Origin of the sequence: Nocardioides ferulae (assembly GCF_003660455.1) — a bacterium.
Lineage (GTDB): Bacteria > Actinomycetota > Actinomycetes > Propionibacteriales > Nocardioidaceae > Nocardioides > Nocardioides ferulae.
In genome coordinates, this window is sequence record NZ_QZVR01000028.1 from 1 (window position 1) to 55,656 (window position 55,656).

The 55,656-nt window shown below is 73.2% G+C and carries 56 protein-coding genes, 1 tRNA gene and 1 other RNA gene (1 of these 58 only partly in view); 28 read left to right on the forward strand and 30 right to left on the reverse strand.

The window, feature by feature from the left end:
• Positions 1-229 precede the first annotated feature (229 nt).
• On the forward strand, positions 230-970 hold the full coding sequence (locus D6B71_RS20150; RefSeq protein ID WP_240641598.1) for a response regulator transcription factor: 741 nt from the start codon (positions 230-232) through the stop codon (positions 968-970).
• On the opposite strand, the gene D6B71_RS20155 is transcribed toward D6B71_RS20150, so the two are convergent.
• From D6B71_RS20155 to D6B71_RS20175, 5 genes are all read right to left on the reverse strand, one after another.
• The gene (locus D6B71_RS20155; protein WP_121258465.1) at positions 949-1,335 is read right to left on the reverse strand and encodes an Hpt domain-containing protein; all 387 of its coding nucleotides are present in this window, start codon (positions 1,333-1,335) and stop codon (positions 949-951) included. The two genes, D6B71_RS20150 and D6B71_RS20155, sit on opposite strands and share 22 nt — an antisense overlap.
• A 393-nt stretch (positions 1,336-1,728) precedes the next feature.
• Positions 1,729-4,725 (reverse strand): bifunctional [glutamine synthetase] adenylyltransferase/[glutamine synthetase]-adenylyl-L-tyrosine phosphorylase, encoded by a 2,997-nt coding sequence (locus tag D6B71_RS20160; protein WP_121258467.1) that lies wholly within the window; start codon positions 4,723-4,725, stop codon positions 1,729-1,731.
• Entirely contained in the window at positions 4,722-5,495 is a 774-nt protein-coding gene (locus D6B71_RS20165; RefSeq protein WP_121258469.1) for a type 1 glutamine amidotransferase, read from the reverse strand. Before D6B71_RS20165 ends, D6B71_RS20160 begins: the two co-directional genes overlap by 4 nt.
• 14 nt (positions 5,496-5,509) lie before the next feature.
• Positions 5,510-6,847, reverse strand: coding sequence for a glutamine synthetase family protein (locus tag D6B71_RS20170; RefSeq protein WP_121258471.1), 1,338 nt, complete (start codon positions 6,845-6,847; stop codon positions 5,510-5,512).
• A 78-nt stretch (positions 6,848-6,925) separates the two neighbouring features.
• Positions 6,926-7,579 carry a hypothetical protein gene (locus D6B71_RS20175; RefSeq protein WP_121258473.1) on the reverse strand — a complete coding sequence of 218 codons (654 nt, stop codon included), beginning with the start codon at positions 7,577-7,579 and terminating at the stop codon, positions 6,926-6,928.
• A gap of 492 nt (positions 7,580-8,071) precedes the next feature.
• Here D6B71_RS20175 and D6B71_RS20180 point away from each other — a divergent pair, with 492 nt between their 5' ends.
• Positions 8,072-9,100 carry a TolB-like translocation protein gene (locus tag D6B71_RS20180; RefSeq protein WP_121258475.1) on the forward strand — a complete coding sequence of 343 codons (1,029 nt, stop codon included), beginning with the start codon at positions 8,072-8,074 and terminating at the stop codon, positions 9,098-9,100.
• A gap of 7 nt (positions 9,101-9,107) precedes the next feature.
• Here D6B71_RS20180 and D6B71_RS20185 read toward each other — a convergent pair whose 3' ends face one another.
• Entirely contained in the window at positions 9,108-11,147 is a 2,040-nt protein-coding gene (locus D6B71_RS20185; RefSeq protein WP_121258477.1) for an NAD(+) synthase, read from the reverse strand.
• 96 nt (positions 11,148-11,243) lie between these two features.
• On the opposite strand from D6B71_RS20185, the gene D6B71_RS20190 reads away from it, so the two are divergent.
• The 7 genes from D6B71_RS20190 (at position 11,244) to D6B71_RS20220 (ending at position 17,747) form a co-directional block, all read left to right on the forward strand.
• Entirely contained in the window at positions 11,244-11,738 is a 495-nt protein-coding gene (locus D6B71_RS20190) for a VOC family protein (protein ID WP_121258479.1), read from the forward strand.
• An 82-nt stretch (positions 11,739-11,820) separates the two neighbouring features.
• On the forward strand, positions 11,821-12,144 hold the full coding sequence (locus D6B71_RS20195) for an antibiotic biosynthesis monooxygenase family protein (protein ID WP_121258481.1): 324 nt from the start codon (positions 11,821-11,823) through the stop codon (positions 12,142-12,144).
• 40 nt (positions 12,145-12,184) lie between these two features.
• Complete coding sequence (locus D6B71_RS20200; protein ID WP_206051874.1) at positions 12,185-12,865, forward strand: HNH endonuclease family protein; 681 nt, start codon at positions 12,185-12,187, stop codon at positions 12,863-12,865.
• Positions 12,866-12,988: 123 nt separating this feature from the next.
• Positions 12,989-13,840 (forward strand): 3-methyl-2-oxobutanoate hydroxymethyltransferase, encoded by an 852-nt coding sequence (panB, locus tag D6B71_RS20205; RefSeq protein WP_164519756.1) that lies wholly within the window; start codon positions 12,989-12,991, stop codon positions 13,838-13,840.
• A 111-nt stretch (positions 13,841-13,951) separates the two neighbouring features.
• On the forward strand, positions 13,952-15,133 hold the full coding sequence (locus tag D6B71_RS20210) for a PQQ-dependent sugar dehydrogenase (RefSeq protein ID WP_121258485.1): 1,182 nt from the start codon (positions 13,952-13,954) through the stop codon (positions 15,131-15,133).
• A 75-nt stretch (positions 15,134-15,208) separates the two neighbouring features.
• On the forward strand, positions 15,209-16,393 hold the full coding sequence (locus tag D6B71_RS20215) for a PQQ-dependent sugar dehydrogenase (RefSeq protein WP_121258487.1): 1,185 nt from the start codon (positions 15,209-15,211) through the stop codon (positions 16,391-16,393).
• Positions 16,394-16,463: 70 nt separating this feature from the next.
• Positions 16,464-17,747, forward strand: coding sequence for a hemolysin family protein (locus D6B71_RS20220; protein ID WP_121258489.1), 1,284 nt, complete (start codon positions 16,464-16,466; stop codon positions 17,745-17,747).
• A 4-nt stretch (positions 17,748-17,751) separates the two neighbouring features.
• Here the strand turns inward: D6B71_RS20220 and D6B71_RS20225 are convergent, their stop codons facing one another.
• Entirely contained in the window at positions 17,752-18,030 is a 279-nt protein-coding gene (locus tag D6B71_RS20225; RefSeq protein WP_121258491.1) for a hypothetical protein, read from the reverse strand.
• On the reverse strand, positions 18,027-18,221 hold the full coding sequence (locus D6B71_RS20230) for a hypothetical protein (RefSeq protein ID WP_121258493.1): 195 nt from the start codon (positions 18,219-18,221) through the stop codon (positions 18,027-18,029). Before D6B71_RS20230 ends, D6B71_RS20225 begins: the two co-directional genes overlap by 4 nt.
• 37 nt (positions 18,222-18,258) lie before the next feature.
• Between D6B71_RS20230 and map the strand changes: the two genes are divergently transcribed.
• Together map and D6B71_RS20240 are read left to right on the forward strand one after the other, a co-directional pair.
• Complete coding sequence (gene map, locus D6B71_RS20235) at positions 18,259-19,107, forward strand: type I methionyl aminopeptidase (RefSeq protein ID WP_240641599.1); 849 nt, start codon at positions 18,259-18,261, stop codon at positions 19,105-19,107.
• A gap of 99 nt (positions 19,108-19,206) precedes the next feature.
• Positions 19,207-19,563, forward strand: coding sequence for a VOC family protein (locus D6B71_RS20240; RefSeq protein WP_121258497.1), 357 nt, complete (start codon positions 19,207-19,209; stop codon positions 19,561-19,563).
• Between the two features lie 12 nt (positions 19,564-19,575).
• Here the strand turns inward: D6B71_RS20240 and D6B71_RS20245 are convergent, their stop codons facing one another.
• The 3 genes from D6B71_RS20245 to D6B71_RS20255 all read right to left on the reverse strand — a co-directional run bounded on the left by D6B71_RS20245 (position 19,576) and on the right by D6B71_RS20255 (position 21,755).
• A complete protein-coding gene (locus tag D6B71_RS20245; RefSeq protein ID WP_121258499.1) occupies positions 19,576-20,673 on the reverse strand; it encodes a TolB-like translocation protein in 1,098 nt (365 codons plus the stop codon).
• Positions 20,670-21,182, reverse strand: coding sequence for a SigE family RNA polymerase sigma factor (locus tag D6B71_RS20250; protein WP_121258501.1), 513 nt, complete (start codon positions 21,180-21,182; stop codon positions 20,670-20,672). The genes D6B71_RS20245 and D6B71_RS20250 overlap by 4 nt, the downstream gene beginning before the upstream one ends.
• Before the next feature lie 108 nt (positions 21,183-21,290).
• Entirely contained in the window at positions 21,291-21,755 is a 465-nt protein-coding gene (locus tag D6B71_RS20255; RefSeq protein WP_206051875.1) for a tetratricopeptide repeat protein, read from the reverse strand.
• Positions 21,756-21,819: 64 nt separating this feature from the next.
• Between D6B71_RS20255 and D6B71_RS20260 the strand changes: the two genes are divergently transcribed.
• The 4 genes from D6B71_RS20260 to D6B71_RS20275 all read left to right on the forward strand — a co-directional run bounded on the left by D6B71_RS20260 (position 21,820) and on the right by D6B71_RS20275 (position 24,175).
• Entirely contained in the window at positions 21,820-22,986 is a 1,167-nt protein-coding gene (locus D6B71_RS20260) for a CapA family protein (protein WP_121258503.1), read from the forward strand.
• Between the two features lie 30 nt (positions 22,987-23,016).
• Positions 23,017-23,429, forward strand: an RNA gene (rnpB, locus tag D6B71_RS20265) — RNase P RNA component class A.
• Positions 23,430-23,537: 108 nt separating this feature from the next.
• Complete coding sequence (locus D6B71_RS20270; protein WP_121258575.1) at positions 23,538-23,765, forward strand: FitA-like ribbon-helix-helix domain-containing protein; 228 nt, start codon at positions 23,538-23,540, stop codon at positions 23,763-23,765.
• The gene (locus tag D6B71_RS20275; RefSeq protein ID WP_121258505.1) at positions 23,762-24,175 is read left to right on the forward strand and encodes a type II toxin-antitoxin system VapC family toxin; all 414 of its coding nucleotides are present in this window, start codon (positions 23,762-23,764) and stop codon (positions 24,173-24,175) included. Before D6B71_RS20270 ends, D6B71_RS20275 begins: the two co-directional genes overlap by 4 nt.
• Before the next feature lie 48 nt (positions 24,176-24,223).
• Here D6B71_RS20275 and D6B71_RS20280 read toward each other — a convergent pair whose 3' ends face one another.
• Positions 24,224-24,598 carry a nuclear transport factor 2 family protein gene (locus D6B71_RS20280; protein WP_164519757.1) on the reverse strand — a complete coding sequence of 125 codons (375 nt, stop codon included), beginning with the start codon at positions 24,596-24,598 and terminating at the stop codon, positions 24,224-24,226.
• Positions 24,599-24,660: 62 nt separating this feature from the next.
• Positions 24,661-26,109, reverse strand: coding sequence for an RNB domain-containing ribonuclease (locus tag D6B71_RS20285; RefSeq protein WP_121258508.1), 1,449 nt, complete (start codon positions 26,107-26,109; stop codon positions 24,661-24,663).
• A gap of 65 nt (positions 26,110-26,174) precedes the next feature.
• Between D6B71_RS20285 and yaaA the strand changes: the two genes are divergently transcribed.
• On the forward strand, positions 26,175-26,954 hold the full coding sequence (gene yaaA, locus D6B71_RS20290) for a peroxide stress protein YaaA (protein WP_121258577.1): 780 nt from the start codon (positions 26,175-26,177) through the stop codon (positions 26,952-26,954).
• Here the strand turns inward: yaaA and D6B71_RS20295 are convergent.
• The 5 genes from D6B71_RS20295 to D6B71_RS20315 all read right to left on the reverse strand — a co-directional run bounded on the left by D6B71_RS20295 (position 26,941) and on the right by D6B71_RS20315 (position 32,294).
• Positions 26,941-27,489: a GNAT family N-acetyltransferase gene (locus tag D6B71_RS20295; RefSeq protein ID WP_206051876.1), complete on the reverse strand. Its 549-nt coding sequence runs from the start codon at positions 27,487-27,489 to the stop codon at positions 26,941-26,943. The two genes, yaaA and D6B71_RS20295, sit on opposite strands and share 14 nt — an antisense overlap.
• Before the next feature lie 32 nt (positions 27,490-27,521).
• A complete protein-coding gene (locus D6B71_RS20300) occupies positions 27,522-29,057 on the reverse strand; it encodes an acyl-CoA carboxylase subunit beta (RefSeq protein ID WP_206051877.1) in 1,536 nt (511 codons plus the stop codon).
• 19 nt (positions 29,058-29,076) lie between these two features.
• Positions 29,077-30,300: a bifunctional RNase H/acid phosphatase gene (locus D6B71_RS20305; protein ID WP_121258510.1), complete on the reverse strand. Its 1,224-nt coding sequence runs from the start codon at positions 30,298-30,300 to the stop codon at positions 29,077-29,079.
• A gap of 82 nt (positions 30,301-30,382) precedes the next feature.
• Positions 30,383-31,234: a zinc ribbon domain-containing protein gene (locus D6B71_RS23960; RefSeq protein WP_420846339.1), complete on the reverse strand. Its 852-nt coding sequence runs from the start codon at positions 31,232-31,234 to the stop codon at positions 30,383-30,385.
• A complete protein-coding gene (locus tag D6B71_RS20315) occupies positions 31,176-32,294 on the reverse strand; it encodes a Nif3-like dinuclear metal center hexameric protein (protein WP_206051878.1) in 1,119 nt (372 codons plus the stop codon). Before D6B71_RS20315 ends, D6B71_RS23960 begins: the two co-directional genes overlap by 59 nt.
• A 75-nt stretch (positions 32,295-32,369) precedes the next feature.
• Here D6B71_RS20315 and D6B71_RS20320 point away from each other — a divergent pair, with 75 nt between their 5' ends.
• Positions 32,370-32,681 (forward strand): antibiotic biosynthesis monooxygenase family protein, encoded by a 312-nt coding sequence (locus D6B71_RS20320; RefSeq protein WP_121258514.1) that lies wholly within the window; start codon positions 32,370-32,372, stop codon positions 32,679-32,681.
• Here the strand turns inward: D6B71_RS20320 and D6B71_RS20325 are convergent.
• The 3 genes from D6B71_RS20325 to D6B71_RS20335 all read right to left on the reverse strand — a co-directional run bounded on the left by D6B71_RS20325 (position 32,662) and on the right by D6B71_RS20335 (position 36,157).
• Positions 32,662-33,402: an ABC transporter ATP-binding protein gene (locus D6B71_RS20325; RefSeq protein WP_121258516.1), complete on the reverse strand. Its 741-nt coding sequence runs from the start codon at positions 33,400-33,402 to the stop codon at positions 32,662-32,664. The two genes, D6B71_RS20320 and D6B71_RS20325, sit on opposite strands and share 20 nt — an antisense overlap.
• Complete coding sequence (locus D6B71_RS20330; protein WP_121258518.1) at positions 33,399-34,538, reverse strand: ABC transporter permease; 1,140 nt, start codon at positions 34,536-34,538, stop codon at positions 33,399-33,401. Before D6B71_RS20330 ends, D6B71_RS20325 begins: the two co-directional genes overlap by 4 nt.
• 86 nt (positions 34,539-34,624) lie before the next feature.
• Entirely contained in the window at positions 34,625-36,157 is a 1,533-nt protein-coding gene (locus tag D6B71_RS20335) for an AMP-binding protein (protein ID WP_121258520.1), read from the reverse strand.
• Positions 36,158-36,450: 293 nt separating this feature from the next.
• Here D6B71_RS20335 and D6B71_RS20340 point away from each other — a divergent pair, with 293 nt between their 5' ends.
• The 5 genes from D6B71_RS20340 to D6B71_RS20360 all read left to right on the forward strand — a co-directional run bounded on the left by D6B71_RS20340 (position 36,451) and on the right by D6B71_RS20360 (position 40,631).
• Entirely contained in the window at positions 36,451-37,362 is a 912-nt protein-coding gene (locus D6B71_RS20340) for an SDR family oxidoreductase (protein ID WP_121258522.1), read from the forward strand.
• Between the two features lie 90 nt (positions 37,363-37,452).
• On the forward strand, positions 37,453-37,851 hold the full coding sequence (locus tag D6B71_RS23220; protein WP_206051879.1) for a hypothetical protein: 399 nt from the start codon (positions 37,453-37,455) through the stop codon (positions 37,849-37,851).
• The gene (locus tag D6B71_RS20350; RefSeq protein WP_164519758.1) at positions 37,829-39,334 is read left to right on the forward strand and encodes a sensor histidine kinase; all 1,506 of its coding nucleotides are present in this window, start codon (positions 37,829-37,831) and stop codon (positions 39,332-39,334) included. Before D6B71_RS23220 ends, D6B71_RS20350 begins: the two co-directional genes overlap by 23 nt.
• Entirely contained in the window at positions 39,319-39,990 is a 672-nt protein-coding gene (locus tag D6B71_RS20355; protein WP_121258526.1) for a response regulator transcription factor, read from the forward strand. Before D6B71_RS20350 ends, D6B71_RS20355 begins: the two co-directional genes overlap by 16 nt.
• Before the next feature lie 71 nt (positions 39,991-40,061).
• Entirely contained in the window at positions 40,062-40,631 is a 570-nt protein-coding gene (locus D6B71_RS20360) for a hypothetical protein (protein WP_126688332.1), read from the forward strand.
• A gap of 10 nt (positions 40,632-40,641) precedes the next feature.
• Here D6B71_RS20360 and D6B71_RS20365 read toward each other — a convergent pair whose 3' ends face one another.
• Both D6B71_RS20365 and D6B71_RS20370 read right to left on the reverse strand, forming a co-directional pair.
• Positions 40,642-41,517, reverse strand: coding sequence for a serine/threonine-protein kinase (locus D6B71_RS20365; protein WP_121258530.1), 876 nt, complete (start codon positions 41,515-41,517; stop codon positions 40,642-40,644).
• Positions 41,518-41,553: 36 nt separating this feature from the next.
• Entirely contained in the window at positions 41,554-41,955 is a 402-nt protein-coding gene (locus D6B71_RS20370; RefSeq protein ID WP_121258532.1) for a hypothetical protein, read from the reverse strand.
• Positions 41,956-42,226: 271 nt separating this feature from the next.
• Between D6B71_RS20370 and D6B71_RS20375 the strand changes: the two genes are divergently transcribed.
• From D6B71_RS20375 to D6B71_RS20385, 3 genes are all read left to right on the forward strand, one after another.
• A complete protein-coding gene (locus D6B71_RS20375; protein ID WP_126688333.1) occupies positions 42,227-42,898 on the forward strand; it encodes a hypothetical protein in 672 nt (223 codons plus the stop codon).
• 121 nt (positions 42,899-43,019) lie between these two features.
• On the forward strand, positions 43,020-43,673 hold the full coding sequence (locus D6B71_RS20380) for a copper chaperone PCu(A)C (RefSeq protein ID WP_121258536.1): 654 nt from the start codon (positions 43,020-43,022) through the stop codon (positions 43,671-43,673).
• Positions 43,670-44,881, forward strand: coding sequence for a Dyp-type peroxidase (locus tag D6B71_RS20385; RefSeq protein ID WP_121258537.1), 1,212 nt, complete (start codon positions 43,670-43,672; stop codon positions 44,879-44,881). Before D6B71_RS20380 ends, D6B71_RS20385 begins: the two co-directional genes overlap by 4 nt.
• A 30-nt stretch (positions 44,882-44,911) precedes the next feature.
• Here the strand turns inward: D6B71_RS20385 and D6B71_RS20390 are convergent, their stop codons facing one another.
• From D6B71_RS20390 to D6B71_RS20410, 6 genes are all read right to left on the reverse strand, one after another.
• A complete protein-coding gene (locus D6B71_RS20390; RefSeq protein WP_121258539.1) occupies positions 44,912-45,610 on the reverse strand; it encodes a DNA alkylation repair protein in 699 nt (232 codons plus the stop codon).
• 9 nt (positions 45,611-45,619) lie between these two features.
• Positions 45,620-45,769: a hypothetical protein gene (locus D6B71_RS22970; protein ID WP_164519759.1), complete on the reverse strand. Its 150-nt coding sequence runs from the start codon at positions 45,767-45,769 to the stop codon at positions 45,620-45,622.
• Between the two features lie 157 nt (positions 45,770-45,926).
• Positions 45,927-45,998, reverse strand: a tRNA-Val gene (locus D6B71_RS20395).
• A gap of 230 nt (positions 45,999-46,228) precedes the next feature.
• Complete coding sequence (locus D6B71_RS20400; RefSeq protein ID WP_121258541.1) at positions 46,229-46,693, reverse strand: peroxiredoxin; 465 nt, start codon at positions 46,691-46,693, stop codon at positions 46,229-46,231.
• A gap of 58 nt (positions 46,694-46,751) precedes the next feature.
• Positions 46,752-48,443: an AMP-binding protein gene (locus D6B71_RS20405; protein WP_121258543.1), complete on the reverse strand. Its 1,692-nt coding sequence runs from the start codon at positions 48,441-48,443 to the stop codon at positions 46,752-46,754.
• A 45-nt stretch (positions 48,444-48,488) separates the two neighbouring features.
• Entirely contained in the window at positions 48,489-48,929 is a 441-nt protein-coding gene (locus D6B71_RS20410; RefSeq protein WP_121258545.1) for a DUF3052 domain-containing protein, read from the reverse strand.
• Positions 48,930-49,230: 301 nt separating this feature from the next.
• Here D6B71_RS20410 and aceE point away from each other — a divergent pair, with 301 nt between their 5' ends.
• On the forward strand, positions 49,231-52,002 hold the full coding sequence (aceE, locus tag D6B71_RS20415; RefSeq protein ID WP_121258547.1) for a pyruvate dehydrogenase (acetyl-transferring), homodimeric type: 2,772 nt from the start codon (positions 49,231-49,233) through the stop codon (positions 52,000-52,002).
• 218 nt (positions 52,003-52,220) lie between these two features.
• Here the strand turns inward: aceE and D6B71_RS20420 are convergent, their stop codons facing one another.
• Positions 52,221-53,168 carry an alpha/beta fold hydrolase gene (locus tag D6B71_RS20420; protein ID WP_121258549.1) on the reverse strand — a complete coding sequence of 316 codons (948 nt, stop codon included), beginning with the start codon at positions 53,166-53,168 and terminating at the stop codon, positions 52,221-52,223.
• A gap of 255 nt (positions 53,169-53,423) precedes the next feature.
• On the opposite strand from D6B71_RS20420, the gene D6B71_RS20425 reads away from it, so the two are divergent.
• On the forward strand, positions 53,424-54,653 hold the full coding sequence (locus D6B71_RS20425) for a PucR family transcriptional regulator (RefSeq protein ID WP_240641603.1): 1,230 nt from the start codon (positions 53,424-53,426) through the stop codon (positions 54,651-54,653).
• Positions 54,654-54,750: 97 nt separating this feature from the next.
• A protein-coding gene (locus D6B71_RS20430; RefSeq protein ID WP_121258551.1) for an acyltransferase domain-containing protein crosses the window boundary here: on the forward strand, positions 54,751-55,656 show its 5' portion. It continues 279 nt past the right edge of the window; the window shows 906 of its 1,185 coding nt (coding positions 1-906); the start codon lies at positions 54,751-54,753; its stop codon lies beyond the right edge, outside the window.

Consider the following 55,656-nt stretch of genomic DNA (forward strand, 5'->3'; position numbering starts at 1 on the left):
GATGACCGCCGCCGCCATCGAAGGCGACCGCGAACGCTGCCTGGCCGCCGGCATGGACGACTACATCGCCAAACCCGTCACCCCCGACGCCGTCCACACCACCCTCAACCGCTGGATCCCGGCCCGGCTCAGCCCTCGCAGCGCATCGGACCCGACGCACTGAGAGTCCGCGCCTGCGCCCCGCGGGTAAAGACTCGATACCAGCAGTCCGTCTGGCATCATCGGCCCCGTGTCAGCTGACTCGGAACTGAACCGCAAGGCGCTCGTCGTCGAGGACGACGAGGACATCCGCTCCTTGATCGAGTTCACGCTGGCCACCCAGGGCTTCTCGGTGGTGGCGGTCGAGACCGGCCTGGCCGCGCTCGACGCGGTCCGCGAGCACGACCCCGACCTGATCACGCTCGACCTCGGCCTGCCCGGCATCGACGGCATCGAGACCTGCCGCAGGCTGCGCGAGATCACCGACGCCTACGTCGTGATGATCACCGCTCGCGACGACGAGATCGACCGGTTGATCGGGCTCGAGACCGGCGCCGATGACTTCCTCTCCAAGCCGTTCAGCGTGCGGGAGCTCAAGGCCCGGGTCAACGCCCTCTTCCGGCGCCCCCGCCACACCGGCAGCGGGGTGGCGGCCACCGCGACCACGCCCGCGCCGCAGACCACCGACCACGAGATCCTCACCCACGCCTCACTGCGCGTCGACGTCGACGGACGGCGCGCGTTCAAGGACGACGTCGAGCTGACGCTGACCCGCACCGAGTTCGACCTGCTCACCGAGCTGATGCGCGCACCCGCGCGGGTCTGGAGCCGCGAGTCGCTGCTGCGCTCGGTCTGGGGCACCGACTGGGCCACCGACACCCACCTGGTGGAGGTGCACATCGGCAACCTGCGTCGCAAGCTCGGCGAGTCCAGCGATCGGCGCTACATCCGCACGGTCCGGGGTGTGGGCTACCGGATGGACGCCGGCTGAGTCTCCGACTCGGCGAGGTACGCCGCGAGGGCCTGGTCGGCGCGCGCCGCGGCCGGGCCCAGCTGGAGGCCGGAGGCGATCGCCGACCCGAGGTCGAGTCGCCGTACCGCCTGCTCGAGCTCGGTGGCCACGGCCACCAGCTCGCAGGCACCGATGGTGCCGGAGGACGCCTTGAGGCTGAGCACCGCCTCGATCGTCTCCGCGTGGTCGTCGCCGCGTAGCGCCTGCTCGACGCGGCGGACCCGACCGGTGAGCATCGAGCGGTAGCGGACCGCCAGGTCGTGGGCGAACCGGGCGTCGTCGAGGTCGTGGCCGAGCCGGCCGAGCACTCCGGGGTCGAGCGCGCAGATCGTCGAACCGGTCATCGGGCCACTCCTCCGTGTCCAGGGGTGTCGCGGCCGCCGGACCCGAGGGCGCCGCAGACCCGGCGCCCGTCCGCGGGGTTCGGACGGACCGACTCCGGGCCGTGCGACACCCTAACGCCGAGAACGGCCCGAGACGAGAGCGGCGCGCAGAAAGTCGCCTCGATCATGCATAAACCGCGAGAACGCGGGATCCGACCCTGCCGCCGGTCGGCACTGGCGGCGCGCCGGCGACGCGGCGAGGTGCGAAGCCGGTTGCGGCCCACGGTCGACTCCTCATCAAGGCGGCGGTGCCGTCACCGCCGGTGCTGCTCGATGAGACAACTCTGCCCGCCCCGGCTCAGGGTTCCCGCACGTGTAGCCGCAGCGTTTGCTCAAGAGCCGCGCAAGCCGCGGCTACTCCCAGAAGACGCGGTCGACCACGCTGCGGGAGCGGCGCATGCATCGCAGATAGTCGTTGACCATCTCGTCGGTGGCGCCGGGCGGGTAGTCCAGGATGCGCGCGACCGCCGCCCGCTCCCGGATGTCGCGGGGCAACTGGTCACCGGCCTTGCCGTGCACCAGCGTCACCGCGTTGCGGATCCGGCTCACCCGGCGCCAGCCCTCGTTGAGCACCGCCGCGTCGTCGGTGTCGACCAGGCCGGCCTCCCGGGCCGCCTCGAGCGCCTCGAGCGTGCGGGAGGTGCGCAGCCCCGGCACTTGCCCGGCGTACCGCATCTGCAGCAGCTGGACCGTCCACTCGATGTCGGCGAGCCCGCCACGGCCCAGCTTGAGGTGGGTGTGCGGGTCGGCGCCGCGCGGCAGGCGTTCCTTGTCGACCCGGGCCTTGATCCGGCGCACCTCGATCACGTCGTCCTCGGAGATGCCGCGCTCGGGGAAGCGCAACGGGTCGATGAGCTCCTCGAAGCGGCGCCGCAGGTCGACGTCGCCGACCACGGCGTCAGCACGCAGCAGCGCCTGGAACTCCCAGACCTTCGACCAGCGGGCGTAGTAGGCGGCGTAGGACTCCAGGGTGCGCACCAGCGGCCCCTGCTTGCCCTCGGGACGCAGGTCGGCGTCGACGGCCAGCGCCGGATCCGGCCCGGGCGCGGCGAGCAGGCGGCGTACCTCGTTGGCCACCGCCTGGGCGTACGACGCCGCATCGCCAGGGTCGGCGCCCGGCACCGGGTCGTGGACGAACAGCACGTCCGCGTCGCTGCCGTAGGAGAGCTCGAACCCGCCGTAGCGGCCCATCGCGACGATCGCGATCACCGACGGCGCGCTCTGGAGTCCGCGCTGCTCCCGCACGGCCGCACCCGCGATGTCGAGGGTCGCCTCCAAGGTGGCGTCGGTCAGTCGAGACAGCCCGGCGCCCACGTCGGCGACGTCGGTGAGGCCGAGGACGTCCCCGGCTCCGATCCGCAGCAGCTCCCGGCGGCGCACCGCGCGCACGGTGCGCACCGCCTTCTCGGGGTCGTCCTCGTGGCGGGCGGTGGCCGCGAGCATCTCGTCGGTGAGCACCTCCGAGCTCAGCGGCGCGAGATCGCCACCCAGCATCCGCACACCCTGGGGCTCTCGCTCCAGCAGGTCGGTGACGTAGCGGGAGGTCGCCAGCAGGTGCGCCAGCCGTTCGGCGACCTGGCCCTCGTCGCGCAGCGTCTTGAGATACCAGTGGGTGTCGCCGAGGGAGTCGCTGAGCCGGCGGAACCCGAACAGCCCGGCGTCGGGGTCGGGCGCCTCAGCGAACCACTGCAGCATCGCCGGCAGGAGCGCCCGCTGGATGTCCGCGCGCCGGGAGACCCCCGAGGTGAGCGCCTCGAGGTGGCGCAGGGCGGCGCGCGGGTCCGCATAGCCCAGCGCGGCCAGCCGGTCGCCCGCGGCCTCGGGCGAGAGCCGCACCTCGGCGCCAGGCAGCTTGGCCACCGCCTGGAGGAGCGGCCGGTAGAACAGCTTCTCGTGCAACCGCCGCACCTCGCGGCGGTGGTGGTGCCAGGTGCGCTCGAGCTGGGCCACGGAGTCCTTGAGGTAGCCCAGGCTCCGGCCGAGCCGGCGCAGTGACGGCTCGTCGGCGGGCACGACGTGGGTGCGCCGCATCGAGAACAGCTGGATCCGGTGCTCGAGCGTGCGCAGGAACGCGTAGGCCTCGTGCAGTGCCTCCCCGTCCTCGCGGCCGACGTAGCCGCCCTCGGTGAGCCGGGCCAGCGCGCTCAGCGTCGCGGTCGGCCGGATCCGCTCGTCGCCGCGCCCGTGCACCAGCTGCAGCAGCTGGACGGCGAACTCGACGTCGCGCAGTCCCCCGGAGCCCAGCTTGAGCTGACGCTCGGCGTCCTTGGCGGGGATGTTCTCGAGCACCCGGCGCCGCATGGCCTGAGTGTCGGCCACGAACCCCTCCCGCTCGGCGGCGCGCCAGACCATCGGCGCCACCATCTCGACGTACTCGCGCCCGAGCGCGAGGTCGCCCGCGACCGGCCGGGCCTTGAGCAGCGCCTGGAACTCCCAGGTGCTGGCCCACCGCTCGTAGTAGGCGCGGTGGCTGGCCAGAGTGCGACTCAGCGGCCCCGTCTTGCCCTCCGGGCGCAACCCCGCGTCGACCGGCCAGATCGTGCCCTCGGCGGTGTGGTCGGAGCAGATCTGCATCAGGTGGCCGGCCAGCTGGCCGGCGACCCGGGTGGCCGCGTGGTCGGAGACCGCCGGCTCGCCCTCGCTCGTCCGCCCCGGCTCGTGGACGAAGATCACGTCGACGTCGGAGACGTAGTTGAGCTCCCGGCCTCCGCACTTGCCCATCGCGACCACGGCGAGCCGGGTCGTCCGGGCCGCGTCGCCGACCCGCTGCCGGGCGACGGCGAGGGCCGCCTCGAGGGTGCCGGCGGCCAGGTCGGCGAGCTCGGCGGCGACGTCGTCGACCGACGCGTGGTGCGCGAGGTCGCGGGCGGCCAGCCGCAGCAGCAGCCGGCGGTACTCGACGCGCAGAGCACCGACGGCCGCGTCGTCGGGCACGGTGGCGGTCGGGCTGGGGTCGGCGGCGTCCGCGCCCACGGCCCGCAACAGGTCGGCGCGCAGCGCGAACGCCGGCGGCCGGGTCGATCCGAGCGTCGGGTCGGTCAGCTCGTGCCACTGTTCGGGGTGGCGGGCCAGGTGGCCGGCGAGGGCGTCGCTGGCTCCGAGCACGCCGAGCAACCGCATCGCGGTGCCCTCGTCGTCCTCGAGGTGCCGCAGCAGCCGGTCGCCGTCGGCGGCGGACTCGACCAGGCGGACCAGGCCGGCCAGTGCCAGGTCCGGGTCGGCGGTGCGCGCCAGCAGCGGCAACAGCACGGGGCCGGTCTCGTCCAGCGTCTCGAGCAGCTGAGCGGCGCGGTCGGGCTCCTCGAAGCCCAGCGCGAGCAGCCGGCCCTTGCCCGTCGGGCGCCGGGTCACGTGACCGCCTCCGCGGCCTGCCCTCGCTCGTGCCGGCGCGCGGCGGCGAGCCCGGCGAAGCCCTCGCCGAGCGGGCGCCACCACGCCACCAGCTGCTCACTCGCCTCGCGGACGGCTTGCAGCACTGCGGACTGCTGTTCGTGGTCGGCGCGGGTCGGGTCGTCGTGCGAGCCCTCGTCGGACTCGACCCACCGGCGCAACACCTCGTCGTCGACCTCCGGGTGCAGCTGGACGCCCCAGGCGCGGGCCGCGAAGCGCACCACCTGCGCCTCGGCCTGCGGGGTCGCGGCGAGCAGCGTGGCCCCGGCGGGGAGCTCGGTGACGACGTCCTGGTTCCACTGGACGCCGCTGCGGGGCGTGGCCAGCGGACCGAACAGCACGTCGGCGCGCGCCGCCGGGGTCCAGCCCACCTCGAGCAGGCCGACCTGCCGGCCTCGGGGGTTGCGCCCCACCTCGCCCCCCAGCGCGAGCCCCACCAGCTGGTGGCCCAGGCACACGCCGAGCACCGGCACTCCCGCGTCGACCGCCGCGCGCACCAGGGCCCGCGTCGTCGCCAGCCACGGGTGGGCGGCGTCGTCGTCGGCGTCCATCGACCCGCCCAGCACCAGCAGCGCGTCGTACGACGTCACCTCGCCGCCGGCGGGCAGCGGCTGGCCGGTGTCGGGCCGGCGCACGTCGAGGGCGCACCCGGCGTCGAGCAGCCAGTCGCCGAGCAGCGCGGGCGGGCAGTCCGCCTCGTGCTGCACGACGAGCACGGTCGGGGCCGGCATGGCGGGTCAGCCGGTCAGAGGACCGGCAGCATCCGGTCGCGCTCGAACGGCGAGACCTGCACGCGGTACTCGTCCCACTCGGCTCGCTTGTTGCGCAGGAAGAAGTCGAAGACGTGCTCGCCGAGGGTCTCGGCGAGCAGCTCGGAGTCCTCGGCGATCTTGATCGCCTCGTAGAGGTTGCGCGGCAGCGGCTCGATGCCCAGCGAGGTGCGCTCCCGCTCGGTGAGAGACCACACGTCGTCCTCGGCCTCGCGCGGCAGCTCGTACTCGCCCTCGATGCCCTTCATGCCCGCGGCCAGCAGCACCGCGAACGCCAGGTAGGGGTTGCAGGCGGCATCGATCGTGCGCACCTCGACGCGGGTCGACTGCCCCTTCATCGGCTTGTACATCGGCACCCGCACCATGGCGGAGCGGTTGTTGTGGCCCCAGCAGATGTAGGAGGGAGCCTCGCCGCCGAACATCATCCGCTTGTAGCTGTTGACCCACTGGTTGGTGACGCAGCTGATCTCGGGGGCGTGCTTGAGGATGCCGGCGATGAAGCGGCGTCCGGTCTGGCTGAGCTGGTACTGCGCGCCGGCCTCGTAGAAGGCGTTCTGGTCACCCTCGAACAGCGACACGTGGGTGTGCATGCCGGACCCGGGGTGGGTGGTGAACGGCTTGGGCATGAACGTGGCCCAGATGTCCTGGCCGAGCGCGACCTCCCGGATGACCGTGCGGAAGGTCATGATGTTGTCGGCGGTGGTCAGCGCGTCGGCGTAGCGCAGGTCGATCTCCTGCTGGCCCGGGCCGCCCTCGTGGTGGCTGAACTCGACCGAGATGCCCATCGACTCGAGCATCGTGATCGCCTCGCGGCGGAAGTCGGCACCCATCGACTGCGCGGTGTGGTCGAAGTAGCCGCTGCGGTCGACCGGCACCGGCTCGGCGCCGTGCTCGGGCAGCCCCTTCATGAGGTAGAACTCGATCTCGGGGTGGGTGTAGAAGGTGAAGCCGCGGTCGGCCGCCTTGCTGAGGGTCCGCTTGAGGACGTGGCGCGGGTCGGCGTAGGACGGCGACCCGTCGGGCATCACGATGTCGCAGAACATCCGCGCCGTCGCGGGCCCCTCGCCCCGCCAGGGCAGGATCTGGAACGTCGAGGGGTCGGGCATCGCCAGCATGTCGGCCTCGAAGACCCGGGCGAAGCCCTCGATCGCGGAGCCGTCGAACCCGATGCCCTCGGCGAACGCCCCCTCGAGCTCGGCCGGCGCCACCGCGACCGACTTCAGCGAGCCGATCACGTCGGTGAACCAGAGCCGGACGAACCGGACCTCCCGCTCCTCGAGCGCCCGGAGTACGAAGTCTTCCTGCTTGCCCATGGCGGCAGCCTATCGGCGGCCTCCGGCCCGCCGCTGGGGGCCGGAGGTCACCGTCGTGTCGGGCCTACGGGCGAGAGGTCAGAGCACCTCGCACAGGTTGATCTCCTGCGAGCCGAGCACGCCGCCGAAGACCCGTCGCATGGGCTTGGTCCAGGGCTGGGTGCGCTGGGTGAAGGCGATGCTGCCCAGCACCCGGTCGTGCACGCCCTCGACGGGCACCTTGCGCACCCGCACGAGGAGGGTCAGCCGCCGCTCCGGGGTGCCGGCGAAGCAGGCGGTGCCGCGGCGCTTGCCCTGTGCCTTCTCCAGGTCGATGCGGGAGCCGACGTCCTCCTGGCCGTAGCGGAACGCCACGGTCGTGAGGTAGCCGGTGTGCCCCTCCCAGGGTGCCTCGACGGTGGCCGACATGCCCACGGTGTGCAGGGTGTCGATCCGCCAGCTGACCTTGCCCTTGCGGACCTGCTTCTCCTTCGAGGACCAGAACGAGTAGGGGTCCGCGGGGTTCCCGGTCTCGTAGCCCTGGTCGAGCTGGAACACGCAGCCCTTGCAGTTCGGCACCTTGAAGGTGACCACGGTCTTGCCCTCATCGACGCTGGCTCGGGCACTGCTGTCGGCGGGGCGCGCGGCGGGCTTCGCCTCGGTCGGCGAGGTCGCGACGAGCAGGCCCCAGAACAGTGCCGCGACGGCGACGAGGACCGCGACACGGCGCGGCACGGGGCGGGTGGGGTTCATGGTCTGGGCTCTCTCCTCGGTCTGCCGGCGCGGACCCGGTCGGTCCGCGGTGGCGGTGTGCGAGGAGTACGCCGGGCCGCGCGGCGCGGTTGCGCGGCCGGCGTCGGCGGGGGCTCTGGTCTGGTCCGGGGCGCTCTCTGTTCCGTCCGGTGAGCACGTCGGTCACATCAGCGCCCTTCTTCGGCCCAGGAAGGGCGCTGGTGTGACCGACGTGGCCTCCCCGCTGAGCGTCTCCGGGACCTTCTCGGCGCCCTTGTGTCCGTCGCCGTACGAGCGGACGCGGCCGGGGGCAGCTCGCACCAACCCTCGAGCGAGCCCGACGCGTTGACCGACCGGAGCCCGGCCACCCGAAGGAGCCACGTGCCGAAGCGGAAGATCGTCGTCACAGCGATCGCGAGCGCCCTGCTGGCGCTCTCGGGCTGCACGGGGGCGCCCAGCGCAGATGCCCCGCCTCCCGCACCGCGTCCATCGGTCGGTGGAGGCGGGTCCCAAGTGCCGACGCCCACTCCCCCACCGAGCCCGATCCCCGAGCGCCTGCACGAGCGCCTTCCTCCGTCCGCGGACCTGGTCGACGACGGCATCGTGATCGACCTCGTCGCGGCCGCCAGCGCACCCAGCATCGGCGAAGCACCCGTCGACGCCGGCATGCTGCTCGTGCAACTGGGCGCCTTCGGCTGGTCGGACCCCGCTGCGCCGTTCGCCGAGGGCGAGCCCTTCCTCCTGACCGCCGACGGAGAATGGCGCACGTTCGACCTGGACCGCTACGGCCTCGAGTCACCCGTCTACGCGGAGCTGTCGTCCGCGATCTCCCGAGATGGCCGATCCGTGGCCTTCGCCGATCCCTCCGGCGTCGTGACCGTGGATCTCCGCGATGGCACCTTCCGGCGCTTCGAACCGCCCGTCCACGAGGCCGTGGCGCTGGCCTGGTCGCCCGACGGCTCCTCGCTCCTGCTCAAGGACCGGCACGACCGGCGACGTCCCTGCGGTCCGACGGGCTGCCGGCTCGACGTCTCCACCGGCCAGCTCACCCGAGTGCCCTTCAACGTCTTCTACGCCGCGTACGACGACCTCGGCGCCGTGGTCGAGATGCAGAGCCCCGCCGGCGACCGCGGCGGGAGCGTCGTCACCCACCCTCCGGACGGCCCACCGACTGTGACGCCCCTTCGTGTCAGGACCCTCGCCCATACCGCCGGCGGCCCGGCCGCTGCGCGCCACGTGGCGTTCGCCCAGTGCCGGGGCCGCTCCGCGGAACTGGACAACGGCGTCGTGGTCGTCGACCCGACCTCCGGGACCGCGGAGGCGATGCTCACCAGCCCACACCGACGATGCCGCCTCGGGGCCCAGGCCTGGCTGGACGACGACCACCTCGTCGTGCACGACTGGCCCGGCGGCGACCTGTGGCTCTGGGAGGTCGGGCAGCCACCCGCGCACCGGTTCGTCGCGAGCCCCTCGGCGACCGTGCACTACCAGGTCGCCGAGGCAGTGATGGCGCGGCGGTTCCGGCACCTGCTCGACGGCTGAGGCCGAGTCACTCCCGGGGCACGTTCTCCAGCTCGGCCAGCCAGGCCGCCGCGCTGGCGTCCGACGGCATCCGCCAGTCACCGCGCGGCGACATCGTGCCACCGTGGCTGACCTTGGGTCCGTTGGGCAGTGCCGACCGCTTGAACTGGCTGGCGAAGAAGCGCCGCACGAACACCTCGAGCCAGCGGCGGATCTCGGGCAGGTCGAACTCCAGCCGCCGCTGGTCCGGGAAGTTCGGCGGCCACTCCCCCTGCGCGGCGTCGTGCCAGGCGTGCCAGGCGAGGAAGGCGATCCGGCTCGGGGAGTGGCCGAAGCGGAGCACGTGGAAGAGCGTGAAGTCCTGGAGCGAGTAGGGGCCGACCGAGGCCTCGGTGGACTGCGGCAGGTCGTCCTCGCGGCTGGGGATCAGCTCGGGGGTGATCTCCTGCTCGACGATCTCGAGCAGCACCCGGTTGGTCGCCTCCTCGAACTCGCCGTTGCCGGCCACCCAGCGGATCAGGTGCTGGATGAGTGTCTTCGGCACCCCCGCATTGACGTTGTAGTGCGACATCTGGTCGCCGACGCCGTAGGTGCACCAACCGAGCGCGAGCTCGGAGAGGTCGCCCGTGCCGAGCACGAGTCCGCCGCGATGGTTGGCGAGGCGGAAGAGGTAGTCGGTGCGCAGGCCCGCCTGCACGTTCTCGAAGGTGATGTCGTAGACCTCCTCACCCTTGGCGAACGGGTGGTCGAGGTCGGTGAGCATCGTCCGGGCGGCGTCGGTGATGTCGATCTCCTGCATGGTGATGCCCAGCGACTCCGCCAGGCTCCACGCGTAGCCCTTGGTCCGCTCGCCGGTCGCGAAGCCGGGCAGCGTGAAGCCGTGGACGTCGGAGCGCGGCCGGCCGAGCCGGTCCATCGCCTTCGCCGCGACGATCAGGGCGTGGGTCGAGTCGAGGCCGCCGCTGACGCCGATCACCACCTTGGGCGCGAAGTCGGCGCTGGTCATCGACGCCAGTCGCTGCTCGAGCCCGGAGACCTGGATGTTGTAGGCCTCGTAGCAGTCGAGTGCGAGCCGCTCGGGGTCGTCGGGCACGAACGGGAAGCGGTCGACCTTGCGGCGCAGCCCGAGGTCGCCGGTCGGCGGCGCGAGCTCGAAGTCGACGGTGCGGAAGTCGCGACCGACGGCGCGACGGTTGTCGTCGAAGGTGCCCATCCGCAGCCGCTCCAAGCGGAGCCGGTCGAGGTCGACGTCGACCACCGAGGCCCGCGGGCCGTCGGGGAACCGCTCGGATTCGGCCAGCAACTGCCCGTTCTCGTAGACCATCGTCTGCCCGTCCCAGGACAGGTCGGTCGTCGACTCGCCCTGACCGGCCGCGGCGTAGACGTAGGCCGCCAGGCAGCGGCTGGAGGCGCTCTGCGCCATCAGGTGGCGGTCGCTCGCGCGCCCGATGGTGATCGGGCTGCCGGAGAGGTTCGCCAGGACGGTCGCACCGGCCAGCGCGGCCTCGGCGCTCGGCGGCACCGGCACCCACATGTCCTCGCAGACCTCGACGTGCAGCACCAGACCGCGCACGTCCTCGGCCCGGAAGAGCAGGTCCGGGCCGATCGGCACCTCCTGCCCGGCCACGACGTGCGTGCCCCGCACCTCGTCGCCGGGGGCGAACCAGCGGCGTTCGTAGAACTCGCGGTACGTCGGCAGGTAGGACTTCGGGGCGATGCCCAGCACCCGCCCGCGATGGATGACCACCGCGGCGTTCAGCACCCGGTTGCCGTGCGCGATCGGGGCGCCGACCACGATCACCGGCAGCAGGTCCGTCGAGGCGGCGACCAGCTCGCCGAGGGCGTCCTCGACGGCGTCGAGCAGGGTGTCGGCGAGGAAGAGGTCGTCGATGGCATAGCCGGTCAGGCACAGCTCGGGGAACACCGCGACGCCGACGCCGTCGTCGTGACAGGCACGCGCCTGCTCGAGCACGGTGCGGGAGTTCGTGGCGGGGTCGGCGACTCGGATCGGGATCGTGCACGCCGCGACGCGCACGAACCCCTGGGCGTAGGCGGAGAAGAAGTCCACGCCAGGGAGTTTCCCATCCGCGCTCCGATGATTCCCCCGGACGCCGGCGGTCTCCCCACATCACCCACGCCAGACCGATCAGAGAGGCGGGCCGCCATGGCCACCGTGAGAACCTCCATCAGTCCCTGCCTGTGGTTCGACGACGACCTGGAGGAGGCGATGGCCTTCTACACGGGCATCTTCCCCAACTCCTCGGTCGGCAACGTGCTGCGCAACACCGAGGCGAGCCGGCTCGAGACCGGCACGGTCGTGGCCGCGGACTTCACCTTGGACGGCCTGACCTTCCACGCGATCAACGGTGGTCCGCAGTTCAGCTTCAGCGAGGCGATCTCGTTCGAGATCGCCTGCCGCGACCAGTCCGAGGTCGACTACTACTGGGACAGCCTCGTCGACGGCGGCGAGGAGTCGATGTGCGGCTGGCTCAAGGACCGGTTCGGCCTGTCGTGGCAGGTGGTGCCGACCCGGCTCTACGAGCTCCTCTCCGACCCCGAACCGGCCCGGGCCAACGCGGCGATGACCGCGATGCTGAGCATGCGCCGGATCGTGGTGGCCGACCTCGAGGCGGCGGCCGCACAGGCCGCACCGGTCTGATCGGCTCTGGCAAACGTGTGGCGAGGGGGGCGCCGGACGGGCAGTCTGACGAGCCCCCGCCGACAGAGACCCGGAGCAGCCCGTGCCCTTCGCCGCGACCCCCGACCCGCCGTACACCGCCGTGATCTTCTCCTCGGTACGCCGCGGCGGTGACGCCGACGGCTACCTCGACACCGCGCGGCGGATGGAGGAGCTGGCCGCCGAGCAGCCCGGCTACCTGGGCATCGAGTCGGCGCGCGATGCCGGGCTCGGCATCTCGGTGTCGTACTGGGCCGACGAGGCCGCGGCACGTGCCTGGAAGGGCGTGGCCGAGCACCTCGTCGCCCAGCAGCGGGGACGCACGGAGTGGTACGCCGACTACCGGGTGCGGGTGGCCACGGTCTCCCGCGACTACGGCATGGCCTGATCCGGTCACGGATGTCGGCGCCGGCGGGCACGATGGCCTCGTGCCGACGATCGTGGTCCTGCTGCTGACCCTGCTGCCCCTGGCCGGCCCCGCGGCCCCCTCCCCTGCCCCCTTTCCGGCCACCTCCCCGGCGAGCCCGTCCGCCCGCGCCGGGGCCTGGAGCGGCAGCTACCCCGAGGCGGTCGCGGCGCTGCCGGTGCGGCGCGAGGTGCGTGACGGCTACGACCGCGACGAGTTCAACCACTGGATCGGCCAGGGCGACGGCTGCGACACCCGCGACGTGGTGCTGATCGACGAGAGCCTCGAGGAGGCCGAGGTCGGCGAGGACTGCGCGGTCTCGGGTCGGTGGCACTCGGCCTACGACGGCGTCGAGACCGTCGACGCCTCGAGTTTCGACATCGACCACGTGGTGCCGCTGGCCGAGTCCTGGGACTCCGGCTCCCGCTCGTGGGACGACGAGCGCCGCGAGCGGTTCGCCAACGACCTCGGCGACCGGCGCTCGCTGCTCGCGGTCTCGGCCTCGTCCAACCGCAGCAAGGGCGACCAGGACCCGGCCGAGTGGATGCCCGACCAGGGCCGGTGCCGCTACGTGCGCGGCTACGTCGCGGTGAAGCTGCGCTGGGGGCTGTCGGTCGACCGAGCGGAGAAGCGGTTCCTGCGCAAGACCGCGCGGCGCTGCCCCGCGCGCCAGCTCAAGGTGCGCGTGGTCCCGGTCGACTGATCGAGCCCGGGCCCGGAGGTGACCGGCCTCACGCGGTGCCCGAGCGACTTCCCGGGCTAGCCTGAACGCGGTCCGTGGACTCCATCAGGGAGCCGCGAGATGACGCCTTCGAAGGAGCCCGCCATGAGCGAGGAGACCGCCCCCTACGGCACCGGTGCCGCCCCCTCCGGGCCGCCGGCGCGCAAGCGCATCCGCACCCACCACCTGCGGGAGATGAAGCAGGCCGGCGAGCGGTTCGCGATGCTCACCGCCTACGAGCAGTACGCCGCGCAGGTCTTCGACGAGGCCGGCGTCGAGGTGCTGCTGGTCGGCGACAGCGCCTCCAACAACGTCTTCGGCAACGAGACGTCGCTGCCGGTGACCGTCGACGAGCTGATCCCGCTGGCCCGGGCGGTGGCGCGGTCGGTGCGCCGCGCGCTGGTCGTGGCCGACCTGCCGTTCGGCAGCTACCAGGCCTCCCCGGAGCAGGCCTACCTGACCGCGGTGCGGTTCATGAAGGAGGCCGGCGCCCACGCGGTGAAGCTCGAGGGCGGGGTCGAGATGGCGCCGCAGGTGCGCAAGCTGACCGAGGGCGGCATCCCGGTGATGGCGCACATCGGCTTCACCCCGCAGTCCGAGCACAACCTGGGCGGCTACCGCGTGCAGGGCCGTGGCGAGGCGGCGAAGAAGGTCGTCGAGGAGGCCCTCGCGATGGAGGACGCCGGGGCGTTCGCGGTCGTGATGGAGATGGTGCCCGGCGACGTGGCCGCCGAGGTGACCGCGGCCGTGTCGATCCCGACCATCGGCATCGGCGCCGGCAGCCGCTGCGACGGCCAGGTGCTGGTGTGGCAGGACGCGTTCGGCCTGCGCACCGGCAGGATGCCGCGGTTCGTCAAGCAGTACGCCGACCTGCGCGGCGTCCTGCTGCAGGCGGCCCGCGACTACGCCGACGACGTCCGCGCCGGCACCTTCCCCGGCCCCGAGCACACCTTCTGACGCCGACCCGTCAACGATTCCCGCCTTTCGGCGGCGTGTCGAGGAACGGTTGACTCCTCGGCGCGGAGACGGCCCTTCCGCTGACCCGCTTCGGCTCGTACGGTGCCGCCCATGCGTGCGATCTCGGTGCTGCTGCTCGCCCTGCTGCTGCTCGTCCCGGTCCCGGGGGTCGCCGACCCAAGCCCGTCCACCGTGTCGGCGTCCTCCGGACCCGAGGCCGGCGCCCGCGCGCAGCCCCCCGCACTGCGGGTACGCCGGATGGTCACCGCCCTGGACGTCCCCTGGGACGTCCAGCCCGTCGGCGGCGGCCGGTTCCTGGTGACCGAACGGGACCGGGCCCGGCTGTGGCTGGTGACCCGGCGCGGCGGCAAGCAGCGGGTGCGCTTCCCGAGCCGGAAGGTGTGGCGCTCCGGTGAGACCGGGCTCGCCTCGCTCGAGGTCGATCCCGGCTTCGCCCGCAACCGCCGCTTCTACACCTGCTCCGGCTGGCGCACCGGGCGCGGCCCGGCCGCCCACGACGTCAGGGTCAACGCCTGGCGGCTCTCCCCCGACGGCCGCCGCGCCAAGCGGCTGCGCACCCTCGTCGCCGGCTTCCCCACCTCGACCGGCCGGCATGCCGGCTGCCGGCTGCTGATCCTCGGCGACGGCTCGCTGCTGGTCGGCACCGGCGATGCCGCCCGGTCCCGGGTGCCCCGCGACCTGCGCTCCCTCGGCGGCAAGACCCTGCGCCTGGACCGGATGACCGGCGAGCCCTGGCCGGACAACCCCTGGCCACGCGCGCGCAACGAGCGCAAGCGCTACGTCTTCACCTACGGCCACCGCAACGTCCAGGGCCTCGCCGAGCGGGCCGACGGCTCCCTGTGGTCGGTGGAGCACGGCCCGCACCACGACGACGAGGTGAACCGGCTGCGCCCCGGCGGCGACTACGGCTGGCAGCCCGGTCCGGGCTACGACGAGAGCGTCCCGATGACCGACCACAGCCTGCCCGGCCGGCAGGTGCGCGCCCGGTGGCGGTCGGGCAAGCCCACGCTCGCCACCAGCGGGGCGACCTTCGTGCACGGTGAGCGGTGGGGCGCGCTCGACGGGACGCTCGCCGTCGCCGCGCTCAAGAGCAGCCGGCTGCTCTTTCTCCGCTTCGACGACCGCGGCCGGTTCCAGCGCTCCTGGGCACCGCCGGCGCTGCGGCGGCACGGCCGGTTGCGGTCGGTCACCCGGCTCGGCAACGGCGACCTGCTGGTCACCACCTCGAACGGCTCGGGGCGCGACGCGGTGCTGCTGGTGCGGCCGCGCTGAGCCGCATCCCCACCGAGCCGACGCCCACCAGCCGCACCCTTCCGCGGCGCCCCTGCCCGCCGTACGGTGGCCGGCATGCGCCCGGTCCCGGTGGTCCTGCTCCTGTCCCTGCTCGCCCCGGCGGTGCCCGCCGCCGCGGCCGACACCGCGACCGGCCGCGGGGCCGGCGAGCGGACCGAGAGCACCCGGGCGGTGGCCGAGAGGCGCGTCGCGCCCACGCTGCGGGTGCGGCGGCTGATCACCGGGCTCGAGCGCCCCTGGGACGTCCAGCCGCTGCCCGGCGGGCGGCTGATCTTCACCCAGCGGGACCGGGCGACCCTCTCGGTGTGGCACAAGGGGAGCTCGCGCACCCTCCGCTTCCCGAGCGACCGCATCTGGACCTCCGGCGAGACCGGGCTGATGTCGGTCGAGGTCGACCCCGGCTTCCAGCGCAACCGCCGGGTCTACACCTGCTCGGGCTGGCGCAAGCAGGGCGACGGCGTCGACGTGCGGGTCGTGGCCTGGAGGCTCAACCAGGCCCTGACCCGCGCCCGGCTCGTGGAGCCGCTGGTCACCGGCTTCCCCACCAGCAGCGGCCGGCACGGCGGTTGCGCGCTGGAGGTCACCCGCGACGGGTCGCTGCTGGTCGGCACCGGCGACGCCGCCCAAGGCAGCAACCCCCGCGACAAGACCTCGCTGGGTGGCAAGACGCTCCGGCTGAACCGGTTCACCGGCAAGCCGTGGCCGAAGAACCCGTGGCGCAACGCCAAGAACGCCGCCAAGCGCTATGTCTTCACCTTCGGGCACCGCAACGTCCAGGGTCTCGCCGAGCGTCGTGACGGCACCTTGTGGTCGGTCGAGCAGGGCAGCTGGCGCGACGACGAGGTGAACCGGCTGCGCCGGGGCGGCGACTACGGCTGGCACCCCGTGCCCGGCTACGACGAGAGCGTCCCGATGACCGACCACGGCCTGCCCGGCAAGCAGGTCTCCGCCCGCTGGCGCTCCGGCGAGCCGACCCTGGCCACCAGCGGCGCCACGTTCGTCTACGGCAGGAAGTGGGGCGCGCTCGGGGGCGCACTCGCCGTGGGTGTGCAGAAGGCCGAGCGGGTGCTGTTCTTGACCTTCGACGGCAAGGGCCGGCTGAAGCGGGCCCGAGCCCCCAAGGCGCTGCGCCAGTACGGTCGGCTGCGCGGCGTCACCCAGGCCCCCGGCGGCGCGCTCCTGGTCACCACCGACAACGGCGACGGTGACGCGATCCTCAAGGTCACGCCGCGCCGCTGACCCGGGCGGATCCGCACCACCAGCCGTCGGGCATGCTCGGGGGTGACGGGTCCCCCACGCGGAAGGTGCCATGGACCAGGGAACACTGATCGCCGGGCTGCTGGTCCTGGTCTTCATCGTCCTCGGCGGCGTCTTCGCCGGCACCGAGATCGCGCTGGTCTCGCTGCGCGACAGCCAGATCAACGAGCTCGAACGGCAGGGCGGACGCGGCGCCCGGGTCGCCGCCGTGGCCCGCGACCCGAACCGGTTCCTGGCCGCGGTGCAGATCGGCGTCACCGTGGCCGGGTTCTTCTCGGCCGCCTACGGCGCGTCCGCGATCGCGCCCGATGTCGCGCCGCTGTTCGAGGGCCTCGGCCTGCCGGAGGGGGCCTCCGACACCGTCGCCCTGGTGGTGCTGACGTTGGTCATCGCCTATCTGTCCCTGGTGCTGGGCGAGCTGGTGCCCAAGCGGCTCGCCCTGCAGCGCTCCGCCGGCGTGGCGACGATGGTGGGGCCGCCGCTGGACCGGTTCGCCACCGCGATGCGGCCGATGATCTGGCTGCTCTCGGTCTCCACCGACGCAGTGGTCCGGCTGCTCGGCGGCGACCCGTCGGCCACCTCGGAGGAGATGAGCCAGGAGGAGCTGCGCTCGCTGGTGGGCACCCACGAGGGGCTGCCCGACGAGGAGCGCCAGATCGTCGTCGACGTCTTCGACGCCGGCGACCGCACGCTGAGCGAGGTGATGCGGCCGCGCGCCGACATCACCTCCGTGCGGATCGACGACGACGTCGCCGCGGCCCGCGAGACGGTGCGCCGCAACCCCTACTCGCGCTACCCGGTGATCGGTGAGAACTTCGACGACGTCCGCGGGTTCCTGCACGTGCGCGACCTGCTCGAGGTGGAGCCCGGCGCTCGGGTCGAGGAGCTGGTCCGGCCGATCCCGTTCCTGCCCTCCACCAATCGACTGCTGCCGACGCTGACCCAGCTGCGGGCAGAGGGCGCACACATCGCGGTCGTCGTCGACGAGTACGGCGGCACCGACGGCCTGGTGACCCTCGAGGACCTCGTCGAGGAGCTGGTCGGCGACATCTGGGACGAGTACGACGTCGACCCGATCACCGTGCGCGACCCCGAGCGGGCGTCGTGGATCGACGCCGGGCTCACCATCGAGGACTTCGCCGAGACCAGCGGCGTCGAGCTGGCCGACGGCCCCTACGAGACCGCGGCCGGCTTCGTGCTCGCCCGGTTGGGTCACCTCGCCGAGGTCGGCGACACGGTCCCGGTGGGCGAGCACGAGCTGGTCGTCGCCGAGGTCGACGGGCGCCGGATCACCCGGCTGTCGGTGCGCCCGCTGGGCGAGACGCCGACGAGCTGACGGGTCAGGCGCTCCAGCCCCACCAGGCGCCGCCGGCGGCCACCACCGCGAACAACGGCACCGGTGAGAGCGCCGCGAGCACCACGAGCCGCTTCGGGTGCGGTGTCCACCATCGGCAGGCCAGCACGAACAGCACGAGCCAGACGGTGACCAGCAGGGCCACCCCCCACCAGGGCGCGACGAGTCCGCTGGCGGCGTACGGGAAGAACATCGCGACCACGCCGATCATGCCGACGAAGGGCCACGGCTCGACCGCACGCGGCCGCCGGCCGGGACGCGTCACGACTCGTCGAGGTCGTCGTTCCAGGCCGGGTCGTTGTCCCAGGCCTCGTTGCGGGCCTCGGCGGTCTCGAGGGCCCGCTCGGCCTCGGCCCGACTGGGGTAGGGCCCGAGCCGGTCGCGCGCCGGGCACATCTCGTCGCCGGTCTCGACGCGGTGGTGCTTCACGCAGAACCAGAACTCCGCCTCAGCCATGGGGGCGAAACTACACGCCGGAACTACACTCGCCGCCGTGACTCCCGTGGCCGCTGCGACCGTTTCTCCTCGTCGGGCCGTCCCGGCCTCCATCGCGCGACCGGAGTACGTCGACCGGGAGGCGCCCGCGCCCTACACCGGGTCGTTCGTGCAGGACGCCGAGACGATCGAGAAGATGCGGGTCGCCGGCCGGCTCGCCGCACAGGCCCGCGAGCTCGTGGGCAGCCACGTCGCGCCGGGCGTCACCACCGACGAGCTGGACCGGATCGGCCACGAGTTCCTCTGCGACCACGGGGCCTACCCCTCGACGCTGGGCTACCGCGGGTTCCCGAAGTCGCTGTGCTCGAGCGTCAACGAGGTGGTCTGCCACGGCATCCCCGACGCCCGGCCGATCGAGGACGGCGACATCGTCAACATCGACGTCACCGCGTTCCTCGACGGCGTGCACGGCGACACGAACGCCACCTTCCTCGCCGGTGACGTCGACGAGGAGTCGCGGCTGCTGGTCGAGCGCACCCGCGAGGCGCTCGAGCGCGGCATCAAGGCGGTGCGACCGGGCCGCCGGATCAACGTGATCGGCCGGGTGATCGAGTCGTATGCCAGGCGGTTCGGCTACGGGGTGGTGCGCGAGTTCACCGGGCACGGCATCGGCACCGCGTTCCACAGCGGGCTGATCGTGCCGCACTACGACGACCCCGAGCACGACGAGCTGATCGAGGTCGGCATGACCTTCACGATCGAGCCGATGATCAACCTCGGCACCCACGAGTGGGAGATGTGGGACGACGGCTGGACCGTCATCACCCGCGACCGGCGCCGCTCGGCGCAGTTCGAGCACACGCTGGTGGTCACGCCGGACGGCGCCGAGGTGCTGACGCTGCCCTGAGGCGCGGCCGGTCTACTGGAGGCCACCCTCGCCCTCGGCCGGCAGTCGAAGCGGGAATGGCGGAAGGCGATCGTCCGGAACCGCGTCTAGCCTCGCCGCATGGCTATCGCACGCTTCCCGAGCCTCGTGCTCGACTGCCCCGACCCCGGCACCATGGCGCGCTTCTACGGCGCGCTGCTCGACTGGGAGCCCAAGGTCGACGACGACTGGGCGGAGGTCCGCGCCGACTACGGCCAGGTGCTCTGCTTCCAGCAGGTCGCCGCCTACACGGCTCCGCAGTGGCCGGGCCAGGAGGTGCCTCAGCAGATGCATCTCGACGTCATGGTCGACGACCTCGACACCGCCGAGGCTGCGGTGCTCGAGCTCGGCGCCACCAAGCACGAGCACCAGCCGGGCGAGACCTTCCGGGTGTTCCTCGACCCCGCCGGTCACCCGTTCTGCCTCTGCGTCTCCTGACCAGCGGGGTCGCTACCCAAGCCCCACGTCGCCCTCGACCGGCAGCCGCGTGCACCTGAGCGCTGCGACCTCGCAGGTCAACAACCCGTCGCTCGCCGTGCTCACGAGCAGCGCCGCGCCGCTGTCGGCGCCGGCCGCCCACCGCACCGGCTCGACCGCACCAGCGCCGAGGTCACCGACCGGCGTGGCCCGCCCGTCCTGCCAGATCGCCAGCCCGCCCTGCGACACGATCGCGATCCGGTCACCATCCGGCGAGAGGTAGCCCATGCCGTCGACGGTGGCGAGCAGGCGCGCCTGGCCCCCGGTGACGTCGTACAGCCGGCTGCGGCCGTCGCGGTCGGGCACCAGCACGCGCCCGCCGGCCAGCTGGGCGGCGACACCGTAGCCGTCGCCGGTGGTCGGGAGGCCGAGCACCTGCTCACCGTCCCGCAACTTGAGGTCGCCGTCCTCGGAGAGCAGGACGCCCTCGGCGCCGACGTCGACCAGGGCCGTGTTCGCGTCGACCGGGAACCGCTGCTCGGTGCCGGGCGTCACGTCGTGGTCGATGTCGCCATCGTTGTCACGGACCACGGCCTGCCCGTCGGCGACCCAGGCGACGTAGCGGCCGTCGTCGGAGCGGACCAGGGAGCCGTCGGCGCCGCCGCTCGGTGGCTCCTCCCTCTGCTGGCCGAACCGGCCGTCGTCGTCGACCCAGTGCTCCACGACGACCATCTCGCCCTCGGCGCCCGTGGCGTAGACGTGCTCCTCGTCCCAGCCGGCGACCGACTCGACCCGGATGGGGAGACGATGGACCGTCCCGCCGGGGTCGAGGGCCGTGAGCCCGTGGTCCAGCACGAACCACTGCGTGGCGGTGAGGGGGTTGGTGTCCGCAGCCTCGCGGCGGTCCGCCGGCAATCGGGCGTCGGCGCCGACCTCCTCTGTCACTTGGGGCACGACGACCGCGGTCACCGCCACCGCCGCTGCCGCCCCGACGGCGAGGGCGACCCGGCCCGCGACCCGTTGCCGCCGTGCTCGACGCACCCGGGCCTGGAAGGCGACCTGGTCGACGGGGCGCACCTCGACGGCATCGTGGACAGCGGTCAGGGCGTCACGGATCTCGGTTCGGGTCATGACTGCTCCTCGGAGACGGCGGCGAGCTGGAGGTCGGGCAGAGCGACGCGGAGCCGCTTGAGCGCGTGATGGGTCTGGCTCTTCACCGAGCCGGTCGAGCAGCCGAGGACCCGGGCGGTGTCCTCGACGCTGAGGTCATCGACGTACCGGAGCACGAGCGTCGCCCGCATCCGCGGCGGCAGCCGACGGACCGCGGCCCACAGGGCGAGCTGGTCGGCGCGGACGTCGAGGCCACCACCGTGCCCGGCGTCGGGCAGCTCGGCCGTGCTGACCTCGCGCCCACGCCTCCGCCACTGCCGTTGCACGGCCCGGGCCATCACCTGCCGGACGTAGGCGTCGGCGGCTCCCTTGTCGCGCAGCGACCCCCAGCGAGCGCAGGTGCTGGCCAGCGCGTCCTGCAGCAGGTCCTCGGCCTGCACGGGATCACCGGCCAGCAGGTACGCGGTGCGAAAGAGCGGGCCGTAGCGGGCGGCCATGAAGTCTTCGAACCGGATCTCGGGCGCACTCATGGTGCCTCGCAGCTGGTCACGGTGGTGATCAAGGTGATGGTCACGATGAACAAGGAGCCGCGAGCGGGCTCGCAGGTTGAGTGGGCCCGCGAAGTGCGTGCTCGCGCGTCAGCGCAGCTCGTCGTACGACGCCTCGCCGATCTCGGCCAGCCGCCGCTCCACCCGCAGCACCGCGACCTCGTGTTCGGGGTCGCCGCTCATGGCGGCGGCCAGGCGCAGGTGCGGGAGGGCGTCGGCGAAGCGGGACTGGCGCTCCAGGCTGCGGCCGAGCGCGTGGCGCGCCCAGTCGTCGTCCGGGTTCTCCTCGACCAGCCCGCGCAGCTCCTCCTCGGCACGCTGCAGCTGGGCGCGCAGCAGGAACGCCCAGGCTCGCAGCGACCGCAGCCCGGTGTTGCCGGGGTCGGCCTCGAGCGCGGGCTCGATCACCTCGAGGGCCTCGCGCGGGGCGCGGCGGGCGAGCAGGTCGTGGGCGACGCGGTACGCCGACTCGTGGCCCTGGCCGGGGAAGACCAGCGGCGGTGCCTGCAGCTCTGCCTGGTCGATCTGATCGGCCTGGTCGTTCTCATCGGTCACGCGTCCAAGTTAGCGACCCGCGCGAGCCCCGTCTTGCCTCGCACCTCATGGCTATCGTCGCCGCATGCTCCCGGGCCACCGCCAACGTCGTCGCCGCCGCCGTGCGGTCGCGGTGCTGGCCGGAGTCCTGCTGGCGGTCGGGGTCGGTTGCTCGGCCGAGCGGCCCGAGGGGTCGCCCGATCCCTCACCGGCACCCTCGCCCACCTCTCCGGCCACCGCTTCCCCGTCCGCCCCGGACGCGACACCGGAGCAACCGCCGCGACCGCTGACCATCGCGGTGGCCGGCGACGTGCACTTCGAGGGGGCGCTGCGCGGGCGTCTGGCCGACCCCACGACGGCCCTGGCCCCGGCGACCCGCGCCCTGGCCGCGGCGGACCTGGCCGTGGTCAACCTCGAGACCTCCCTCGGCAACGGCGGTCGGCCCGAGCCCGGCAAGCGATACCCGTTCCAGGCGCCGGTGAGCGCGCTCGCGGCCCTGCGCGAGGCCGGCGTCGACGTGGCCACGATGGCCAACAACCACGCGCTGGACTTCGGCCGGGAGCCGCTGCCGGGCGTCTTCTCGGCCATCCGCGAGGCCCGGGCCGCCGACCCCCGGCTCAGCGTCGTGGGCCTCGGCCGCAACGTCCGCGAGGCCTTCCGGCCCTCCCGCCACGTCGTGGACGGCACGGTCGTCGCCACCCTGGGGGCCACGCTGGCGGACACCGACCCCACCGCCGACCGGACCGGGCACTGGGCGGCCACGGTCGACTCCCCCGGCACCGCGGACGCGATGGACCCCACCCGGCTGCTGCGCTCGGCCAGGGCCGCCGCCCGGTCGGCCGACGTGGTCCTCGTCTACCTGCACTGGGGAGTCCAGGGCGAGGCCTGCCCGACCGAGGGGCAGCGGACCCTCGCCACCCGGCTGGTGCGGGCCGGCGCCGACATCATCGTCGGGAGCCACGCCCACCGGCTGCAGGGCGACGGCCGGGTCGGGCCGGGCTACGTTGCCTACGGGCTGGGCAACTACGCCTGGTACACCCCCTCCGAGGAGGCCACCGGCGTGCTGACCCTCACCGTGCGACCCGCAGCCGCTCCGGCCGGGCGCGCGCGGGTTGCCGACGCGTCATGGACGCCGGCCCGCATCGGCGCCAGCGGACTGCCCGAGGAGGTCACCGGCCCCGAAGCCCCCGACTTCCAGAGCCGCCTGGCCGGCCTCCGGGCCTGCGCCGGATTCGACCGCGCCGGCCGGTGAGGCCGTGACCGGCTATCCTCAGCATGCGGATGGGCTGGCCGGGCGATCGCGCCGCCGTCTCCTCGGAGCCGGCGTCGAGGAAGGTCCGGGCTCCACAGGGCAAGGTGGTGGGTAACACCCACCCGGGGCAACCCGCGGGAAAGTGCCACAGAGAACAGACCGCCACCGCAGGCTCCGGCCCGCGGCGGTAAGGGTGAAACGGTGGTGCAAGAGACCACCAGCGACCCGGGCGACCGGGCCGGCTCGGCAAACCCCACCTGGAGCAAGGTCAAGAAGTCGAGTGCCTCCGGGCACCCGGCGCGCGCACGTTCGAGGGCGGCCCGCCCGAGTGCGCGGGTAGACCGCTGGAGGCTGTCGGCAACGGCAGCCGTAGATGGATGGTCGCCGCCCGCCCCTCGCGAGGGGGTCGGGTACAGAACCCGGCCTACAGGCCAGCCCGTCCGCACCACCCCATCTGATCTGCATCGGCGCGACCACGACAACTGACATCAGCGCCTCGCACCGACTGGAGGCTGGGTGATATCGTCGGGTAGATATCGGAGGTGATCGCCGTGGAGCAGATCCTGATCCGCAACCTGCCGCCTGGCACCAAGGCCAAGTTGAAGGCTCGCGCTGGCCAGCATCGTCGAAACACCGAGGCTGAAGTGCGAGCCATCCTCATCGAAGCCCTGGAGCGCGAGCCCCTCACCCTGGTCGACCTTCTCAGCACCGACGAGGGCGCAGACATCGACTTCGAGCCCGGCCGCCTCGGCCTCACGGCCCGCCTGCCCAAGCTGTGAGGTACCTGCTCGACACGAATGTGGTCTCGGCCTTGCGGGTGCGCGGACGCAATCCGGCAGTCGAAGCCTGGGCTGCGTCCGTCGCCATCGACGACCAGTTCGTCACCGCGACCACGGTTGCCGAGATCGAACGTGGTGTGGCCGCCTTGGAGCGGTCCGACACCCAACAAGGAGTGGTGCTCCGCCGCTGGTTCACCGATCGAGTGCTGCCCGCCTTCGCTGGTCGCGTCCTGCCGTTCGATCTGGCTGCAGCACGCGTCCTGGCGACCTACCGAGTTCCCGAGCAAGCCCCGCTTGACGATGCCCTCATCGCTGCCGTCGCACAAGCGAACGAGCTCGTGGTCGCGACCCGCAACACCAAGCACTTCGAGCCTCTCGGGGTACAACTCGTCGACCCGTGGGACACCTGAGGTCGGCCCGCGTGGCCAGCCGCCGGCTGTTCGACGGCACCCGAAGCGCTATTTCGGCCGCGGCCGGAACCCCGAGCACATGATGCGCAGGTACGACAGCCGTCCGTCGGCCACCCGGTAGTAGGCCTGCTGCTCCGCCACCTGTGGCCCGGCGTCATTGAGCAGCTGGAACCGGTAGGCGACGCGAGCGACGTCGGCGACGTCCTCCCCGTGCTCGACGCTGGTCACCTCCTCGATCCGGTCGGTGTCCTCGAACCAGTGGTCGAGAAGGACACCGACGACCTGGGCGGGGTCGCTGGCCTCCCACGACCGTCCGGGCGTGAGCCCACGGAAGTCGACGTCGGGGGCGAGCAGGGCTGCGAGCGCAGCCCGGTCGTGTGAGGCGATCGCGTCGACGAACCGCGCAGCGAGGTCCTGGCTCATGCGTGACTCCCGTCGGTAGCGGCTGCACCCAGGATGGACCCCGGCACACCCCGAGCGCATCCTCACGCCAGCGTGAACTCCACCTTCCGCGACTCCACATCGGCCACCGCCAGCCGCACTCGCACGTCGGTGCCCAGCGGCAGCTCCCGCTCGCCCGAGACCCGGGCCTCGATGGCCGGCTCCGAGACGGTCACGGTGCCGCGGCGGGGGTCCTTGTCGTTGACGTCGACGACGACCGCGTCGAAGGTGTCACCGATCCGGTCCCGCAGGACACCCGCCTCGACCAGGTCGACGATCGCGTTCTCGTAGGCGTTGGCGCGCCGGCCCGACTCGGCGAGGGTGGCCGGCAGTCCGGGCAGCGCCGCACGCACCCACTCGGGCACCTCCCCACCGGCACACAGCGCCAGACAGACCTCGGCGGCGTACCGGTCTCCGAGCCGGCGCAGCGGCGCCGTGACGTGGGCGTACTCGGAGGCCAGCGCGGCGTGCTGCGGCTCGGCCGGCATCTCGCCGTCGAACGCGGCGTACCCGCTGCCGCGCAGCAACCGAGTGCTGGCCACCAGCATCGCCGCGTGCTCGGCCCGCGAAGGGTCCAGCGAGCGGATGAAGTCGGGATAGAGCAGCTCGGCCGGCCAGTCCAGGCCGAGGGCGCGAGCCGTGCGGTGCAGTCGCTGGACGTCGCGCGGGTCGGGGGTGGGCAGCGTGCGCAGCAGCCCGACGCGGGCGTAGACCATCAGCGAGGCCGCCGCGAACCCGGTGAGCAGCGACATCTGCGCGTTCCACTCCTCCACCGGCAGCAGCTCGCGGAAGCGCAGCCGCCAGCGGTCGCCCGAGGCCTCGATCTCCTGCTCGGGCAGCGGCAGCGACACCCCGCCGCGCTCGGCCTCCCGTGCCAGCCGCAGCCGGCCGAGCTCGGCGAGCAGCATCAGCGACTCCTCCGCATGGCCGCCGTCGATGGCGCGCTGCGCGGCCTCGTAGTCGAGCTGGGCCCGCGAACGCACCATGGCCCGCTCCACGCGGACGTCGGTGCGGCTGCCGTCGGCGTCGGTCTCGATGGTCCACAGCACCGCCGGCCGGTCCACGCCCGGCAGCAGCGAGGCGGCGTCCTCGGAGATCGGCTTCGGGTGCAGCGGCACCTTCGAGTCGGCCCCGTAGAGCGTCTCCCCGCGCCGGTTCGCCTCCAGGTCGACCGGGTCGCCGGCGGTGAGGAACGCGGCGACGTCGGCGATCGCGTAGTGCAGCACGTAGCCGCTGCCCCGCCGCTCCAGGTGCAGCGCCTGGTCGAGGTCGCGAGCACCGGGCGGGTCGATGGTCACGAACGGCAGCTCGGTGCGGTCCAGCGTCGGGACGCGCGGTGCCGCTGCCGCCGCTGCGGCCGCCGCCTCGACGTCGGGTGGGAAGTCGGGGGTCACCCCCAGTTCGCTGCGGATCCGGGTGACACCCTCGCGCAGGGCGTGGGCGGCGACGCCGTCGTCGACGCTGCGGAGACGGACCACACGACTGCTCGGCATGACCCGACCCTAACGAGGCGGGGTCAAGGCGAACGTGCACGAGGTGCTCCCTAGGCTTGACCCTCGTGCTGATCCTGCTGCCGCCCAGCGAGGGGAAGGCCGAGCCCCGCCGCGGCGCGCCCCTCGATCTCGCCGGCCTGAGCTTCCCCACCCTGACCGAGGCCCGTGAGGCGCTCCTCGACGAGTTGACCGCGCTGTGCCGCGACGACGCCGAGAAGGCCGCGGAGGTCCTCGACCTGGGCCGCACCCAGCTCGACCTGGTCGCCCGCAACGCCGACCTGCGCACCGCCCCCACCGCACGCGCGGACCGCGTCTACACCGGTGTGCTGTACGACGCCCTCGACGTCGCCACCCTCTCGCCCGCGGCCAAGCGCCGGGCCGGCTCCCGGGTCGCCGTGGCCAGCGCCCTGTTCGGCCTGGTCCGGCCCGCCGACCGGATCCCCGCCTACCGCCTCTCCGGCGGCACGGCGCTGCCCGCCGGCGGCCCGGTGGCCGGCGTGTGGCGCGAACACCTCGGACCGGCGGTCACCGACGCGCTCGGCGGCGGGCTGCTGGTCGACCTGCGCTCCACGGCGTACGCCGCGTTCTGGCGGCCGCCGGCCGAGCTCGCACCGCGGGTGGCGACGGTCCGGGTGCTGCACTGGCACGACGGCAGGCGCAAGGTGGTCAGCCACTTCAACAAGGCCACGAAGGGCCGCATCGTGCGGGCCCTGCTCGAGGACGGCCGGGCCCCGCGCACTCCGGCAGCCCTCGCCGACGCCCTGCGCGACCTGGGCTGGCTGGTCGAGGTCGGCACCGCCACCCCGAAGGGCACCCAGCTCGACGTGGTGGTCACCGCCCTCTGACCGGGCTCAGGACGGTCTCCGTGCTGTTGGGCTTGATCATCGCGCAGCGCAGGGAGCCGTCCACGCCGGGCAGCCCGGCCTCGTCCGCGATCGTCCGGGCCAGCTCCGACCCGATCTCCTCGTCGGCGAGCTCGCGGTAGCCGAGCCGGCGGTAGTAGGGCCCGTTCCACGGGATGTCCCGGAAGGTCGTGAGCGTCGTGGCTGGGCGGCCTGCGGCGCGACCCCAGGCCTCCACGAGCTCGATCAGGGCCTGCCCGATGCGTCGACCGGCGAACTCGGTGGCCACCGACACCTGGGCCACGTGCGCGTTCTGGTCGATCACCTCGGCGATGACGTAGCCCGCGACCTGCGCGCCGACCTGCGCCACCCACACCCGCTCGCCGTGGATCGCCTCGAGCAGCTCGCGGCGGTCCGGCACGTCGCCGGCCATCTCCGACATGCCGACGCTGTGGAACAGCCGCCCGGCCTCGACCTCCACCTCGACGAGGCGTTCCAGGTCCTCCTCGGTGGCCGGGCGAAGAGCGGGGACGTTCACGACGGACAGACTCCCACGGCCCGTCGGTCCGGCTACCAGGTGTCGACCGACCGCCCGCTCCCCCGCAACCGCCCCTCTCGCTCCGCCGCGGCCAGCACCCGGGCCACGACGGAGCGGGTCTCGGCCGGGTCGATGACGTCGTCGATCTCGAAGTAGCGGGCCACGTTGAGCGCGGACGACTGCGCCTGGGCGAAGGCCGTGAGCTCGCGCACCTGTCGCTCCCGCTCCTCGTCGTCCTCGATCGCCTCGAGCTCGGCCCGCATCGAGAGACGCACCGCGCCCTCGAGCCCCATCGCACCGAGGTGGGCGCCCGGCCAGGCCAGCGTCATCAGCGGCTCGTGGGTACTGCCGCCGAGCATCGCCTGGGCGCCGAGCCCGTAGCCGCGGCGGAGCACCACCCCCACCAGCGGCACCGTCAGCTGCGCGCCGGCGACGAGCAGCCGCGCGGTGTGGCGCACCATGCCGGTGCGCTCGGCGTCCGGCCCCACCATCATGCCGGGGGTGTCGACCAGCGACACCACCGGGAAGCCGTGGGCGTCGCACAGCTGCAGGAAGCGCGCCGCCTTGTCGCCGGCACCGGCGGTGATCGCACCGGCCATGTGCCGGGTGTCGTTCGCGATCACCCCGACCGTGCGCCCCTCCAGACGGCCCAGCGCGGTGACCAGCTCGGGCGCGAACTCCGGGCGCAGCACGGTCACGGAGTCCTCGTCGCAGAGCGTCTCCACCACCGGCACCGGGTCGTACGCCGTGCGCTCGCCCTCGGGGACCGCCTCCCGCAGCGGCGCCTGGTCGGGGACGGCCCAGTCGTCGACCGGACCGAGGAAGTAGCCCAGCAGACGACGCGCGGCCGGCACGCAGTCCTCGTCCTCCACGGCGAGGTCCACGACGCCGTTGGCGGTCATCACCCCCAACGGACCGACGTCGGGCGCGGCGACGTCGCCCAACCCGCCGCCGGCGATCATCGCCGGCCCGCCCATGCCGAGCGAGGCGCGCTCGGTGGCCACCACCAGGTCCGCGCAGCCCGCGATCACCGCGTTGCCGGCGAAGCAGTAGCCGTCGACGACCGCGATCCGCGGCACCCGCCCCGCGAGCCGGGCCCAGGCCGCGAACGTGGTGACGTCGAGCGCGGAGACCAGCGGGATGTCGGTGTCACCGGGCCGGCCACCGCCACCGGCGGCGAAGAACACCGTGGGCAGCGCCAGCCGCTCCACGACGTCGAGCAGCCGATCGGTCTTGCGGTGCCCGCGCATGCCCTGGGTGCCGGCCATCACCAGATAGTCGTAGGACAGCACCGCGCAGGCCCGGCCCCCGATCGTGGCCAGGCCGCCCACGATGCCGTCGGCGACGGTCCGGTCGAGCAGGTCGTCGGTGTCGCGCCGGTCCTCCTGGGCGGCGGTCACGAACCTGCCGTACTCCACGAAGCTGCCGGGGTCCACGAGCGCGGCGAGGTTCTCCCGGGCGGTGCGACCGCCCTTCGCGTGCAGCCGGGCCACCGCCTCGGGGCGGGCGGCGTCCTCGGTCAGCGCCCGGCGTGCGAGCACCTCCAGCAACTCGGGGCGGATCGACATGGCCCGGAGTGTAGGGCTGCTACCAGCCGGCGCCGGCGAACGCATCGCGCCCCGGCGGCAGCGCGTTGAACATCCGCATCGACGCGCGCGGCGCCGCCCCCTCCTGGTCGGGCGGGTAGAACGACAGCACGGTCACCGACGCGGGGGTCAGCTCCATGCGGAACACCGCGTCGAGCGGCGCGTCGACGGCGTGGGCGACCAGCGTCTTGATCGGGGTGACGTGGCTGACCACGACCACGGTCTCGCCGGCGTGGCGGTCCAGCACCCGCTCGAGCCCGGCGAGCACCCGCCGCTCGACCTGGCGGAACGACTCACCGCCGCCGCCGGGGGCGGCGTCGAGCGAGCCCAGCCAGGCGTCGAGCTCGTCGTGGTGGCGGTCGGCGACCTCGGAGAAGGTCAGGCCGTCCCAGTGACCGAACTCCATCTCGGCGAAGCCGGGCTCCTCGGTGAGCGGGACATCGAGGACGTCGGCGACGATCTCGGCCGACTCGCGGGTGCGCCGCACCGGCGAGGCCACCACCGCCGCGACGCGGCCGGCGATGGGAGCCAGCCAGTCGGCGGTGGTGCGCACCTGGGCCCGGCCGTCCTCGGACAGCGGAGGGTTGTCGCCACCCAGGCCGCTGGAGAAGCGCTTGGCGGCGGTGTGGGCAGTGACACCGTGGCGCACCAGGACCAGCGTGGTGGGCGCACCGGTGCCCGCCGACCATCCGCGGGACTGGCTCTGGATCGACGCCGGCTCCTCGCCCTGGGCGGCCGCCTCGGGGCTCTCGATCTCCTCGATCAGGGAGTCCTCGTCGACCACGGCGCGCACGGTGACCCCGTCGCGCTTGCCGTCGAGAGCCTCGTTGGCCAGCCGGTCGGCGTACTTGTTCCGCTCGCGCGGCACCCAGGTGTACGTCGTGCCGAACGGCGCCAGCCGGTTCGCCTCGGTCGCCAGCGGGCGCATGTCGGGGTGCTTGATCTTCCAGCGGCCCGACATCTGCTCCACGACGAGCTTGGAGTCCATCCGGACCTCGATGTCGGCCTCGGGCGCGAACCGCTCGGCCAGCCTGAGCCCGGCGATCAGACCGGAGTACTCGGCGACGTTGTTGGTCGCCCGCCCGATCGTGGTGCCCTCCTCGGCGATCACCTCACCGGTGTCGGCATCGCGCAGCAGGGCGCCGTACGCCGCGGGGCCGGGGTTGCCGCGCGAGCCGCCGTCGGCCTCGATCACGACCGAGCGGTACCGGCGCGCTTCGCTCACAGCATCGATCCGTTCACTCGCAGCTCGGCCGCACCCTCACGACCCGCGGCCGACTCACGGCCGCAGCGGCCTCGCGCTTCGCTCACAGGCCGGACTCGGGGGTGCGCACCAGGATCCGCGAGCACTCCTCGCACCGGATCACGTCGTCGGCGGGCGCGGACCGGATGCGGCTGATCTCGGCGGCGTCCAGACCCAGACGGCAGCCGCCACACTCGCGGGCCCGCAGCTCGGCGGCGCCGATGCCGCCCTTGCTCGCCCGCAGCTTGTCGTAGAGCGCGAGCAGGTCGGTGGGCAGCCCCTCGACCGACGGGCCGCGCTGGGCCTCGACGTCGAGCAGGCGGGCGTCGATGTCGGCGGTCTTCTCGTCGCGTGCGGCGGCGAGCTCGGCGAGCGCGGTGTCGGCCTCGGCCAGCTGCCGCTCCAGGTCGTCGAGGTCGCGCTGGGCGTCCTCGAGGCGGGCCATGACCTCGAGCTCGTCGTCCTCGAGCGAGCCGATCCGGCGCTCGAGTGAGACCAGCTCGTGCTGCATCCGTTCGAGGTCCTTGGGGTTGGTGATCAGTCCCTGGTCCATCCGCTGCTGGTCGCGGGTGCGCCGGGCCTTCACCTGCTCGACGTCGGCGTCGACCTTGGCCTGCTCGGCGCTGAGGTCGCCGACAACGATGCGGGCGTCACGGGCCCGGTCGTCGAGCGCACGCCGCTCCTGCTCGCGCTTGGCGATCTCGGCCAGCTCGGGAAGGTGCGTGCGCTGGTGGCGCAGCTGGTCTGCCTTGGCGTCCAGCTCCTGCAGGTCGAGCAGCTTGAGCTGGGCGGTCGGGTCGGCTTTCAGGGCGTTCTCCTCTGGGATGGTGCCGGACGGTGCGGAGGCCCGGGCCGGTTCAGGCCCGGAAGGTCCACGGGTCGGTGCACCGGGTGCTGACGCGGGTCTCCACCGTATCGCCCACCGCGCCGGCCAGTCGTGCCCGGACCAGTGGCAGCCAGGTCCACTCGGCGGCCCAGTGCGCGACGTCGACCAGCGCGGGGCCGTCCTTCTCGAGGAACTCGCCCGCCGGGTGGTGGCGCAGGTCACTGGTGACGTAGACGTCGGCGTCGGTGCGCAGCACGTCGTCGAGCAGGAAGTCGCCGGATCCGCCGCACAGCGCGACCCGGCGTACGGTCCGGTCGGGGTCGCCGGCGACGCGCACCCCGTGGGCGGTCGCGGGCAGTGCCTCGGCGACCCGGGCGGCGAAGGCCTGCAGGGTCTGCTCCTCGACCGTGCCGATCCGGCCGGCGCCGGTGGCCGGCGGAGCGGCGGGGGCGAGCTCGACGACGTCGTAGGCGGGCTCCTCGTAGGGGTGCACGCCCAGCATGGCCTCGACCACGGCGGCGCGCCGCTGCCGGGACAGCACGACCTCGACACGCACCTCGTCGACGACCTCGAGCTCGCCCACCGCGCCGATCGCCGGGTTGGCTCCCTCGAGGGGCCGGAAGCGCCCCTCCCCGGCGGCGCTGAACGAGGCCGCCGCATAGTCGCCGAGCCGGCCGGCGCCCGCGTCCGCGAGCGCGGCCCGCACCCGGTCGGCGTCGGCGGCGGGCACGAAGACGGTGAGCTTGTCGAGCTGGTCGAACGCGTGTGGCGCCAGCGGCGCGACGTCGGTCAGGCCCAGGGCCCGGGCCATCGCGTCGGAGACCCCCTCGACCGCGTGGTCGGCGTTGGTGTGCGCGGTGAGCAGCGCGCAGCCGGCGGCGACGAGCGTGGCGAGGGTGCGCCCCTTGGGGGTGGTCGCGGGGAACCCGTGCACGGGCTTGAGGAACAGCGGGTGGTGGACCACGAGCAGGTCGGCGCCCCACTCGGCGGCCTCCCGGGCGACCTCGATCGTCGGGTCGACCGCGAACATCACCCTGCGCACCGGTGCCTGCGGGTCGCCGCAGACCAGCCCGGGCGCGTCCCAGGCGTCCGCGGTGCGGGGTGGGTACCACGCGTCGAGCAGGCCGACGATCTCCTTCAAGGTGGGCATGACCACAGGCTAGGACCCCCTGCAGGTGTGGAGGACGGCCACGTGCCGAGTGCGTCCGGTCGTAGGCTGCCCTCCATGTCCGTCGTGAAGATCAACGCCATCACTGTCCCGGCCGATGCCCACGAGGAGCTCGAGCGGCGCTTCGCACACCGGGCCCACACGATCGACGCCTCGCCCGGCTTCCTGGGCTTCCAGCTGCTGCGGCCCACCCAGGGGGAGGAGCGCTACTTCGTGGTCACCCAGTGGGCCGACGAGGAGTCCTTCCTCGCCTGGCGCGACGGCGACGCCCGGGCCGCCCACGCCGGCGAGCGGGCCAAGCCGGTGGCGACCGGGGCCGACCTGCTCGAGTTCGAGGTGGTCCTCGACGTCAAGCCCGGCCAGGAGTAGCCGGACTAGCCGGGGTCAGCCGGCCGTCGACCATCTCGCAGACCCGGTCGCAGTGGTGCAGCACGTCGTGGTCGTGGGTGACCATGACGGTCGCCACCTTGTGCTCGTGGGTCTCGCGGACCAGCAGCGCGACCACCTCCTGGCTGCGCTGCCGGTCCAGGGCCGCGGTCGGCTCGTCGACCAGCAGCAGCCGGGGATGGGTCGCCAGCGCCCGGGCGATCCCGATCCGCTGACGCTCCCCGCCGGAGAGCTGGTGGGGCCGCCGGTCGGCCTTGTGGTCCATGCCGACCTCGGCCAGCAGCGCGTGCGGGTCGCGTTCGGGGCGCTCGCTCGCCGAGGACGACCTGCGCGCGAAGCGGGTCGGCAGCCGCAGCTGGTCCGCGGCGGTGAGCGCCGGCAGCAGGTTGCCGGACTGGAACACGAAGCCGATCAGCTCGCGCCGCAGGCGGGCGCGCGTGCGCCGGTTCGCCTCGACCAGGTCGTGGCCGCCGACGCGGACCGTGCCCGAGGTGGGCACGGTGAGGCCGCCGGCGACGGCGAGCAGGCTGGACTTGCCCGAGCCGGAGGGGCCCACCACGGCGACGAGCTCGCCGGGCTCCACGCGCAGCGAGACGTCGTCGAGCGCCCGGACGGTGTCGTCGCCGTCGCCGAGCTGGAGGGTCACGCCCTCCAGCAGCAGGCCGGCCTCACCGGTCGTGGTCTCGGGGGCGGAGCTGCTCATCGGTGGCCTCCCAGCGCGGTCAGCGGGTCGATGCGGGCGACACGGAGGGCGGCGACGGCGGAGCCGGCCAGGCCGAGCACCACCAGGAGCACCGCGGCGAGCGTGATCGCTCCGGTGTCGAGTGCGAACGGCATCGGAGTCGACCCGATCAGCGCCCCCGCTCCGACGCCGATGCCGACCCCCACGCCGGTGGCGAGAACCAGCAGCACCAGCGACTGGGCGAGGCTGTCGCGCAGCAGGTAGCCGGTGGGTGCCCCCATCGCCCGCAGCACGGCCAGCTCGTGGCTGCGCTGGATCGTCCAGACGGTGAAGAAGGCACCGACGACCAGGGCCCCGATCGCGTAGAGGAAGACCTGGATCAGCAGCAGGGTCGAGGTCTCGGCGGTGTAGCCCGGCGAGGCACCGAACGACTCCTCGAGCGCGAGCGACTCGGTGCCGGCGGCGCGGTCCGCGGCCGCCAGGTCGGCGGAGTCCGCGGCCCGGACCGCGACGGCGGTCACCTCCCGGTAGGTGCGCTCGGGCAGGTCGCCGGCCGCGACGTCGTCAGGCGAGGCACCGACCTTCACCTCCTGCCAGGTGCGCAGCGGCACGTAGGCGACGTCGACGTGGCCGAAGGTGTGCTGCCCCTCGAGCACGCCGACCACGGTCAGCTCGGTGCCGACCTGGGCCAGGGTCAGGGTGTCGCCGATCTCGATGCCCTCGTCGGTGGCGGTCTCGCTGACGACCACGCCGGTCGGCGCGTCGCCGAGCGGCTCGCCCTCGGTCGGCTCGGGCGCCATGAACGAGTCGCTCTCCACACCGAAGAGCGCCAGGTCGATGTCGACGCCGGCGTCGCTGCGGGCGTTGACCAGCAGGTTGCCGTACGGCGCGGCGTCCCGGACGCCGTCGACCTCGCGCCAGGCCTCGACCGCGTCGACGTCGACGACGCTGCGGGAGAAGGCCGCGTCGTGCGCGACTCCGTCGGCGAAGGCGAACGAGGTCGCCGGCACCTTCTTCAGTCCGGAGACGCCGTCGTTCACCAGGCCCACCGAGAGCCCGGACAACAGCACCATCAAGATCGCGATCAGCGCGACGACCGCACCCATGAGGGCGAAGCGGGCGCGCGCGAAGCTGAGCTCACGCAAGGCCAGGAACACGCCCCACACTCTTGCCGACAATCTGTCGGAAAACCACCCGGAGGGCTGTGGGGATCCTCACCCGGCCGGGTGAAGGCCGGCGCGGGTCAGTTCACCTGCCGCTCGCGCCCCTCCCAGTAGGGCGCCCGCAGCTTGAACTTCTGCAGCTTCCCGGTCGCGGTGCGGTCGAGCAGCTCGCGGAACTCCACCGACGTCGGCGCCTTGTAGTGGGCGACGCGGTCCTTGCACCACCGGATCAGGTCGGCCTCGGTGACCGTCGAGCCCTCGGCCACCACCACCAGCGCCTTGATCGTCTCGCCCCACTTCTCGTCGGGCACCCCGATCACCGCCACCTCCGCGACGTCGGGGTGGGAGAACAGCGCGTCCTCGACCTCGATCGAGGACACGTTCTCGCCGCCGGTGATGATCACGTCCTTCTTGCGGTCCTGGATCGTCAGGTAGCCGTCGTCGCCGATCTCGCCCCCGTCGCCGGTGTGGAACCAGCCGCCCTCCAGCGCGCGCTCGGTCTCCTCCGGCTGCTCCCAGTAGCCCTCGAGCACCACGTTGGAGCGGGCCAGCACCTCGCCCTTGGGGTCGATGCTCAACCGGCAGCCGAGCGCCGGGGCACCGGCGCGCACCAGCTTGGCGGCGCGCTCCTCGGCGGCGAGGTCGTCCCACTCCGCGCGGGTGCGGTTGATGGTGAGCAGCGGCGAGGTCTCGGTGAGGCCGTAGATCTGGATGAACTCCCAGCCGAGCTCCTCCTGGACCCGCACGATCGTCTTGGTCGGCGGCGGCGCCCCCGCCACGATGATCCGCACCCGGTCGCGACCGGGGATCTCGCCCTCCCACGACTGGGCCGCGTCGAGCACGGTGTTGACCACCGCTGGCGCCGCGCACATCACGGTGACGCCGTGCTCCTCGACGCGCCGGAGGATCTCGGCGCCGTCGATCTTGCGGATCACCACCTGCGGCACGCCCAGCCCGGTCATCGTGAACGGCATCCCCCAGCCGTTGGCGTGGAACATCGGCAGCGTGTGGAGGTAGACGTCGCGGTCGGTGACGCCGGCGTGCAGGCCGAAGGTCACCGCGTTGACCCAGATGTTGCGGTGGGTGATCTGCACGCCCTTGGGGCGCGCGGTCGTGCCGGAGGTGTAGTTGATGCAGGCGGTCGCGGCCTCGTCGGGCTCCCAGGGCCGCGGCTCGACACCCTCGGCGGCGTAGATCGCGTCGTCGTCGCCGAGCACGTGCTTGAACTCCGCCTCGACGCCGGCGAGGTGGTCGGCGACCTCGGGGTCGACCAGCAGCATCCGGGCGCCCGAGTGGCCCACGATGTAGCGGACCTCCTCGGGGCTGAGCCGGAAGTTCACCGGCACCAGCACCCGGCCCGACCCGGCCACCCCGAAGAACGCCGTCAGCAGCCGGGCGCTGTTGTGGCTCACGATCGCGACCCGGTCACCCACCCCGATCCCGAGCTCGTCGAGCTTCGCCGCCTGCCGACGGGCCAGCGCCGCGATCTCGGCGTACGTCAGGGTGCCCAGCGACGGCGCCGGCTGCTGGGGCTCGTCGACGACGCCGGTGCGGTCGGGATAGACCGCGACCGCACGGTCGATGAAGTCGGAGATGCTGAACGGGACGAACATCGGGCCTCCTGGTGAGCTTCCCCGCAGCCGGGACGGCAGGTGTGTGACTCGCGCCACTGTAGTGAGCCTCGCCGGCCGGCTCGACCGCTCGCGACCGGCTCCGGCCACTCGGGTCGGCGAACCGCCGCCGATGCGCGCCGAGCGGTAGGCGGCCTGCGCCCGGCGGCCCGCGGCACCGGGTTTCGGCGTCCACCATCCGGGAGACCGGTCCGCCGACCCGTCACAGATTCCCGCAAACACGCCGTGTCGCGGTGAACGATCGACGGGTCGGCACCGCGACTCCGAGGAGAGACATGACCGACCAGCGCCCCGAGACCACCGACCCGCAGGCCCAGCACCCCCAGCCCGACACCGAGGGCGAGGACCTGCCCCGGCCGGGGAAGGAAGGGTCGGTCACCGCGCGGATGGACGAGGAGCCCGACCACGGCGAGGACTCCTACGTCGGCACCGGCAAGCTGGCCGACCGGGTCGCGCTGATCACCGGCGGCGACTCCGGCATCGGTCGCGCGGTCGCGCTGGCCTACGCCCGCGAGGGTGCCGACGTGGTGCTGACCTATCTCGAGAGCGAGCAGGAGGACGGCGAGCGCACCGCCGCGCTGGTCCGAGACGCCGGCCGCCGCGCCGTCCTCGTGCCGGGCGACCTCACCTCGGAGGACTTCTGCCAGGAGCTGGTCGACCGCACCGTCGAGGAGTTCGGCCGCATCGACATCCTGGTCAACAACGCGGCCTACCAGATGGCGCAGCCGGGCGGCATCGCCGACATCACCACCGAGCAGTTCGACCGGGTGATGAGGACCAACCTCTACGCGATGTTCTGGCTGTGCAAGAAGGCCCTGCCCCACATGCGCCGGGGCGCGAGCATCATCAACACCTCCTCGGTGCAGGCCTCCTCCCCCTCGCCTCCGCTGCTCGACTACGCGGCGACCAAGGCCGGCATCGCGAACTTCACCCGCGGCTTGGCCCAGATGGTCGCCGAGGACGGCATCCGGGTGAACTCGGTGGCACCGGGACCGATCTGGACACCCCTCATCCCGGCCACCATGCCCGAGGAGAAGGTCGAGTCGTTCGGCGAGCAGACCCCGATGGGGCGGGTCGGCCAGCCCGCCGAGGTGGCCACCGCCTTCGTGTTCCTGGCCTCCGCCGAGGCCAGCTACATCACCGGGGAGGTGCTTGCGGTCACCGGCGGTCAGCCGGTCACCGTCTGACCCTGCCCCCTCTGCCCGCGACGGCGCAGATGAGAGGGCTCTCATCCGCATCTCACGCTCCCGCCACGATGCGGCAGGATCGTCGTCGTCATGAGCAACCTGTGGAAGTCCCTGCTGGCCCTGGCACTGGTGCTGCCGCTCGGCGGCTTCGTGGTGGGGTCGTTGCTGGCCTCCGCCGCCGACGACCCGGCTCCCCGCGACACCATCCAGATCGACCGGGTCTCCACCTCGCCCGGGCCGTCGGGCACGGCGACCGGCTCCCCCACCCCCCGGCCCTCGAAGACGCCCTCCCCGACGGCGCAGCGGTCCGACGACGACCACGGAGACGACGGCACGGACGACCGGGGCGACGGCATCGAGGACGTGACCCCCAGCCCCGACGACATCGACGATCACCGTGACGACGACGGCCGCGACGGGGACGACGGAGACGATGGGGACGACGACGACCGGGACGACGACCGCGATGACGGGGACGACGACGACTGAGCGCGCCCTCCACGACGACGCCCGGCCCATCCGGTCGGGCGTCTCCGTGCGCACCCGGATCACCGCGGCGGTAGCCCTGGTGGTGGCCGTCACGCTCGCGCTCGCCGGGCTGGTGGTCTATGCGATCGAGGCCCAGCGCATCGAGGAGGCGGTCACCCGCGCGGTCGACCAGGAGCTCGCCGAGTTCCGGGTGCTCAGCGACCCCGCGGGCCCGGACGGCGTCGCCGACACCCGCGACGACCCCGACCCGGCGTCGCTGCCCGGCTCGGTCCCCGGCGCCCTGCGGCTCTTCCTCAGCCGCAACGTGCCCGACGACGACGAGCTGCTGGTCGCCTGGTGGGACGGGGCGGCGAAGCTCCGCTCGCCCAGCGACCCCCTGGCCGCGAGCCCGGAGTTCGCCGCCGCCGTCGCCCCGCTGGTCGGCGAGAACGGCTCGACCACGCTGACCGGCCCGGACGGCGAGGTGCTGATCACCGTGCAGTCCGCCGACGACGGCACCACCCAGGGCGCCCTCGTGGTCGCCACCTACCTCGACGCCACTCGTGGAGAGCTCCGCGACACGATGCGCACCTACGCGATCGTCGCCGCGCTGTCGCTGCTGCTGGTGGCCGCGGTGGCCAGCTGGCTCTCGGGTCGGCTGTTGGCGCCGTTGCGCGTGCTCCGTGAGACGACCGACGAGCTCACCGACGCCGACCTGACCCGGCGCATCCCGGTGCGCGGCAACGACGACATCACCGCGCTGACCCGCACCGTCAACCGGATGCTCGACCGGATGGAGGCCTCGTTCCTGGGCCAACGGCAGTTCCTCGACGACGCCGGCCACGAGCTGAAGACCCCCCTCACCGTGCTGCGCGGCCATCTCGAACTGCTCGACACCGGCAGCCCCGCCGAGGTCGCCGAGACCAAGGCGCTGCTGCTCGACGAGGTCGACCGCATGTCGCGGCTGGTCGGCGACCTGATCCTGCTGGCCAAGAGCGACCGGCCCGACTTCGTGACGCCCGCGCCGGTCGACGTCGGCGAGCTCACCAAGGGCGTGCTGGCCAAGGCCCGCGGCCTGGGCGACCGCGACTGGCGGCTCGACGGCACCGCCGAGATCGTCGCCAAGATGGACGAGCAGCGGATCACCCAGGCGCTGCTCCAGCTCGCCGACAACGCCGTCAAGCACACCGATCCCGGCTCCGTCGTGGCCGTGGGGTCGGCGTCCGACGCCGGCTCCGTGCGGTTGTGGGTCCGAGACACCGGAGCGGGCGTCCCCCCGGCGGACCGCGACCACGTCTTCGAACGTTTCGGCCGCAGCCAGGTGCGCCCCACCGACGAAGGCTTCGGCCTCGGCCTGTCGATCGTCCGCGCGATCGCGGTGGCCCACGGCGGTAGCGTCACCATCGAGGACGCCGAGCCGCACGGCGCCAGGTTCGTGCTCACCCTGCCCGCTCCGGACCGGCGTCCGCCGCCGCACGAGGAGGAATCGTGGCCCGCATCCTGATCGTCGAGGACGAGGCGCGCATCGCCTCGTTCGTCGCCAAGGGGCTGCGCGCCGACGGCCACCTCGTCACCGTCGAGGCCGACGGGCAGCGGGGCCTGGACGCCGCGCTGAGCGGCGACCACGACCTGGTGGTGCTCGACATCGGGCTGCCCACGCTCGACGGGTTCGAGGTGCTCGACCAGCTGCGATCGCAGGGCTCCCGAGTGCCGGTCATCGTGCTCACCGCCCGCGACTCGGTCACCGACACCGTGTCCGCGCTCGAGGGTGGCGCCGACGACTACATGCCCAAGCCGTTCCGGTTCGCCGAGCTCCAGGCCCGCATCCGGCTGCGCCTGCGCCACGGGCAGGCCGAGACGGCCGCCGGCACCCCCGACGCGCTGGACGCCGGCGCGATCCACCTCGACCTGCGCACCCGTCGGGCCAGGGTGGCCGGCCGCGAGGTCGACCTGTCGGCCCGCGAGTTCGCGCTGGCCGAGATGTTCATGCTCAACCCGGGCCAGGTGCTCTCCCGGGAGCAGCTGCTCGACCAGGTGTGGGGCTTCGACTTCGACCCCGGTTCGAACGTGGTCGACGTCTACGTCGGCTACCTCCGCAAGAAGTTCGGGGCCTCGGCGATCACCACCGTCCGCGGGATGGGCTACCGGTTCACTCCCTGAATCCGCCGCCCACCGGTCCCGAGGGCCACCAGACCTGTCGTCCACGGCCGGATCGGCCTACCGTGGCGACCATGAGCACCATCCGTCGTCCCGTCCGCGCAGCGCGCCGGGCCGCGGCACTCACGGCCGCCACCTCCGCGCTGCTGCTCGCCTCGGCCGGCCTCGCCTCGGCCGAGAAGATCGTCGTCGCCGACGACAACGAGTCCGAGTCCGCCGCCGACGTCAGCCGGATCCTGGTCAACCACCGCGCCAACCCCGACGCCGCGTCGAAGGGCCGCATCGTGGTGCGGGTGCGCGCCGGGGAGGTGGACTACGGCGACCGGTTCAACCTGTGGCTGGACCGGCCCGGCGACCGCCGCGGCGTCTGGTACGCCGCCTCGATGATCCCCGACGCCGGCTACGAGCCCGTCCAACGGGTACGCGGCTGGCGAACGGCCGGCAAGGACGCCTGCGCGCGGTGGGAGGCCAGGCTCAGCGCCGGCCCCGACCAGGTGGCCCTGTTCTCGATTCCACGCACCTGCCTGGGCGAGCCCGGCAAGGTGCGGGTCGCGTTGCGGGTCACCTACAGCCCCGGCGTGGACGCCTACCGTGACTGGGTGCCGGACACCAAGACGTTCACCGACTGGGTGACGGCCTCCTGATCCGGGTGCGTCACCGCACCTTGAAGCCACCCAGCCGCGCACGCGGCTGGCGGGCCAGCACCGGCTCGAGGGCCTCGGCGAACTCGGCCGGCAGCGGCCGGTTGCCCGGGACCTTGTCGAGCCCTGCGACGACGATCTTCGCCACCTCGGCCGGCACCCGGTCCGGCAGCTCGTAGGGCTCCTCGACCAGCTGCGGATAGCGACGACGCACGTCGTCGGAGTCCAGGTCGCCCTCGTCGAAGGGCCGGTAGCCGGCCACCGCCTCGAAGAGCGTCGCCGCGAGGCCCCACACGTCGCTGGCGTGCCCGGGCACCCCGGTCTCCGGCGGCAGGCACTGCTCCGGGGAGAGGTAGGCATCGGTGCCGATCGGTGACGTGAGCGCCTCGGCAGCCGCGAGCGGCCGCGCGACCGAGAGGTCGATCAGCCGGGCCGGTGCGGCCATGATCACGTTGCTGGGCTTGATGTCCAGGTGCACCCATCCCACCTGCCGCAGGTAGTGCAGCGCCGCGGCCACCTCGATCGCCAGCGGGAGGTACTGCTGCTCCTGGAGCGGGCCGTGGCGCCGGAGCAGGGTCGAGAGCCGAGGGCCGTCGATCTGCTCCAGCACCACGTGCGGCCGCTCACCGTCCAGCCGGTGCCGCAGGCCCCGGACGACGACCGGGTGGTTAACCGTGGCGAGCGCCTCGACCTCGCGGCGCAGCCCGCGCAGGCTCGCGGGGTCGTCGACGAGGCCGGGGCGGAGCACCTTCACCACCACCGGCAGGTAGGTGATCTCGTCGAAGGCGAGCACCGCCTCGTACGACGAGCCACCGCCCAGGACCTTCACGGCGGTGAGGTCGGCGGTGATCTGGTCGCCCTCGCGGAAGTGCCAGCTGTTCTCGCTCATCGCTGCGTCCTCGCCTCGGTCGTCTCGGGTCGCGGGTCAGCGCCGGGTGTCGTTGCGGGACTTGTCGTTGGTCGAGTTCTTCGACCAGTCCCGGGTGCGGTCGCCGCCGTCGCGGGTGAAGTCCTTGGTCAGGTCTCCGCGGCTGCGGTCCCGGTCGCGGCTGACCGCGGTGACCCGGCTGTTGGTGTTGTCGGCGCGCGAACGGCTGTCGCCGGTGCCCGTGTTGGTGTTGGTGTTGCCGGTGTCGTCGTCGTCATCGTCGTCGACGGTGGTGACGACATCGGCGGTGTCGTCGTCGCGCTTGAGCACGACGTCGGAGCGGTCGGGCCCCTCCTCGGCCAGCGCGCTCGGCGCGGTGAACGCGATCAGGCCGGTGGCGACCAGCCCGGCCAGACCGAGCGTGCCGGTGGTGATCACCTTCGTGTTCAGGGTGCTCATGGTGTGCCTCTCCGTTTCGTCTCCGGGTGGTGGGGCCGTGGCCCCGGCGTCCCCTACGACGACGACAGTGCCGCCCTCCCGTGAACGGTCCATGAGCCGCGGATGAGAGGCCTCTCATCGACCCTTACCCTGGTGTCGCCCGTCCCGCCCACCTCTGGAGCCCACGATCGTCCGCAGCGCGAGCTGGCCCGACCGACCGACGCCCCTGTTCGTGTGGGGGCGCGCGGCCGTGCTCGGTTGCGCCGTGCTCACGACCGGAGCGGTGTCACACGTGGCTGCCGGCGGTCGACTGCCCGGGGCGATGGCGATGCTGGCGCTGTTCGGCGTGGCCACGCTGGCGGGGGCTCGCTTCCTGCACCGCGCGGCCTCCGCGCTGCGGGTGACGGTGCTGGTCGTCTCCGGCCAGACGCTGGTGCACCTGGCGCTGTCCGGGCTGGCCGGCCACCGCGGTGACCCTGCCGCTGCGCCCGCAGCCGCCGGCACGGCCCGCCCCGACGTCCACGCGATCGCGGCCACCACCGACGCCGACGGTCACCGGGTCGGCTCCCTCGTCGACCAGTGGGAGGCCGGGCATGCCGTTGCCACCGGCCCGCCGGCCGACCTCTCCGGGTCGCTCACCAGCTGGGCGCACCACCTGGTCGAGCACACCACGGCCCAGCCGCCGCTCATGCTGGCGGCCCACGTCGCGGGAGCCGTAGCGCTGGCGCTGTGGCTCGCCCTGGGCGAACGGGCGCTGTGGCACCTGATCCACCTCGCCGCAGCGCGCACCCGGGTGCGCGGCATCCTCACCCGGGCGTTCGCCGCCTGGTCGAGCGCACCGGTGGCACCGCGCCGGCTCGTCCGGCCGCCGCTGGCGGTGGCCCCGGCGGCAGTGACCCCCCTGCACCGGCGGCCCTGCCGCGTGGTCGTCCGGCGCGGTCCTCCGGCTCTCCTCGCGGGCTGACCACAGCCCACCGCCCCCTGCGCCGCCCCGATCCCCCGGGGACGGTGCCGGACGCACGCCCCGTCGCGGCCCCCGGCCGGGCCGGCGGCGGCGTCCCCCACCCAGAGACCCGAGGAGACCCATGTCCATCGACCACACCCACCACAGCCACCCCCCTGCGGCCGGCCCCGTGCGCGCTCGCGGCACCGGCCGCCGAGTCCGCCGAGCGGCCCGACTGCTGCCGGCGCTCGCCCTGGCCCTCACCCTGGCCGCCTGCGGCGACGACGACGGCGACGCCACCCCCGAGACCACGGCCGCCGAGACCGGAGGCATCGTGGTCCAGGACGCCTGGGTCCGGGCCACCGAGGGCAGCGAGGACCCGTCGATGACCGGCGCGTTCATGGTGCTCGAGAACGATGGCGAGGACGACGTCGACCTGGTCGGCGCCGCCTCCCCCGTCTCCGGCATGGTCGAACTGCACGAGATGGCCATGGTCGACGGCGACATGGTCATGCAGCAGGTCGACGGCGGCATCACCATCACCGCGGGCCGGGGCAAGGTGCTCGAGCCGGGCGGCTACCACGTGATGCTGATGGGCCTCACCGACCCGCTCGCCCCCGGCGACGAGGTGGAGCTGACCCTCGAGTTCTCCGACGGCTCCGAGCAGACGCTCACCGCGCCGGTCAAGGAGTTCACCGAGGAGGAGGGCCACTACCACGAGCCCGGGACCGAGGAGCACGGCCACGACGACTCCTCCGAGGAGTCGATGTCCGACAGCGGGCACGGCGACTCGTGACCGCCCGGGTCGGCCGACGGGCCCTGCTGGGCTACGCCGGCTCCGCCGCGGCGGGCGCCGCCGTCGCCGGGACGGCCGGGGCCGTCGCCTGGTCGCAGGAGCAGGATCATCCGGCCGACCCGGCCACCGGCGCCTCCCCCGCCGGCCGCAGCCACTCGCCGTACGGCGTGCACCAGCCGGGCGTGGCGGCACCGACTCCCCAGGCGGTGACCCTGGTCGCGCTGGACCTGCGATCCGGCGTCGACCGGGACGCGTTGGCGCGGCTGCTGCGGCTGTGGACCGGCGACATCGAGGCGCTCACCCAGGGGCGCGGCGCGCCCGGCGACACCACCCCGTGGCTGGCCACGGCCGGGGCCGACCTCACCGTCACGGTGGGCGTCGGTCCCGGCCCGGTGCGCGCCGGTCTGCTGCCGGGGCTCGACGGGTTCGGCGAGATCCCACCGATGCGCCACGACCGGCTCGAGGAGCGGTGGTCCGGTGGCGACCTGCTGGTCTCGGTGGGCGGACGTGACGGCACCACCGTCGGTCACGCCGTACGCCGCCTGACCGCGGACGCGGAGCCGTTCGCGCGGCTGCGCTGGCGCCAGCACGGATCCTGGAACGGGCTCGACGGCGAGCAGCGGCCGGTCACCGGTCGCAACCTGTTCGGGCAGGTCGACGGCTCCCGCAACCCGCAGCCGGGCACCGACCTGTTCGACCAGACGGTGTGGGTGCGCAGCGGAGCATGGGCCGGCGGAACCACGCTGGCGTTGCGGCGGATCCGGATGGACCTGGCCACGTGGGACGAGCTGACCCGCGACGAGCAGGAGCGCTCGACCGGCCGCGACCTGGCCGCGGGGGCACCGCTGACCGGCGGCGTGGAGTCCGACGACGTCGACCTCCTCGCCCGGGCCGACGGCCGCTTCGTGGTCGCGCGCGACGCCCACGTCCGTCGTTCCCACCCCGCGAGCAACCAGGGTCGGCGGATCTTCCGCAAGGGCGCGAACTACTCCGTCGAGGAGTGGACCGACGGGGGTCTCCGGGTCGAGTCGGGGCTGCTGTTCCAGAGCTTCCAGGCCGACCTGACCGACCAGTTCGTGCGGGTCCAGCGCACCGTCGACGAGCTCGACGCTCTCAACGAGTGGACCACCGCGATCGGATCGGCCGCCTTCGCCATCCTGCCCGGCTTCGAGAAGGGCTCCTGGCTCGGAGAGCCGCTCCTCACCTGAGCCGCACGACCCCGCCGACCGGGGAGCACGTCAGCCCCCGAGATGCTTGAGGGCCTCACGCCGCGAGAGGCCGGACAACCTGTCCCCGAGCCGATCGACCTCGGCCCGCACCCAGTCGGGGTCGGTGCGTGCATAGTCGCGCAGCGCCCAGCCGATCGCCTTGCGCAGCCAGAACGTCGGGTCCTCGGCATTGGCCTCGACCACGGCGCGCAGCAACCCGGCGTCGGTCTCGGCCTTGTCGCCGACCTGGCAGAGCACCGCGGCGCGCCGGGTCCACAGGTCCCGGTCGTCGGCCCAGCCCAGCATGACCGGCGTGACCTCGGGACGGTACGCCGCGAGCACGTCGCCGATCGGATGCGTGGCCAGCTCGTCGACCAGGTCCCACCACGCGCCGGTGACGACGAGGTGCCGCAGCAGGGGCAGCGCCTCGGGGTCGAGCCACCCGCGGGCCTGCCGGTGCCGCACCAGCTTGATCGCGGCGTACCGCTCCTCGCGGTGGGTGGCCTCCTCCCAGAGGAGGAGCACGGTGGCCTCCCACGTCGGCCGGTCAGGGGGCCGCCACGGTCCGAGGACCGGCCGCAGGGCGTCCCGGAGCTGCGGCGAGCCCAGCCCGAGGAAGGGCATCGCCGACTTCATGTAGTGCTGCTGGGCCTCGCCCCGGGCGGGGTCTGCCCGCTCGGCCAGGGCGGCGCGCAGCCGCCTCACCAGTCCGTCGTCCGCCCCACCCACGGTCCGACGCTACGCCGACCGGCGGACGCCCTCGGTCGGGGTTCCTGCCGCTGCACCGCCAGGCCGCCCCGGGAGGTGGTTGCCGTAGGGGTTCGCCTCGCACATGTCGTAGGCGTCTCCGAAGTCGGGGTCGAGCCACCCGACCTCGGGCACGTCCACGATGAGCTTGTGACACTCACTGCATCGGGCCACGGGTTGGTGGGTCAACGGTGTCTCACGCCACCAGGTCTTCACGTCTCCACCATCGGCAGGCGAAGGAGAAACCCGAGGGACTCGGCCCCGTGACGAGGGTGATGCCAGCGACACGGGGTCTCGGTGGGCGCAGAGGGGATCGAACCCCCGACCGCTGGTTTGTAAGACCAGTGCTCTACCGCTGAGCTATGCGCCCTGGCTCCGGCGGCGTGGCTCGTCGGAGGCGCGGTCAGGCTACGCGACACGTCGGGCGGGCGCGCAACCGAGGCGCGGTCGCGGGACGAGCGCCCGCGGAGATGGGTCGAGCCGCTGGCGTCTCGGGTCACCAGCGGCTCGACATGGACAAGCCTAGGCAGGGCCCGGTGAGGTCGGGAGCGGATCGGCGGATTTGGCCGATGCCGGTCCAGACCAGTCGGCGGGTTCGGCTCAGGCGAGCGCGGTCAGCTGCCGCAGGTGCTCGTCGAGGTCGCGCCCGTCGGGCATGGCGTTGTGCACCGCCCACCGGACCAGCCCCTGCTTGTCGACGACGTACGACGAGCGGCGGGCCGCCCCGGTGCGCTCGTCGAAGACGTCGTAGGCGCGGGCGACCTCGCCATGGGGCCAGAAGTCGGAGAGCAGCGGGAAGTTCAGGCCGTCGGAGTCGGCGAATGCCCGCAGCGAGAACATCGGGTCGCAGGAGATCGCCAGCACCTCGCTGTCGAAGGTCATGAACTCGGCTAGCCGGTCGCGGACACCGGACATCTCGCCGGTGCAGACCCCGGAGAACGCGTAGGGGTAGAAGAGGATCGCGACGGCCTTGCGCCCCCGGAAGTCGGACAGCGTCACGTCCTGGCCGAACTGGTCGCGGAGCGTGAAGTCCGGCGCCGGGCCGCCGATCGTGAGGCCGGTCATCGGCCCGAGGTGGGATGCGGCTGCTGCATGCCCGTCATCCTCGCACCTGCCGCCGACGTCACCGACTCCCGCCCCGGTCGCCCGGCTCGTCCTGCTCGTCGTGCTCGCCGTGGGTGAGCAGCTCGCGCTTGAGCACCTTGCCGGTGGCGTTGCGCGGCAGCTCGGGCAGGAACACGATCTCGCGCGGGACCTTGTAGCGGGCCAGGTTCTGCTTGACCCAGTCCTTGAGGTCCTCCTCGGAGCAGGAGGCGCCGTCGTCGAGCACGACGAAGGCGCGCAGCCGCTTGCCGTAGCCGGGGTCGTCCACGCCGACCGCGGCCACGTCGTGCACCGCCCGGTGGCGGGCGAGGCAGTCCTCGACCTCCTTGGGGAAGACGTTCTCGCCCCCGGAGACGATCATCTCGTCGTCGCGGCCCTCGACGTAGAGCCGTCCGTCGTCGCCGAACCGACCGACGTCGCCGGTCGACATGAGCCCGTCGACGATGTCCTTGTGGCCGCCGCCGGTGTAGCCCTCGAACAGCAGTCCGTTGCCGACGAAGATCCGCCCCGACTCACCGACCGGGAGCTCCTGGCCGTCGGCGTCGAGGATCTTCACGACGGTGGCGTACGGCGGCTTGCCGGCGGAGCCGGGCGCCGCCCGGAGGTCCTCGGGGGTGGCGATGGAGGCCCAGGCGACCTCGGTGGACCCGTAGATGTTGTAGAGGTTGTCCCCGAAGTGGTCCATCCAGGAGAGCGCGAGATCGCCGGGCAGCGCCGACCCGGACGAGGCCACCACCTGCACCCGGGTCAGGTCGTGACGCGCGAGCCGCTCCTCCGGCAGCGCCATGATCCGCTGCAGCATCACCGGGATCACCACCAGGGAGTCGCAGCGTTCGCTCTCGAGGACGTCGAGGCAGTCCTCGGGGTCGAACCTGCGGCGCAGCACCAGCGTCGAGCCGAGCAGCATGGCCAGCGCCATGTGGGCGAAGCCCCAGGTGTGGAACAGCGGCGCGGCCACGTGGGTGCGCCAGCCGTGGCGCAGCGGCATCCGCGAGAGCAGCGCGACGGCGGCGTCGATGCCCGCCTCGGCCCGAGGCGCCCCCTTGGGGGTGCCCGTGGTCCCCGAGGTCAAGATGATGATCCGGCCGTGCCGGTCCGGTGGGTCGAGGTCGGCGTCGGAGCGGCCCTGGACGAGCTCCTCGACCGTGAGTGTGCCCGAGTGGTGCGAGCCCGAGGCGTCCTGCTCCTCGGTCCACGCGAGCACCCGCTGGGGCGACTCGGCGTCGGCGAGCAGCTCGGTGAACTCCTCGTCGTGGATCACCACCTGCGGCTGCTCCCGCTCGAGGACGTCGACCAGCTGCGGACCGGCGAACGCGGTGTTGAGGTAGAGCAGGTCGGCGCCGAGCTTGGTCGCGGCGATGGACGCCTCGACGAAGCCCCGGTGGTTGCGGCACATCAGCGCGACTCCGTCGCCCTCGCCCACGCCCAGCTCGGCGAGGGCGCGGGCCAGGGCGTTGCTCCGCCGGTGCAGGTCACCGAAGGTGACCGAGCCGCGCTCGTCGACCACTCCGGGACGGTCGGGGAAGCGCAGCGCGAGGGAGGCGAAGCCTCCCGCGGGGCCGGTCCCCCAGGTCCTGAGGGTGCGGGCCAGTCCGGCCAGCACCCGCGGGGAGTAGGGCCGGATGACGCCGGCGGTGCCGAGCACCTTCAGGCCGGTGCCCGCGGCACCGGCGCGCAGGCGCAGTCTGTCGAGGACGTGTTGGTCGGCCACGGCGGTCCTGATCGTCGGAGCGGATGTCGGGCAGCGGGTCTCGGCTCAGGCGGGGTGCTTGGGCGCCACCAGCCGGGTGGCCGCCCAGTCCTTGCTGACCGACGCGGTGGTCGTCTGGGCGAGCCCCGCGATCGGCGCCGCCTCCGCGATGTCGGCCGGGTCCACGGCGTTGGGCCGGCCCACGCGCGGCGTGAGCAGCCAGATCGCCCCGCCACCGACGAGGTCGGTGAGCGCGTCGACGAGACCGTCGACGAGGTCTCCGTCCTCGCGGCGCCACCACAGCAGCACGGTGTCGACCACGTTGCCGTAGTCGCCGTCGACCATGTCGGCGTCGATCGCCTCCTCGATGGCGACCCGCAGGTCGTCGTCGCTGTCCTGGTCCCAGCCGAGCTCCTGGACCACCACGCCCGGCTTGAGTCCCAGTCGGGCCGCTGGCCCTGTGGTCGGTCCTGTTTGGGTGGACCCACCACCCGCGGTCGCGCTCACCGATTCCTCCGATCGTCCGGGCGGCCGCCCCGATGGACGGCCGGTCGAGTGTGCAGTAGTCCAGCGGAGTCGAGCCCGCCGCGCAACCCGTGGTCGCCTGGTGAGCCCCGCTGAGGCCGCGCTGAGGCCCCGCGGTGGCCCCGCGGTGGCCCCGCCGGGGCCAGGCGAGTGGCCCGGCCAGCGCACCGTTCGGGAGGCCGGCGAGGGCCGCCGAGGGCCGGGGCGGCCGCCGCCGCCGGGGCTACCCGCAGGTAGCCCCGGCGGCGTCCGGGCCCTTCGGGCCGCGTGCAACCATGAGGGGGTGACCGAAGAGCAAACCTCCACACCGGGCAGCCGATCGGTCCCGTCCGTGATCCACGAGGGACTGCCGACCCAGCTCCCCGACATCGACCCGGACGAGACCCACGACTGGCTCGACTCCTTCGACTCGCTGATCAGCGAGCGCGGCCGCGAACGCGCCCGCTACGTGATGCTGCGGCTGCTCGAACGCGCGCGTGAGGCCTCCGTGGGCGTCCCGGCGCTGCGCAGCACCGACTACATCAACACGATCCCGCCGGAGCGCGAGCCGTGGTTCCCCGGCGACGAGGAGACCGAGCGGCGGATCCGCGCCTTCATCCGCTGGAACGCGGCGGTGATGGTCTCCAGCGCGAACCGCAAGGGCCTCGAGGTCGGCGGGCACATCGCCACCTACCAGTCCTCGGCCAGCCTCTACGAGGTCGGCTTCAACCACTTCTTCCGCGGCAAGGAGCACCCCGGCGGGGGCGACCAGGTCTACATCCAGGGCCACGGCTCCCCCGGCGTCTACGCCCGCGCCTTCCTCGAGGGCCGGCTGACCGAGGAGCAGCTCTACCGCTTCCGCCAGGAGGTGCAGCACGGTCCGGGCGCGGGGCTGCCGTCCTACCCGCACCCCCGGCTGATGCCGGACTTCTGGGAGTTCCCCACGGTCTCGATGGGGCTGACCTCGCTGAACTCGATCTACCAGGCGCGGTTCAACCGCTACCTGCACAACCGCGGCATCAAGGACACCGACCAGCAGCGGGTGTGGGCGTTCCTCGGCGACGGCGAGATGGGCGAGCCCGAGTCGCTGGGCGCGATCCGCACCGCCGCGCGCGAGGAGCTCGACAACCTCGTGTGGGTCGTCAACTGCAACCTGCAGCAGCTCGACGGCCCGGTGACCGGCAACGGCAAGATCATCCAGGAGCTCGAGGCCAACTTCCGCGGCGCCGGCTGGAACGTGATCAAGGTCGTCTGGGGCCGCGAGTGGGACCCGCTCCTGGCCCGCGACGTCGACGGTGTGCTGGTCAACAGCATGAACACCACGCCCGACGGCGCCTTCCAGACCTACTCGGTCGAGAGCGGCGACTACATCCGCGAGAGCTTCTTCGGGGCCGACCCGCGGCTGCGCAAGATGGTCGAGCACATGAGCGACGAGCAGATCCGCAAGCTCCCGCGCGGAGGCCACGACTATCGCAAGGTGTACGCCGCGTTCGACGCGGCGACCAAGCACGTCGGGCAGCCGACGGTGATCCTGGCCAAGACCATCAAGGGCTGGACGATCGACGCCCTCGAAGGCAAGAACGCCACCCACCAGATGAAGAAGCTGACCCCCGCGGACATCAAGAAGTTCCGTGACCGGCTCTACCTTCCGATCTCCGACCGCGACCTCGAGCGCTCCTTCGACGAGACCGGTGCGCCGCCGTTCTTCCACCCCGGCGCCGACGCTCCCGAGATCGAGTACATGCTCGAGCGCCGTCGTCAGCTCGGCGGCTCGCTGCCCAAGCGGGTGGTGCGGGCCAAGTCGCTGACGCTGCCCGGCGACGAGGCCTACAAGGAGCTCAAGCAGGGGTCGGGCAAGCACGCGATCGCCACCACGATGGCGGCCGTGCGGCTGCTCAAGGAGTGGATGCGCGACCCCAACATCGGTCAGCGGATCGTGCCGATCGCGCCCGACGAGTACCGCACCTTCGGCATGGACGCGATGTTCCCGAGCGCCAAGGTCTACAACCCGGCCGGCCAGCAGTACGAAGCGGTCGACCGGAAGTTGTTGCTCTCCTACAAGGAGTCCGCGCAGGGGCAGATGCTCCACGAGGGCATCTCCGAGGCCGGCGCGTTGGCCTCGGCGACCGCCGCCGGGTCGGCGTACGCCACCCACGGCGAGCACATGATCCCGTTCTACATCTTCTACTCGATGTTCGGCTTCCAGCGCACCGGCGACTCGATCTGGGCGATGGCCGACCAGCTGGCGCGCGGGTTCCTGATCGGTGCCACCGCGGGCCGCACGACGCTCACCGGCGAGGGGCTGCAGCACGCCGACGGCCACTCGCCGCTGCTCGCCGCGACCAACCCGGCGGTCGTGCACTACGACCCCGCGTTCGCCTACGAGGTCGGGCACGTCATGCGCTCGGGCCTGGAGCGGATGTACGGCGAGGACCCCGAGAACGTCATCTTCTACATGACCGTCTACAACGAGCCCGTGCCGCAGCCGGCCGAGCCCGAGGACGTCGACGTCGAGGGCATCCTGCGCGGCATGCACCGGGTCTCGGTCGCCGACGGCGACGGTCCCCGCGTGCAGCTGATGGCCTCCGGTGTGGGCTACCCCTGGATCGACAAGGCCCGGCAGCTGCTCGCCGACGACTGGGGCGTGCGTGCCGACACCTGGTCGGTCACCTCCTGGAACGAGCTGGCCCGCGACGCGATCGCCGCCGACGAGTGGAACCTGCTCCACCCCGGCGAGGAGCGCCGCACGGCGTACGTCACCGACAAGCTGGCCGGGGTCTCCGGACCGGTGGTGGCGGTCTCCGACTTCATGCGCGCGGTCCCGCTGCAGATCGCACCGTGGGTGCCGGCCGAGTACCGCGTGCTCGGCACCGACGGTTTCGGCTTCGCCGACACCCGGCCCGCCGCCCGGCGCTTCTTCCACGTCGACGCCGAGTCGGTGACGGTGCAGGCCCTGCAGGCGCTGGCCGACGCCGGTGAGATCGGCGCGGACGTCGTCAAGGAGGCGTTCGAGCGCTACCGGATCGACGACCCGACGGCCGTGGCCGGGGTGAAGCAGGAAGGAGGAGACGCCTGAGGGACGAAGGCGTCAACTCCTGAAGCGGGGCGGTGACCATGGTCGCCGCCCTGCTTCGCGTCCGGGGTCTCGGCAAGCTCGACCACCGGGCAAGCCCGACCACCGACGACGCGGTCCGCTGGCGCGTCCCAGGTCTCGACACGCGCGGTCACGACCTCGTCCCTCGGTCGTGCGCGCTGCTCGACCACCAACGACGCGGTCCGCTGGCGCGTCCCGCGTCAGGCGCCCTTGATCCGGCTCACGGTCGCGATCGGCCGCTCGGTGTGGCCCGCCTTGAGCAGCGCGCGGAACCGCGCCCGGCTGTAGGTCGCGGGCTCGGTCGAGCGGATGAACTCGTGCAGGATCTTCGCGAACCGGTGCGGGTGGTCCTTGTGCGGGAAGTGCCCGGCGTTCGGAATCACCTCGATCCGGGCGTTCGGGGCCAGGCGGGCGGCGTTGTTGGCGTGTCGCACCGGGATCACCGTGTCGTCGCGGCCCCAGACCACCGCCATCGGCATCTCCTGGGTGAGGTAGGCCCGGTCGGCCATCGTGACGATCTGGCCGCGCCAGTCGACGACCGCGCTCACCACGTGGCGGATCGCCGCGCGGGCGTAGGGGTCCTTGAAGGAGTCGAAGATCTCGGCGACCTCGTCGAGGTCGCGGGTGTGCTTCCACGGCGTCGCGGCGAGGGCGCGCATGCCGGCCTTGCCCAGGTGCCGCACGCCGGGCAGGGTCAGCAGGCCCATCAGCTGGTGGAAGCCGGGGGTCGTGACCGCCCGGATCGCCGGTGAGACCTCGGGGCCCAGGCCGCCTGAGCCGACGAGCACCAGGCGCTCGGTGCGCTCGGGGAACTGGTAGGCGAACTGCATCGCGACGCCACCGCCGAAGCTGTGGCCGACGACGGTGACCTTGTCGACCCCGAGCACCGTGAGCAGGTCGCGCATGCCGTTGGCGTAGCCGCCGACACTGTAGTCGGCGCGCGGCTTGGCGGAGCGCCCGTGCCCGAGCAGATCGGGCGCGATCACCGTGTAGCGCCGGGCGAGGGTGTCGATCACCGGCTCCCAGGTGGTGTGGTCGCAGCCGAGGCCGTGCAGCAGCAGCAGCACCGGCCCCTGGCCGACCTTGACGTAGGCGCGGCGGTGGCCGTGCACGGTGAGGTACTGGACCTCGTGCTGGTGACCGGTCACCGATCCCTCCCAAGGCGGTGTGGTGGCGTCCCCCGCGAGGGGACCGCGTTCGACGAGAACACGTTCCCTCTTCACCGGGCGTTCAACCGCAGTGAACGGCACAATCGCTGCCAGGGATAGGGTTTCGGGCACTTTGGCCGCATTTCGGGGCGGATCGCCCACCCCTCGGACAGCCACGGGCGTGACCACTGGTGGTCACCGCCCGAAGTCCCTCCGCCCAGACGGGCTCCCAGCGGCACCCACTAGCCTCGGGTCGTGCCCCGCCGTGCCTCGAGCCAGCCCCCGGTCGGCGGCGCCGAGGCGCTCGCCCGGTCCACCGGCGCGCTGAGCACCGCCGCCACCGCCCGGATGGAGTCCGACCTGCCCTGGTTCGGCGAGCTGAGCGCCGAGGACCGCTCCTGGGTGGGCCTGATCGTCCAGGCGGGCATCCGCGGCTTCGTCGACTGGTACCGCCGGGGCGGGGACTCCCCCACCCCGACCGGGCCGGAGCTGGCGACCTCGGTGTTCGGGGCCGCGCCGCGGGCCCTGGCCGGCGTCATCACCCTGCAGCAGACCGTGGACCTGGTGCGGCTCTCGATCGAGGTCGTCGAGAGCAACGTCGACGCCCTGCTCGATCCCGCCGACGCGCCGGCGGTGCACGCGGCCGTGCTGCGCTACGCCCGCGAGGTCGCGTTCGCCACCGCGGAGGTCTATGCCCGGGCCGCCGAGGCGCGCGGCGCGTGGGACGCACGGCTGGAGGCGCTCGTCGTCGACGCCGTCCTGCGCTCGGAGGCCGACGAGTCCGTGCTCTCGCGGGCCAGCGCGCTGGGCTGGACCGACCGGGGACGGGTGGCCGTGGTCATCGGCGGGGTGCCGGCGAGCCGGACCGAGACCGACCTCTTCGAGGAGGTACGCCGCTCGGCGAGAGCCGCGGGCCTCGATGCGCTCTGCGCGGTGCAGGGCGACCGCCTGGTGGTCCTGCTGGGTGGCGTGGACGACCCGTCGGCGGCCGCGTCCGTCGTGGTGGCCCACTTCGGCCCGGGGCCGGTGGTGGTCGGGCCGACGGCCGACGACCTGGCCCACGGGCATCGGTCGGCGCGGGCTGCGCTGTCGGGGCTGCGGGCCGCCTCCGGGTGGCCGGAGGCTCCCCGGCCGGTGCACACCGACGACCTGCTGGTCGAGCGGGTGCTCGCCGGCGACGGCCATGCCCGTCGGCAGCTCGTGGAGGAGGTCTACCTCCCCCTGGTCCGCAGCCGGGGGACCCTGGCCGAGACGCTGTCGACGTACTTCGCGTCGGGGGCCTCCCTGGAGGGGGCGGCCCGCCAGCTGTTCGTGCACCCGAACACGGTCCGATACCGGCTGCGCCAGGCCTCCGCCGCGACCGGCCTGGTGCCGAGCCACCCTCGAGACGCGCTCGCGCTCCAGCTCGCGCTGGTGCTGGGCCGTCAGTCGGGCCGTCAGGCGGGCCGCGGCAGTGGCCAAGACGACCCCGACGAGACCGACTGACAGCGGACCCTTTTGTAGGGTTCCTACAACGCCGCGCCGCCAAGTTTCGTCGGCGTCGGTGTCCGAGACCGGGGCGGGGACCCGGCAGAGTTGCCCCGTGCTCGTCATCGTCGCTCCCGGTCAGGGAGCCCAGTCGCCCGGATTCCTCGCCCCTTGGCTCGAGGACGAGGTGTTCGCGTCCCGTTTCGAGTGGCTGTCGACCGTCGCGGGCCTCGACCTGGCCCACCACGGCACGCACTCCGACGCCGAGACCATCCGCGACACCCGGATCGCCCAGCCCCTGCTGGTGGCGACCGGGCTGGTGGCGGCGCTGCACCTGTTCCCGCACCCGGGCGAGGCGTTCGCGCGGGTCGGCGCGGTCGCGGGCCACAGCGTCGGCGAGCTCACCGCGGCCGCGGGCGCTCGCGCCATCACCGCCGAGCAGGCGATGGTGCTGGTCCGCGAGCGCGGCCACGCGATGGCTGCCGCCGCCGCGGCCGTCCCGACGGGGATGACCGCCGTGCTCGGCGGCGACCGGGACCAGGTGGCCGAGGCGCTCGAGCGGCACGGCCTCACCGCCGCCAACGACAACGGCCCGGGCCAGGTCGTGGCGGCCGGCACCCGGCGCCAGCTCGAGGCGCTCGCGGCCGATCCGCCGCCGAAGGCGCGGCTGATGCCGCTCAGCGTCGCCGGTGCCTTCCACACCGAACACATGGAGCCGGCCGTCGGGCATCTGGACCGGCTGGCGCGCTCGGTCTCGGTGCACGACCCCCGCACGCGGCTGATCTCCAACCGCGACGGTCAGGTCGTCCACGACGGCCGCGAGGTGCTCCGACGCATCGTCGGCCAGATCGCCCGGCCGGTGCGGTGGGACCTCTGCCTGGAGACCATGGCCGACCTGGGCGTCACCGGCATCCTCGAGATGCCTCCCGCCGGCACCCTCACCGGCATCGCCAAGCGCGCCCTGAAGGGCGTGGAGACCTTCGCCCTGAAGACTCCCGACCAGCTCGACGAGGCGCGTGCG

Bases quoted from the DNA above. Each gene is read 5' to 3' on its own strand.
- D6B71_RS20155 (WP_121258465.1), bottom strand. From the start codon at position 1,335: ATGACCGGTTCGACGATCTGCGCGCTCGACCCCGGAGTGCTCGGCCGG.
- D6B71_RS20165 (WP_121258469.1), bottom strand. From the start codon at position 5,495: ATGCCGGCCCCGACCGTGCTCGTCGTGCAGCACGAGGCGGACTGCCCG.
- D6B71_RS20170 (WP_121258471.1), bottom strand. From the start codon at position 6,847: ATGGGCAAGCAGGAAGACTTCGTACTCCGGGCGCTCGAGGAGCGGGAG.
- D6B71_RS20175 (WP_121258473.1), bottom strand. From the start codon at position 7,579: ATGAACCCCACCCGCCCCGTGCCGCGCCGTGTCGCGGTCCTCGTCGCC.
- D6B71_RS20190 (WP_121258479.1), top strand. From the start codon at position 11,244: ATGGCCACCGTGAGAACCTCCATCAGTCCCTGCCTGTGGTTCGACGAC.
- panB (WP_164519756.1), top strand. From the start codon at position 12,989: ATGAGCGAGGAGACCGCCCCCTACGGCACCGGTGCCGCCCCCTCCGGG.
- D6B71_RS20210 (WP_121258485.1), top strand. From the start codon at position 13,952: ATGCGTGCGATCTCGGTGCTGCTGCTCGCCCTGCTGCTGCTCGTCCCG.
- D6B71_RS20215 (WP_121258487.1), top strand. From the start codon at position 15,209: ATGCGCCCGGTCCCGGTGGTCCTGCTCCTGTCCCTGCTCGCCCCGGCG.
- D6B71_RS20220 (WP_121258489.1), top strand. From the start codon at position 16,464: ATGGACCAGGGAACACTGATCGCCGGGCTGCTGGTCCTGGTCTTCATC.
- D6B71_RS20230 (WP_121258493.1), bottom strand. From the start codon at position 18,221: ATGGCTGAGGCGGAGTTCTGGTTCTGCGTGAAGCACCACCGCGTCGAG.
- D6B71_RS20240 (WP_121258497.1), top strand. From the start codon at position 19,207: ATGGCTATCGCACGCTTCCCGAGCCTCGTGCTCGACTGCCCCGACCCC.
- D6B71_RS20245 (WP_121258499.1), bottom strand. From the start codon at position 20,673: ATGACCCGAACCGAGATCCGTGACGCCCTGACCGCTGTCCACGATGCC.
- D6B71_RS20250 (WP_121258501.1), bottom strand. From the start codon at position 21,182: ATGAGTGCGCCCGAGATCCGGTTCGAAGACTTCATGGCCGCCCGCTAC.
- D6B71_RS20260 (WP_121258503.1), top strand. From the start codon at position 21,820: ATGCTCCCGGGCCACCGCCAACGTCGTCGCCGCCGCCGTGCGGTCGCG.
- D6B71_RS20280 (WP_164519757.1), bottom strand. From the start codon at position 24,598: ATGAGCCAGGACCTCGCTGCGCGGTTCGTCGACGCGATCGCCTCACAC.
- D6B71_RS20285 (WP_121258508.1), bottom strand. From the start codon at position 26,109: ATGCCGAGCAGTCGTGTGGTCCGTCTCCGCAGCGTCGACGACGGCGTC.
- D6B71_RS20300 (WP_206051877.1), bottom strand. From the start codon at position 29,057: ATGTCGATCCGCCCCGAGTTGCTGGAGGTGCTCGCACGCCGGGCGCTG.
- D6B71_RS20315 (WP_206051878.1), bottom strand. From the start codon at position 32,294: ATGCCCACCTTGAAGGAGATCGTCGGCCTGCTCGACGCGTGGTACCCA.
- D6B71_RS20320 (WP_121258514.1), top strand. From the start codon at position 32,370: ATGTCCGTCGTGAAGATCAACGCCATCACTGTCCCGGCCGATGCCCAC.
- D6B71_RS20325 (WP_121258516.1), bottom strand. From the start codon at position 33,402: ATGAGCAGCTCCGCCCCCGAGACCACGACCGGTGAGGCCGGCCTGCTG.
- D6B71_RS20335 (WP_121258520.1), bottom strand. From the start codon at position 36,157: ATGTTCGTCCCGTTCAGCATCTCCGACTTCATCGACCGTGCGGTCGCG.
- D6B71_RS20340 (WP_121258522.1), top strand. From the start codon at position 36,451: ATGACCGACCAGCGCCCCGAGACCACCGACCCGCAGGCCCAGCACCCC.
- D6B71_RS23220 (WP_206051879.1), top strand. From the start codon at position 37,453: ATGAGCAACCTGTGGAAGTCCCTGCTGGCCCTGGCACTGGTGCTGCCG.
- D6B71_RS20350 (WP_164519758.1), top strand. From the start codon at position 37,829: ATGACGGGGACGACGACGACTGAGCGCGCCCTCCACGACGACGCCCGG.
- D6B71_RS20360 (WP_126688332.1), top strand. From the start codon at position 40,062: ATGAGCACCATCCGTCGTCCCGTCCGCGCAGCGCGCCGGGCCGCGGCA.
- D6B71_RS20365 (WP_121258530.1), bottom strand. From the start codon at position 41,517: ATGAGCGAGAACAGCTGGCACTTCCGCGAGGGCGACCAGATCACCGCC.
- D6B71_RS20370 (WP_121258532.1), bottom strand. From the start codon at position 41,955: ATGAGCACCCTGAACACGAAGGTGATCACCACCGGCACGCTCGGTCTG.
- D6B71_RS20380 (WP_121258536.1), top strand. From the start codon at position 43,020: ATGTCCATCGACCACACCCACCACAGCCACCCCCCTGCGGCCGGCCCC.
- D6B71_RS20400 (WP_121258541.1), bottom strand. From the start codon at position 46,693: ATGACCGGCCTCACGATCGGCGGCCCGGCGCCGGACTTCACGCTCCGC.